Origin of the sequence: Pseudoalteromonas sp. S554, from assembly GCF_005930865.1 — a bacterium.
In the GTDB taxonomy this organism is placed as follows: domain Bacteria; phylum Pseudomonadota; class Gammaproteobacteria; order Enterobacterales; family Alteromonadaceae; genus Pseudoalteromonas; species Pseudoalteromonas marina.
Window position 1 is genome coordinate 1 of the sequence record NZ_PNDV01000049.1, and the last position, 57,671, is coordinate 57,671.

General features: G+C 40.5%; 54 protein-coding genes (1 of these 54 running past the window's edge). 32 read left to right on the forward strand and 22 right to left on the reverse strand.

The features are described from left to right. Positions 1–251 precede the first annotated feature (251 nt). Positions 252–1,745: a guanosine-5'-triphosphate,3'-diphosphate diphosphatase gene (gene gppA / locus CWB65_RS11750; protein WP_138740638.1), complete on the reverse strand. Its 1,494-nt coding sequence runs from the start codon at positions 1,743–1,745 to the stop codon at positions 252–254. Between the two features lie 43 nt (positions 1,746–1,788). Next, the gene (gene rhlB / locus CWB65_RS11755) at positions 1,789–3,066 is read right to left on the reverse strand and encodes an ATP-dependent RNA helicase RhlB (protein WP_006792443.1); all 1,278 of its coding nucleotides are present in this window, start codon (positions 3,064–3,066) and stop codon (positions 1,789–1,791) included. A 91-nt stretch (positions 3,067–3,157) separates the two neighbouring features. On the opposite strand from rhlB, the gene trxA reads away from it, so the two are divergent. Beyond that, the gene (gene trxA / locus CWB65_RS11760) at positions 3,158–3,484 is read left to right on the forward strand and encodes a thioredoxin TrxA (protein ID WP_006792444.1); all 327 of its coding nucleotides are present in this window, start codon (positions 3,158–3,160) and stop codon (positions 3,482–3,484) included. A gap of 182 nt (positions 3,485–3,666) precedes the next feature. Further along, positions 3,667–4,926: a transcription termination factor Rho gene (gene rho / locus CWB65_RS11765; protein ID WP_006792445.1), complete on the forward strand. Its 1,260-nt coding sequence runs from the start codon at positions 3,667–3,669 to the stop codon at positions 4,924–4,926. 63 nt (positions 4,927–4,989) lie between these two features. On the opposite strand, the gene CWB65_RS11770 is transcribed toward rho, so the two are convergent. Further along, positions 4,990–7,809 (reverse strand): tetratricopeptide repeat-containing hybrid sensor histidine kinase/response regulator, encoded by a 2,820-nt coding sequence (locus CWB65_RS11770; RefSeq protein WP_138740639.1) that lies wholly within the window; start codon positions 7,807–7,809, stop codon positions 4,990–4,992. A gap of 76 nt (positions 7,810–7,885) precedes the next feature. Here CWB65_RS11770 and CWB65_RS11775 point away from each other — a divergent pair, with 76 nt between their 5' ends. Then, positions 7,886–8,461 (forward strand): DNA-J related domain-containing protein, encoded by a 576-nt coding sequence (locus CWB65_RS11775; RefSeq protein WP_008129500.1) that lies wholly within the window; start codon positions 7,886–7,888, stop codon positions 8,459–8,461. Positions 8,462–8,466: 5 nt separating this feature from the next. Here the strand turns inward: CWB65_RS11775 and dbpA are convergent, their stop codons facing one another. After that, complete coding sequence (dbpA, locus tag CWB65_RS11780) at positions 8,467–9,855, reverse strand: ATP-dependent RNA helicase DbpA (protein ID WP_008129499.1); 1,389 nt, start codon at positions 9,853–9,855, stop codon at positions 8,467–8,469. A gap of 197 nt (positions 9,856–10,052) precedes the next feature. Here dbpA and CWB65_RS11785 point away from each other — a divergent pair, with 197 nt between their 5' ends. The 3 genes from CWB65_RS11785 (at position 10,053) to CWB65_RS11795 (ending at position 14,698) form a co-directional block, all read left to right on the forward strand. Beyond that, positions 10,053–12,131, forward strand: a complete 2,079-nt coding sequence (locus CWB65_RS11785; protein ID WP_138740640.1) for a TonB-dependent siderophore receptor — start codon at positions 10,053–10,055, stop codon at positions 12,129–12,131. A 138-nt stretch (positions 12,132–12,269) separates the two neighbouring features. Beyond that, a complete protein-coding gene (locus tag CWB65_RS11790; RefSeq protein WP_008129495.1) occupies positions 12,270–13,673 on the forward strand; it encodes a M20/M25/M40 family metallo-hydrolase in 1,404 nt (467 codons plus the stop codon). A gap of 86 nt (positions 13,674–13,759) precedes the next feature. Then, the gene (locus tag CWB65_RS11795) at positions 13,760–14,698 is read left to right on the forward strand and encodes a tetratricopeptide repeat protein (RefSeq protein ID WP_008129493.1); all 939 of its coding nucleotides are present in this window, start codon (positions 13,760–13,762) and stop codon (positions 14,696–14,698) included. Positions 14,699–14,750: 52 nt separating this feature from the next. Here CWB65_RS11795 and CWB65_RS11800 read toward each other — a convergent pair whose 3' ends face one another. Both CWB65_RS11800 and CWB65_RS11805 read right to left on the reverse strand, forming a co-directional pair. Beyond that, positions 14,751–16,706, reverse strand: a complete 1,956-nt coding sequence (locus tag CWB65_RS11800; protein WP_138740641.1) for an alpha/beta hydrolase family protein — start codon at positions 16,704–16,706, stop codon at positions 14,751–14,753. An 83-nt stretch (positions 16,707–16,789) separates the two neighbouring features. Next, entirely contained in the window at positions 16,790–17,698 is a 909-nt protein-coding gene (locus CWB65_RS11805) for a DUF808 domain-containing protein (RefSeq protein ID WP_008129486.1), read from the reverse strand. Positions 17,699–17,991: 293 nt separating this feature from the next. Between CWB65_RS11805 and CWB65_RS11810 the strand changes: the two genes are divergently transcribed. The 5 genes from CWB65_RS11810 (at position 17,992) to CWB65_RS11830 (ending at position 23,342) form a co-directional block, all read left to right on the forward strand. Next, on the forward strand, positions 17,992–18,273 hold the full coding sequence (locus CWB65_RS11810; protein ID WP_138740642.1) for an MliC family protein: 282 nt from the start codon (positions 17,992–17,994) through the stop codon (positions 18,271–18,273). A 67-nt stretch (positions 18,274–18,340) separates the two neighbouring features. After that, positions 18,341–20,371, forward strand: a complete 2,031-nt coding sequence (locus tag CWB65_RS11815; RefSeq protein ID WP_138740643.1) for a methyl-accepting chemotaxis protein — start codon at positions 18,341–18,343, stop codon at positions 20,369–20,371. Between the two features lie 73 nt (positions 20,372–20,444). Beyond that, positions 20,445–21,911: a 4-hydroxy-3-polyprenylbenzoate decarboxylase gene (gene ubiD / locus CWB65_RS11820; protein WP_006792455.1), complete on the forward strand. Its 1,467-nt coding sequence runs from the start codon at positions 20,445–20,447 to the stop codon at positions 21,909–21,911. A gap of 148 nt (positions 21,912–22,059) precedes the next feature. After that, complete coding sequence (gene fre / locus CWB65_RS11825; protein ID WP_008129479.1) at positions 22,060–22,773, forward strand: NAD(P)H-flavin reductase; 714 nt, start codon at positions 22,060–22,062, stop codon at positions 22,771–22,773. A 158-nt stretch (positions 22,774–22,931) separates the two neighbouring features. Beyond that, positions 22,932–23,342 carry a CBS domain-containing protein gene (locus CWB65_RS11830; protein ID WP_138740644.1) on the forward strand — a complete coding sequence of 137 codons (411 nt, stop codon included), beginning with the start codon at positions 22,932–22,934 and terminating at the stop codon, positions 23,340–23,342. Between the two features lie 98 nt (positions 23,343–23,440). Here the strand turns inward: CWB65_RS11830 and add are convergent, their stop codons facing one another. From add to cyaY, 7 genes are all read right to left on the reverse strand, one after another. Continuing rightward, on the reverse strand, positions 23,441–24,442 hold the full coding sequence (gene add / locus CWB65_RS11835) for an adenosine deaminase (RefSeq protein WP_138740645.1): 1,002 nt from the start codon (positions 24,440–24,442) through the stop codon (positions 23,441–23,443). Positions 24,443–24,711: 269 nt separating this feature from the next. After that, entirely contained in the window at positions 24,712–25,824 is a 1,113-nt protein-coding gene (locus CWB65_RS11840) for a heme biosynthesis HemY N-terminal domain-containing protein (protein ID WP_138740646.1), read from the reverse strand. Next, complete coding sequence (locus CWB65_RS11845; protein ID WP_138740647.1) at positions 25,821–27,653, reverse strand: uroporphyrinogen-III synthase; 1,833 nt, start codon at positions 27,651–27,653, stop codon at positions 25,821–25,823. The genes CWB65_RS11840 and CWB65_RS11845 overlap by 4 nt, the downstream gene beginning before the upstream one ends. Beyond that, positions 27,654–28,592, reverse strand: coding sequence for a hydroxymethylbilane synthase (hemC, locus tag CWB65_RS11850; RefSeq protein WP_008129468.1), 939 nt, complete (start codon positions 28,590–28,592; stop codon positions 27,654–27,656). A 35-nt stretch (positions 28,593–28,627) separates the two neighbouring features. After that, a complete protein-coding gene (locus tag CWB65_RS11855) occupies positions 28,628–29,620 on the reverse strand; it encodes a DUF2914 domain-containing protein (RefSeq protein ID WP_138740648.1) in 993 nt (330 codons plus the stop codon). Between the two features lie 22 nt (positions 29,621–29,642). Further along, entirely contained in the window at positions 29,643–30,299 is a 657-nt protein-coding gene (locus CWB65_RS11860) for an alpha/beta hydrolase (RefSeq protein ID WP_006792463.1), read from the reverse strand. After that, complete coding sequence (gene cyaY / locus CWB65_RS11865; protein WP_006792464.1) at positions 30,296–30,619, reverse strand: iron donor protein CyaY; 324 nt, start codon at positions 30,617–30,619, stop codon at positions 30,296–30,298. Before cyaY ends, CWB65_RS11860 begins: the two co-directional genes overlap by 4 nt. A gap of 157 nt (positions 30,620–30,776) precedes the next feature. On the opposite strand from cyaY, the gene lptM reads away from it, so the two are divergent. From lptM to CWB65_RS11900, 7 genes are all read left to right on the forward strand, one after another. Next, positions 30,777–30,971 (forward strand): LPS translocon maturation chaperone LptM, encoded by a 195-nt coding sequence (lptM, locus tag CWB65_RS11870; protein ID WP_006792465.1) that lies wholly within the window; start codon positions 30,777–30,779, stop codon positions 30,969–30,971. Continuing rightward, positions 30,972–32,225, forward strand: a complete 1,254-nt coding sequence (gene lysA / locus CWB65_RS11875; RefSeq protein WP_138740649.1) for a diaminopimelate decarboxylase — start codon at positions 30,972–30,974, stop codon at positions 32,223–32,225. Between the two features lie 64 nt (positions 32,226–32,289). Further along, a complete protein-coding gene (dapF, locus tag CWB65_RS11880; RefSeq protein WP_010557932.1) occupies positions 32,290–33,120 on the forward strand; it encodes a diaminopimelate epimerase in 831 nt (276 codons plus the stop codon). Further along, a complete protein-coding gene (locus CWB65_RS11885; protein ID WP_138740650.1) occupies positions 33,117–33,728 on the forward strand; it encodes a DUF484 family protein in 612 nt (203 codons plus the stop codon). The genes dapF and CWB65_RS11885 overlap by 4 nt, the downstream gene beginning before the upstream one ends. Continuing rightward, positions 33,725–34,669, forward strand: a complete 945-nt coding sequence (locus CWB65_RS11890) for a tyrosine recombinase XerC (RefSeq protein ID WP_006792469.1) — start codon at positions 33,725–33,727, stop codon at positions 34,667–34,669. The genes CWB65_RS11885 and CWB65_RS11890 overlap by 4 nt, the downstream gene beginning before the upstream one ends. A 9-nt stretch (positions 34,670–34,678) precedes the next feature. Then, positions 34,679–35,389: an HAD-IA family hydrolase gene (locus CWB65_RS11895; protein ID WP_138740651.1), complete on the forward strand. Its 711-nt coding sequence runs from the start codon at positions 34,679–34,681 to the stop codon at positions 35,387–35,389. A 47-nt stretch (positions 35,390–35,436) separates the two neighbouring features. After that, on the forward strand, positions 35,437–35,793 hold the full coding sequence (locus CWB65_RS11900) for a HopJ type III effector protein (RefSeq protein WP_138740652.1): 357 nt from the start codon (positions 35,437–35,439) through the stop codon (positions 35,791–35,793). A 37-nt stretch (positions 35,794–35,830) separates the two neighbouring features. Here CWB65_RS11900 and CWB65_RS11905 read toward each other — a convergent pair whose 3' ends face one another. Together CWB65_RS11905 and CWB65_RS11910 are read right to left on the reverse strand one after the other, a co-directional pair. Continuing rightward, entirely contained in the window at positions 35,831–36,238 is a 408-nt protein-coding gene (locus CWB65_RS11905; protein ID WP_008129452.1) for a GNAT family N-acetyltransferase, read from the reverse strand. Positions 36,239–36,278: 40 nt separating this feature from the next. After that, entirely contained in the window at positions 36,279–36,584 is a 306-nt protein-coding gene (locus tag CWB65_RS11910) for a DUF6482 family protein (RefSeq protein WP_138740653.1), read from the reverse strand. 92 nt (positions 36,585–36,676) lie between these two features. On the opposite strand from CWB65_RS11910, the gene CWB65_RS11915 reads away from it, so the two are divergent. From CWB65_RS11915 to CWB65_RS11925, 3 genes are all read left to right on the forward strand, one after another. Next, positions 36,677–37,369, forward strand: coding sequence for a pseudouridine synthase (locus tag CWB65_RS11915; protein ID WP_138740654.1), 693 nt, complete (start codon positions 36,677–36,679; stop codon positions 37,367–37,369). 102 nt (positions 37,370–37,471) lie between these two features. Beyond that, on the forward strand, positions 37,472–37,846 hold the full coding sequence (locus tag CWB65_RS11920; RefSeq protein ID WP_004588989.1) for a BlaI/MecI/CopY family transcriptional regulator: 375 nt from the start codon (positions 37,472–37,474) through the stop codon (positions 37,844–37,846). Between the two features lie 9 nt (positions 37,847–37,855). Then, complete coding sequence (locus tag CWB65_RS11925) at positions 37,856–39,067, forward strand: M56 family metallopeptidase (protein WP_138740655.1); 1,212 nt, start codon at positions 37,856–37,858, stop codon at positions 39,065–39,067. Positions 39,068–39,140: 73 nt separating this feature from the next. On the opposite strand, the gene CWB65_RS11930 is transcribed toward CWB65_RS11925, so the two are convergent. Continuing rightward, positions 39,141–39,524: an MAPEG family protein gene (locus CWB65_RS11930; protein ID WP_008129441.1), complete on the reverse strand. Its 384-nt coding sequence runs from the start codon at positions 39,522–39,524 to the stop codon at positions 39,141–39,143. Positions 39,525–39,779: 255 nt separating this feature from the next. Here CWB65_RS11930 and CWB65_RS11935 point away from each other — a divergent pair, with 255 nt between their 5' ends. Further along, positions 39,780–40,658 (forward strand): EamA family transporter, encoded by an 879-nt coding sequence (locus CWB65_RS11935; RefSeq protein WP_171047586.1) that lies wholly within the window; start codon positions 39,780–39,782, stop codon positions 40,656–40,658. Between the two features lie 79 nt (positions 40,659–40,737). Here the strand turns inward: CWB65_RS11935 and CWB65_RS11940 are convergent, their stop codons facing one another. The 4 genes from CWB65_RS11940 to CWB65_RS11955 form a co-directional block, all read right to left on the reverse strand. Continuing rightward, entirely contained in the window at positions 40,738–41,055 is a 318-nt protein-coding gene (locus tag CWB65_RS11940) for a DMT family transporter (protein WP_006792480.1), read from the reverse strand. Next, positions 41,055–42,587, reverse strand: a complete 1,533-nt coding sequence (locus CWB65_RS11945; protein ID WP_138740656.1) for a bifunctional GNAT family N-acetyltransferase/carbon-nitrogen hydrolase family protein — start codon at positions 42,585–42,587, stop codon at positions 41,055–41,057. The genes CWB65_RS11940 and CWB65_RS11945 overlap by 1 nt, the downstream gene beginning before the upstream one ends. 88 nt (positions 42,588–42,675) lie before the next feature. Beyond that, entirely contained in the window at positions 42,676–43,524 is an 849-nt protein-coding gene (locus tag CWB65_RS11950; RefSeq protein WP_006792482.1) for an MBL fold metallo-hydrolase, read from the reverse strand. Positions 43,525–43,581: 57 nt separating this feature from the next. After that, positions 43,582–45,864: a penicillin acylase family protein gene (locus CWB65_RS11955; protein WP_138740657.1), complete on the reverse strand. Its 2,283-nt coding sequence runs from the start codon at positions 45,862–45,864 to the stop codon at positions 43,582–43,584. 147 nt (positions 45,865–46,011) lie between these two features. On the opposite strand from CWB65_RS11955, the gene ycaO reads away from it, so the two are divergent. From ycaO to folX, 7 genes are all read left to right on the forward strand, one after another. After that, on the forward strand, positions 46,012–47,772 hold the full coding sequence (gene ycaO / locus CWB65_RS11960; RefSeq protein WP_138740664.1) for a 30S ribosomal protein S12 methylthiotransferase accessory factor YcaO: 1,761 nt from the start codon (positions 46,012–46,014) through the stop codon (positions 47,770–47,772). Between the two features lie 112 nt (positions 47,773–47,884). Further along, on the forward strand, positions 47,885–51,241 hold the full coding sequence (locus CWB65_RS11965) for an ATP-binding protein (protein WP_138740658.1): 3,357 nt from the start codon (positions 47,885–47,887) through the stop codon (positions 51,239–51,241). A 51-nt stretch (positions 51,242–51,292) separates the two neighbouring features. Next, positions 51,293–51,922 carry a YceH family protein gene (locus CWB65_RS11970; protein WP_138740659.1) on the forward strand — a complete coding sequence of 210 codons (630 nt, stop codon included), beginning with the start codon at positions 51,293–51,295 and terminating at the stop codon, positions 51,920–51,922. Between the two features lie 68 nt (positions 51,923–51,990). Beyond that, positions 51,991–52,821 carry an NAD(+) synthase gene (gene nadE / locus CWB65_RS11975; RefSeq protein WP_138740660.1) on the forward strand — a complete coding sequence of 277 codons (831 nt, stop codon included), beginning with the start codon at positions 51,991–51,993 and terminating at the stop codon, positions 52,819–52,821. 135 nt (positions 52,822–52,956) lie between these two features. Beyond that, entirely contained in the window at positions 52,957–53,676 is a 720-nt protein-coding gene (folM, locus tag CWB65_RS11980; protein ID WP_058430067.1) for a dihydromonapterin reductase, read from the forward strand. A gap of 17 nt (positions 53,677–53,693) precedes the next feature. Further along, complete coding sequence (gene folE, locus CWB65_RS11985; RefSeq protein ID WP_010557916.1) at positions 53,694–54,248, forward strand: GTP cyclohydrolase I FolE; 555 nt, start codon at positions 53,694–53,696, stop codon at positions 54,246–54,248. A 3-nt stretch (positions 54,249–54,251) separates the two neighbouring features. Continuing rightward, entirely contained in the window at positions 54,252–54,608 is a 357-nt protein-coding gene (gene folX, locus CWB65_RS11990; protein WP_008129424.1) for a dihydroneopterin triphosphate 2'-epimerase, read from the forward strand. 12 nt (positions 54,609–54,620) lie between these two features. Here folX and CWB65_RS11995 read toward each other — a convergent pair whose 3' ends face one another. Next, positions 54,621–55,055, reverse strand: coding sequence for a YqaA family protein (locus CWB65_RS11995; RefSeq protein ID WP_138740661.1), 435 nt, complete (start codon positions 55,053–55,055; stop codon positions 54,621–54,623). A gap of 69 nt (positions 55,056–55,124) precedes the next feature. After that, entirely contained in the window at positions 55,125–55,490 is a 366-nt protein-coding gene (locus CWB65_RS12000) for a DUF4870 domain-containing protein (RefSeq protein WP_039038192.1), read from the reverse strand. A 182-nt stretch (positions 55,491–55,672) separates the two neighbouring features. Between CWB65_RS12000 and CWB65_RS12005 the strand changes: the two genes are divergently transcribed. The 3 genes from CWB65_RS12005 to CWB65_RS12015 all read left to right on the forward strand — a co-directional run. Continuing rightward, positions 55,673–56,374 (forward strand): spondin domain-containing protein, encoded by a 702-nt coding sequence (locus tag CWB65_RS12005; protein WP_006792493.1) that lies wholly within the window; start codon positions 55,673–55,675, stop codon positions 56,372–56,374. Between the two features lie 10 nt (positions 56,375–56,384). After that, a complete protein-coding gene (locus tag CWB65_RS12010; protein WP_138740662.1) occupies positions 56,385–57,107 on the forward strand; it encodes a spondin domain-containing protein in 723 nt (240 codons plus the stop codon). 89 nt (positions 57,108–57,196) lie between these two features. Further along, positions 57,197–57,671: the 5' portion of a response regulator transcription factor gene (locus tag CWB65_RS12015; protein ID WP_006792495.1), read on the forward strand. It continues 251 nt past the right edge of the window; only the first 475 of its 726 coding nucleotides appear in the window; its start codon is at positions 57,197–57,199; the stop codon falls past the right edge of the window.

Below are 57,671 nucleotides of genomic sequence, written 5' to 3' on the forward strand. Positions count from 1 at the left end.
CCTGTGTTTTTGTCAACACTTAATTTTAAATTTTTTAAAATCTAAACTTAAGTTTTACTCGACTCACTAAGTGACTTGCTTGCCTCGCTAAGCGTTGCCTGCTCTGCCGTCTCAGTGGGGTCGCATTATAGGGAGATCCGAAAACAGATCAACCCTTTTTTGAAGAAAACTTGAAAAAACATGCTGTTCGCGCATATTTTCATCGAAACGGTTACTTTAAACACTAAAAAGGCCCACAAGGGCCTTTTTACTCAATGAACGAGAAGCTTCCAACCAAGTTTACTTTGCTGTTTAGACTCTTGTTGTAGTTCACTTGCCATTAATGGATGTTCTTTTAACCAGTTATTTTCGAATGTTAATGTTAAAACTTCATTCTTAGCGGTTAATTCAAAATGTGGCAGAACATCGTCCTGTCGTCTCATCGACAAAATAACAGATACTCGAAGTAATCTTACAATGTACTGCGCAAGAAGGTTGTTTGCACCTAACGCGTTGAAGCTATCTTTTGGTATATCAGAACGATGTGCATCGGCTACTGCCACAATTAACCTGTGCTCTGATTGCGAAAAACCAGGCATGTCGGTATTTTCTAGGATATACGCTGTATGCTTATGATACTGCTTATACTCTATTAGTAAGCCGATTTCATGTAACTGTGCAACGGCTTTTAATAGGGGTAAGCCATTTAAGTGATTAATTGGCCAATCTTCATTGATGCTTTGTGCGAGCTCAATTGCCAAACTAGAAACTCGTGATGCTTGTTTTTGGTCAACATGGTATCGACTCATAAACCCATCAACTGTTCGCTTTCTTATATCGCTATTATGAAACTCTGGCACCATGCTATATAAAACACCTTCACGAAGTGCGCCGCCTGCAAGTCCCATTTTTTCAATTTCTAACGATTCAAACAAAGCAATCAAGATAGCAAGGCCCGATACAAATACCAATCGACGATCTTCGCTTAAACCTGGAAGGTCTAACGCTGCAATGGATTTAAATGCAATTGATTGCTCTTTTATTGAATTAAGCTTTTCTAAAGTAAGAAGATCATCAAGGTTTTGTGCCACCATAATTTCTTGAATTGCTTGTACTGTACCTGATGCGCCTGATGCTATTTGCCATCCTGCGGCTTTGTATTCAGGAGCTATATTATCAATAACAGTTCGAGCAGCCTTTATAGCGGTATTGAAATTGCTATGTGTTAATAAGCAATCTTTAAAGTAACGCTCAAGGTAAGTAACACACCCCATGTTGAGGCTCTTGTATAAAAGTGCATCAAACTCTTTACCAATCACTACTTCAGTGCTTGCACCACCAATGTCAATAACAAGCTGTTTGCCAGTACATGCAGAAGTATGCGCTACACCTTTGTATATGGTACGCGCTTCTAATTCACCACTGATAACATTGATTTTATGGCCAAGAATTTTTTCAGCCTGCGCTTTAAATATTTCAGCATTGGTTGCTAAGCGTAATGTAGCCGTAGCTACTATTGTAATATTTTGATTTGGAATATCTTGTAAACGCTCAGCAAAAAGCGCGAGGCATTCCCAGCCTCGTTGCATAGCCTCGGTGCTTAATATGTTATCTTTATCAAGCCCTGCGGCTAACCTGACCTTGCGTTTTACGCGACCAATAGTTTGTAAACCGCCAGCCACTGATTTGGCAATTAGCATATGAAAGCTATTTGATCCCAAATCAATAACTGCGTATACATTTTTTTGCGGTATAAGTTGCCCCACCGTTCAAAAACCTCTAGTTACTACTACTTATACAAACGGTCTATTACGACCGTCCTTTTTGGTAACTATTATTTGGTCGACGTCCGTTATTGTTACTACGATTACGAGGACCATTTGAATAGTTGCGCTTTCTTTGAATAATAGGCTTAGTTAAATCATCTAACAAAGCGGCTTTATCGTAATGCGATAAAGGAATGCTGTGCTCTATGTATTCTTCAATTTCATGCAGGTTGTATGCATATTGTTCACACGCAAAGCTTATTGCATGTCCTGATGCACCTGCACGACCTGTTCGACCAATACGATGAACATAATCCTCACAGTCGTCTGGTAAGTCAAAGTTAAATACATGACTTACTTCTGGTATATGCAACCCACGCGCTGCAACATCAGTTGCAACTAAAAAGTCTAATTCGCCTTTGCTAAATTGCGCTAAAATGCTTTGACGTTTTTTCTGATTTACATCACCCGTTAGCATACCAACACGATGACCATCAGCTTTTAACCACGCATATACGGTTTCACAGCTGTGTTTAGTGTTTGCAAACACAATGGCTTTATCAGGCCATTCTTCTTCAATTAACGTTAATAAAAGCTTAATTTTATCTTCTTGTGAAGGGTGAAATAGCTCTTCTTTTATGCGTTTACCGGTTTTTACGTCTGGCTCAATTTGTACATGCTCTGGGTTGGTCATGTGTTCAAAAGCAAGTTCTTGCACGCGGTATGATAAAGTCGCAGAAAATAATAAGTTTAATCGCTTAGACGTATCTGGCATACGATCAAACATATAACGTATATCTTTTATGAAGCCTAAATCGAACATACGATCAGCTTCATCAAGCACGACAACCTCAATTTCATTTAGGGTGTAACAGCCTTGCTTGTACAAATCGATTAAACGACCTGTCGTGCCAATTAAAATATCTACGCCTTTTTCTAATTGTGCACGTTGTTTTTCGTAATCTTCGCCACCATATACTAAACCTAAGTTAAGATTACAGTGTGGCGCTAAAATTTTTGCATCTTTGTGTATCTGAATCGCAAGCTCCCGAGTAGGGGCCATGATCAGGGCTCTTGGATGTTTACTAGGTGCTTTGCTAGATTGTAATAACCGATGGCACGTAGCAGTTAAAAATGCCAACGTTTTGCCTGTACCTGTTTGTGCTTGGCCCGCAATATCGCGTCCATCACAAATAAAAGGTAGGCATTTTGCTTGAATAGGTGTGCAATATTCAAACCCATTCTCGGTTAGACCGGCAACCACTTCCGGTGCGATAGCAAAGTCTGAAAACTTTTTATCGGTTAAATGTGTCTTAGTCATAGCGTTTAAGCATAACGTTTAAACTTGCAATAAGAAACAAGAGTGTTTAAATACGCACTAAATATTTCGCCTAACTAAATCGGAGAGCGCAATGAGCGAGAAAATAATCCAAATTACTGACGATAGCTTTGAAGCTGACGTATTACAATCAGACAAGCCTGTACTAGTAGACTTCTGGGCTGAATGGTGCGGACCTTGTAAAATGATCGCCCCTATCCTTAATGAAGTTGCTGATGAATACGACGGTCGTGTTGCTGTTGCTAAACTTAATATTGACCAAAATGCTGGCACTCCGCCTAAATTTGGTATTCGCGGCATCCCTACTTTGCTTCTTTTTAAAGATGGCCAAGTTGCTGCAACTAAAGTTGGTGCACTTTCAAAAACACAACTTATCGAGTTTTTAGATAACAACATCTAATAGACTAGAACTAAAAAAGGGCTTTTTGCCCTTTTTTTGAATTTATTTTGTATAAACACTGGACGCTATGCCAGTGAACTGCTAGTTTATAAAGCCAACTAATCCTTAGTTATATTCAACCAACCTCACTCAACGATCAAAGCGACTTTGAGTATGACAATTGTAATAAAGAACCCACCAATATGCATTTACGCGAATTAAAAGACAAGTCTATAAAAGAACTTGTAAACTTAGCTGAGTCCATGGGGCTCGAAAACGTAGCCCGCTTAAGAAAGCAAGATATCATTTTTACCATATTAAAATCCCATGCCAAAGGCGGAGAAAATATCTTCGGCGGTGGTGTGCTTGAGATTTTGCAAGATGGTTTTGGCTTTTTAAGATCATCAGAAGCTTCTTACTTAGCTGGCCCAGATGACATTTATGTATCACCGAGCCAAATTCGCCGCTTCAGTATGCGTACTGGCGACTCAATTTCAGGCCTTATTCGTCCACCAAAAGATGGTGAACGTTACTTTGCATTACTTAAAGTAAACGAAGTTAACTTTGATAAACCTGAAAATTCTCGCACCAAAATTCTTTTTGAAAACTTAACGCCACTACATGCAAACGAACGTTTCCGCATGGAACGTGGTAACGGTAGTAAAGAAGATATCACTGCTCGTGTACTTGATTTAGCATCACCAATTGGCCGTGGCCAACGTGGTTTATTAGTAGCACCGCCAAAAGCGGGTAAAACAATGCTACTGCAAAACATTGCACAATCAATTACGCATAATCATCCTGATGTAACGTTAATGGTTTTACTAATTGACGAACGTCCTGAGGAAGTAACTGAAATGCAACGCCTTGTTAAAGGTGAAGTTATTGCATCAACGTTTGATGAGCCTGCATCTCGTCACGTACAAGTTGCCGAAATGGTTATCGAAAAAGCAAAACGTTTAGTTGAGCATAAAAAAGACGTTGTTATTTTACTTGATTCAATCACGCGTTTAGCACGTGCTTACAACACCGTTATTCCTTCATCAGGTAAAGTACTTACCGGTGGTGTTGACGCTAATGCACTACACAAACCTAAGCGTTTCTTCGGTGCCGCACGTAACGTTGAAGAAGGTGGTAGCTTAACAATTATAGCCACTGCACTTATCGATACTGGCTCTAAAATGGATGAAGTTATCTACGAAGAATTTAAAGGTACTGGTAACATGGAATTACATCTAAACCGCAAAATTGCGGAAAGACGTGTATTCCCAGCTATCGACTTTAACCGCTCTGGTACTCGCCGTGAAGAACTACTTACTAAGCCAGATGAGCTGCAAAAGCTATGGATTTTACGTAAAATCGTTCATGAAATGTCAGAGATTGACGCCATGGAATTTTTAATCGATAAACTATCAATGAGTAAAACCAATGATGAGTTTTTTGATTCGATGAAACGCCAATAACACATTTAAGTAATACAAAAAAAGCGCCCTGGGCGCTTTTTTTATATTTGTTATAATGTGTACTTACGTTTCATTGTATTTGTGTAATACAGCCTGGAGCTCTGACACAAGCTGATTAATATATTTCATATCTTTTTCGCCTTTTTGCAATAAGGCGCTGTCTAAATTTTTCGCAGCTGAAGCTATTTCCTCTAAGGCGAACATTTGTGCTGCACCTAATATTCGGTGGCTATCTTTTTGCAAAGCGTCAAAGTCTTCACTTAGAAAATGCTGTGTAATATTTTCGCTTTCTAAACCAAAACTTTGTTTAAAACTTATTACTAAATCACTGATATCTATCTCACTTGGTACATTAGGTTCATCCGAATGAACTTGGTCTAAATTTTCTGACAAGGTTTTATAAAATAAGTCTTTATCCAATGGCTTTGCAAGGTAACCGTTAAATCCTAATGTAAGGTAGTCGTCAATTTCGTGACTCATTGCGTTTGCAGTGAGCGCAAAAATTGGCCGTTGAAAACCACATTTTTTTAATAGCTCAAAGGCCGCTCGTCCATCCATTATAGGCATTTGAATGTCGAGTAATACAAGATCTGGGTACTCTTGCAAGCAACGCTCCACAGCTTGCTCACCGTTTTCTACCGCAATTACATCAAGCCCTAATGAACGCAAGTAACGGCTAATAAACCTACGGTTATCTGCATGATCCTCTGCAAGCAGGACAGTACCGCTTAGTTGCACTTTATTTTGCTCTATTTGCCCAATATCGATTTGATCACTAGAAACTTGTGCACAAGGTAAAAAGAACGAAAATTGACTTCCTTTTTTATATTCACTTTGCACGCTAATATACCCGCCCATCATAGAAGCGAGCTGCTGCGATAAACTAAGCCCCAGACCTGTACCACCAAAACGTCGGCTAATACTGTTATCCGCTTGGCTAAAGTATTCAAAAATGAGCTTTAATTGTGATGAGTTCATACCTATACCGGTATCTTTAACAATCAGTACAATACCCTGATCTGTTTTATTTAATGCAATTAATACCTGCCCTGATTGGGTAAACTTAATAGCATTGGCACACAAATTAATGAGAATTTGTTTTACTCGCATTATATCAAGGCGGGTGTAAAACTCATCGCCCACCTTATTTTCAAGCACAAGCCTGAGATTTTTTGCTTTTGCCTGAGGGTTAAACATTGCGTGCACATCGTTAACCAGTTGAACCATGTCAAAACAAGAAACATTAAGCTCTAACCTATTCGCTTCTATTTTACTTAAATCAAGTACATCGTTGATCAAACTTTTTAAATGGTTACTATGCCGCTGAATAATAGCTAACTCATCTTTTAGCTGTTCAGGCTCGTATAAACCATTCATTAAGTCGTCTGTTTGTCCGAGAATCGCCGTTAATGGTGTTCTTATTTCATGGCTAACATTAGCCAAAAATTGACTTTTAACATCATTAGCTGCTCTTAACTCTTGGGCAACAGCTTGAAGCTCTGCTGTGCGTTGCGCCACTTGCTCAGCTAAATATTGCTTTGCCCGTTTTTCTGCGCCGCGTCGGTATAAAGCAACCCCTGTCACTATGACTAAAAATAACAGTACAAAAATAAACACCGTTAACTGCGAACGCTGATGCATTTTTAGTTCTTGTAATTTACGGTCTTGTTTCAGCTCTTTAATTTCTTGATTTAATTGTGTGGCTTTAAACTGTCTTTCTAATACTGCTAGGGCTTTAACAATAGATTCACTTCTTAATTTGCGTAGTTCGTTATTGTACTTTTCATGCAACTGCATTGCATTTTCGTAGTTTCCCCTGCTCGCTTCAATCAAAGCATGGGTGCCAAGTCCATCTCGCATTATGCGATCATTACTATGCTCTTCAAGTAATTCAAAAACGCGTTCAATATTCGTTTTTGCCTCATCTAACATTCCCCTTACAAGCTGGACTTTTGCGAGAGTTTGCAGTGCAGTGAGCTCTAAGTTTTTATTATCAATTTTAAGTGAGTACTCTATCGCTAATTTCGCTTGTTCATACGCTAGTTCTACTTTATTAAGAATGATATTGACGTTTGCAAGGTTAGTGTACTGAGTAGCTAACTTATTGACATTATTGACATTATTGACAGATAGGTAATAACGGGTTGCTAATTGGTAGTAATGCATCGCTAAATCTAGCTGATTACTTTCAAAATAAACCACCCCCATATTGTTATGCACCAAAGCAATACCCAAATTATCATCTAACTTCCGAAAAATTTTTAACACATCTTGATAAATACTCATGGCATTTTCATAACGAGATAAGCGTATATAAACGCCTGCTATATTAAGTAAAATATCGCTTTTATCTTGTTCACTACCCACTTTTTCGTAAATTTCTTTTGCTTTTAAATAATAATCAAGCGTTGCTACCAATTTATGCATATTAAAATAAACCAAACCTATATTATTCAATAAATTTGCTTGCTCTAATGGTTGGTTATTAATTTTTGCAATATCAAGTGCACGGGTATATTGAGTAATTGCTTGTTTAAACAAGCCTTGATAAAAAAGTGCAACACCTTGCATTTTAATCGCACGAAAGTGCTCGCTAGGAAGAAGTGATCCAGAAGTTTCTTGCTCTAATAATTTAAAGTAATTAAAAGCATCGCTAAAGTGGCCGCTCGACAGCGCAGTATCGGCAAGGCCTGCATATATTACAGCACGACTTTGAGCTGTAATACGTTGGTTATTAAGTAAGGCGTTACCTAATTCACGCTTTGCATCCCATTGTTGTTGTTGTTTAAACTCTTCTAATAATGGTTCTGATTGTTGAGCATAACTTGGCAAATAGAACAAACTGCATACAATGAATAAGAGGCACTTGAGCTTGCCATGCATAATTTTAATCCTTCAAATTGTTACGTGTAACAATGTAATCTGTACTGAAGATACACTAAATACTAGGACCTAAACAATGCTTAACCCACTGATTGACCGAATATTTGACTTAATATTAACCCAAAAAGTGTGGCAAGTTCATATCCTAGCAGCTGAGCTTATTAATTGTGGCGCAATTAAGCCACTTGATAAAAACCCTGAACGTGATTTATTTAAGCGTAATTTTTTAATTATGAATGCATTGTATCAACTACAGGAACAACTTCACCCTAAAAGTCTCTTAATATCAACACTTCATATAGAACTTATTGAAACGGAAATAGAAAATCCTGCAACGGTTAAATCAAACTTAAAAGATTATTATTTAGACTGGGGGAATTACGAAGCAAGCGAAGAGCAAATTAATGAGCTACTCACAAGTTTTTGGCAAAAGTTTAAGAAGGTAAATAGCGCGCCAGCTTTAACAGAAGATCACTTTGACGCACTGTTGGCAAAGTGGCAGCTAACAAATGATTTTTCGCTTAAAGAACTACAAAAACGTTGGCGACAGCTTGCACTGGCGCACCACCCAGACAAACCTACTGGCTGCGAGAATGCATTTAAGCAAATAAAAGTAGAGTACGAGCAGCTTAAACCGGCTGCTCGCTCATAACTTGATTAACGCGTTAGGCGACGAGCACGAATTTTGCGCCCTTTTATATTACCTTCGGTTAATTTACGAAGTGCCGGTTTAGACGCATTACGTTCAACAGCTACAAATGCGACGTTATCAAGAACATTAATTTTACCTACTTGACGCCCAGCAATACCGTCTTTACCCGTTAACGCACCTAAAATATCACCAGCACGCACTTTTTGCTTTTTACCTGAATCTATCATCAGAGTGACCATGTCTGGTTTGTACGGTGGTTTGTCCAACAAATTATATGAAGGCATTGGCTCTGGCTCAAAGTCGCGCTCATAGTGATCACCAATTTGCGCTACTTTGAATTGCTCTGCATCACCATAAATTGAGCAAGCAATCCCTTTTTTACCCGCGCGGCCTGTTCGCCCAACTCGGTGAACGTGCGTTTGCGGGTCATGCGCTAAATGGTAGTTGATTACCATGTCCATATCGTCAATATCTAAACCACGTGCGGCAACGTCTGTCGCGACTAAAATAGACGCACTTTTATTAGCAAAATGAATCAGAGTGCGCTCACGGTCACGTTGTTCTAAATCACCATGCAATGCCACGGCGCTGAAACCTTCATCGGCTAAATCATCGCACACTTGCTGCGTTTCTACCTTGGTGTTACAAAACACAACACAACTTTGTGGTGTAAATTTAAGTAATAGTAACTTAAGTGTTGGATAGCGCTGTTTATTGTTATCCATTTTGTAGAAGTATTGTTTTATTGTGCTTTTTTCTTGCTCTTCTTCTACTTTAATCATCTCTGGGTTACTAAGTACACGCTTTGCTATCGCTTCGATTGCGCGTGGAAAAGTAGCACTAAACAAAAGCGTTTGGCGGTTTTCTGGAATACATTCAATAATCGCATCAAGGGTATCTTGAAAGCCCATATCAAGCATTTGATCGGCTTCGTCTAATACTAATGTTTCTACATCGTCTAACCGTAAAGTCCCTTTGCGAATATGGTCATCTACGCGCCCTGGTGTACCAACAATGATGTGTGCACCGTGTTCAAGTGACCCAATTTGCGGCCCAATTGATACACCACCACATAGCGTTAATATTTTAATATTATGGATACCACGCGCAAGCTTACGCATTTCAACAGCCACTTGTTCAGCAAGTTCACGTGTTGGACATAAAACTAGCGATTGAATTCTAAAACGTTTTACGTTTAATTTAGCAAGCACACCTAAACTAAACGCAGCCGTTTTACCTGAGCCGGTTTTTGCCTGCGCAATGATGTCTTTACCTTCAAGTACAGGTGGCAAACTTTGCGCCTGTACAGGTGTCATGTGGGCGTAGCCAAGCGTCGATAAATTATCAACAAGTCCAGCTGGTAAAGCCAAAGATGAAAAAGCAGTTGAAGTCACAGTAAATTCCATAGCAGTAAAAATAACGCAGGATAAAGTCCCACTAAATATGCCGCTAATAATAGCAGAATTCGTTATTGGCAACCATTAGCAAACACATTATAAAATATTGTTAATAAAAACATATTGCAAATGATATTTATTTTCATTAAGATTGCGCTTCACTTTTTATTCACATATTGAGCTGGAAGCATCAAATGAAACTGAGTTCACTTTACATCGCACTATTAGCAACAATAACAACAAACACATATGCAAACTCTACCGACCTTGAACATATTGAAGTCAAAGGAAGTTACTTTAATGACTACAAAGTAGATAACGCAAATGGTGCAATGAGAACATCAACTTCATTACTTGATACTGCTCAATCAGTGACTGTAATTAGCGATATTATTATTAACGAACAACTTGCGACAACACTAGGTGAAGTACTTTCAAACGATGCAAGCTTAACGGCTGGTTCTAAACAACGTAACCGTGAAGTATTTAACTTACGTGGTTTTGAGCTTAGCTCATCAACGGGTTACTTACGCGATGGTCATCAGCACTGGTCGCACTATCAACAACCCATTGAAATTTTACAGCAAGTAGAAGTTATTAAAGGTCCATCGAGCATTTTATATGGTCAATCAGGCCCTGGCGGACTAGTTAATATGGTCACTAAAAAGCCAACAGCACAAACTTTGTTCAATGCCAGTGCAGATTTAGATCAACACGGTTCAACGCGGTTTATGCTTGATGCTAGCGGAGCATTAACGGATGCAGAAGATTTACGTGCACGCGGTATTTTAGTTAAGCAAGATGTTGATTACTGGCGCGAATACCAAAATGGTGAAAACCGCGAACGTGACCGCTTTTTAGGTGCATTTATTGTTGATTACGACATTAGTGATAATGCCTTAGTACGTGTGCATTACGACCGCACAGACGACGAAGCAGGTTTAGACACCGGTGCATGGATAGACGACAACGCCAACGTTATTGGCGACGATAAAACTATTCGCGATATGTCTTGGGCGTTTACCGACATAACGGTAGAAAATGCGGGCATAGATTTTAAAGTGTTTTTAAACGATAACTGGCAAGTAAAACTTGGTTATAACGAACAAACATTTGAGCGCCAACGTTTTGAGTCAGCGCCACGTAAGCCGGGTAATTTTGTTGAAGGCGACAGCTATGAGTCTCGCCCGTACGACCGATTCGACGACTGGCAATTTAAAACAGCATTTATCGACTTCATTGGTGAATTTGAAACAGCCGGTGTTCATCATCAATTATTAATTGGTGCTAACTCACTTGATTATTATTATGGCCAGCGTCGCACCTCAGCTGATTCATTTAATTTTATAGCAGGCCAAGCAGAACCAAGTCGCCCAACTGTCAGTTACAAAACTGACGACACTATTAGCGAAACAGAATACGACTATTACGGTATTTATGTGCAAGACTTAATCACGTTTTCGCCACAATGGCAGCTATCGCTTGGTGGTCGCTACGATAAGCAAACACGTGAAGATGCAAATAATGAATCGTTTGTGCCAAAAGTAGGTGTTCTTTATCACCCTAATGCATCAGCTACCATATACGCGAGTTACTCTGAAGGCTTTGAGCCTCAAGGAAGCGATACTCTTGTAAACGAAGACGATATAAATAATGGTATGAAGCTTGACGCCGTTACCTCTGAGCAAAAAGAAATTGGCGTTAAGTGGCAATTGTTTGATGATCGCTTAATGCTAAGTGGTGCGCTTTTTGACATAAGTAAAAATGGCACACTAGTTACAGAAACACTTGATATACCAGTGGGTGATTTAATCTCTGAAACAAACCAAATTGGTGAACAGCGCCACAAAGGCGTTGAACTAACAGCGCAAGGTGCGGCAACTGACCGTTTATTCGTAATGGCATCGACTATGTATTTAGATGCAAATTACGAGCGTGACGAAGATTTAGAAGGCAAGCGCCCTACTGATGCGCCTAAATGGTCTGCATCGCTTTGGACACGTTACGAATTAAACGACGCGATTGCATTTAATGCGGGTGCATTTTACGAAGGTGAGCGCTTTGCAGATAGTGCCAACACGATTACTAAAGATGCCTACACACGCGTAGATGTAGGTGCAACTTACAAACTTAAAGTAAGCAAAACCGATGTTAACTTACGCCTAAACATAGAAAACTTATTTGATGAAGATTATCTAGCCGGTGGCGGAACAAATAACGTAACAATAGGTGAAGGTACTAACGTAAGACTGGCTGCCCAGTTTAGCTTTTAATTAAGCGCTTTAATTACCAGCCCGCGCTTAAAATACGCGGGCTTTTTGCGCTTTAAAGCCGCTCATTCATCTCATTCTATTTTTTTACGTCTTTATTACATGTTTTAATAGCCGCAATTTCAAACAAGGCTAATTACCATGAAAAACCTCATCACCGCGCTACTGCTTACCATTAGCATGGCAGCCACTGCCAGCAGCAACGAATTTACACCAAAGCAATTACAACAAGTAGATGAAGTGCGTACCACTGCACTTAATAGCCACCTAAGCTATGAGCTATTAGAGTCACTAACAACAGAAGTTGGCCCGCGCTTACCAGGCACCGAAAACGACAAAAAAGCCGTTGCATGGGCGCAAGCTAAATTTAAAGAACTCGGTTTTGACAAGGTATGGCTTGAAGAGGCGACGTTCCCAGAGTGGCGCCGCTACAGCGAAAGTGGAAAAATATTAACGCCTAGCGAGCAACCCCTTCATTTAACCGCGCTAGGTAATAGCATAAGCACACCCAAAGAAGGTATTAGCGCACCCATTGAATTATTCGAAACACTTGATGAGCTAAAAGCTGCACCGGCTAATAGCTTAAAGGGTAAAATTGCTTACATTAATTACCGAATGAATCGCGATATAGACGGTAATGGTTATGGACCCGCTGTTAAAGCACGTGCCACTGGAGCAATTGAAGCATCTAAAAAAGGGGCTGTGGCCTACATGATGCGCTCAGTAAGTACAGGTCATCACCGTTTTGCCCACACTGGCGGTAGTTATTACAAAGAAGGTGTTAAAAAAATACCTAATGTAACCATTGCCAACCCCGATGCCGATCAAATTGCCCGTTTAGTCGCTTTAGGTAAAGATGTATCAGTAAATATAAATGTACAAACCGAAAACCTTGGCGAAGGCACTAGTTACAATGTTATAGGCCAATTTAACGGGACTGAAACCCCTGAACAATATGTATTAATTGGCGGACATTTAGACTCATGGGATTTAGGCACAGGCGCACTTGATGACGGCGCCGGCGTTGCATTAACTATGGCGGCTGCTAAACATATTAGCGATGTAAAACGCCCTAAACGCAGTATTCGCGTTGTTCTTTTTGCCGCAGAAGAGCTTGGTTTATGGGGTGCAAAAGCTTACTTTGCGAAACATAAAAACGATTTACACAATATTGTTGCTGCCGCAGAGTCTGATTTTGGCGCTGATGTAGTTTACGGTTTTGAATCAAATGTAGATGCAACGTCACTGCCTGTAGTGCGTGCTATCGCGAAAGAACTTGCTCCTTTAAATGTTGAGTACATTGGTAAAAACCAAGCTAACGGCGGACCCGATCTAATTCCATTTAAAAATGCAGTCTCGGCACCTATTTTTGAACTAGCCCAAGATGGTACAGACTACTTTGATTATCACCACACTGCTGACGACACGCTTGATAAAGTGACGCCAGCAAAGCTTCGTCAAAATACAGCAACCTATGCGGTATTTGCACTTATGGCAGCAGATGCAAAAGCAACAATTAAACCAAAAGTAACAACAAAAGAGTAGCAGACATACTTACTTACAGTTTGCTGCTTTAAAAAATATGCCCCTTGATTTACTTTAGTAGAAATTAAAACTCGGGGCATTATTGCATGCTGCTTTTCAACACCAGTCAGTCCTTTCCTCACTTTTCACAAACGCAGTGCTGCCCAAACTGCCAAAGCGATAGCTATCACTTAGTAAACCATAGCCGTTACTTACGTTTTACGATTATTCCTATCGTACCTTTAAAGCTAAACTACAACCGCGAATGCTACCAATGTGGGCATAACGAAGCCATTAATTTAAAAAAGCTCCCCTTAATTGAAAAACTAAGCCTGCCAAAATACGGGATTGGCTTAATTTTATTATTGTGGGTAATGGTATATTTTTTTCAACAATACACCGACAACCAAGCACTCAAATACAACTACTTAAATAACCCACAGGCATTTGATACATACTTAGTTCACGCTGATAAATTTACTCACGAACCATGGACGCTAACAAATTTAAAAGTGGCCCAAGTGCTAAGCTTTGACGAGCAATTTATTACTTTTCAAGTAAGCAACTATAGCTATAAACGCAACCGAGGCATAACCACGGCGATGCGCACCAGCTTATTAGTGCAACGCGATTATTTTTCAACAAGCACAATTACCTTACCGCGTGATGAGGTAAAGCGCTTATATGACAGTGACGTGATTTACGATGTACTACGCCCACACGCTAATAGCTTGTATGGCGGGTTTGTGATGTTTCCGCCTAAACCTAAGCCTTTATACAAAGGTTTAAAGCTAGATAAAAATAACCAGCAAGGCATTATGTACTTTAAAGATGGGCAATTTGAAGAAGCCTTAGAGAGCTTTAAACTTGCTGCAGAGTCAGGCTCTCAATGGGGTCAGCTTAACCTTGCACAAATGTACCGAGACGGGCAAGGTGCAGGCAAAAACACACAACAAGCTATTTACTGGTATAAAAAAGCAATTGCTCAAGGTAATAGTAAAGCAGCCTACGAGCTTGAGCAGTTGTGTAAATTTATAACGTGCTAATTAAAAAGCCAGTTGTAAATTGGCTTTTTGTAATAAGGATATCTGCAATAGACTAAAAACTCATGTGTTGCTCTAAAAAACTAAGCACTTGTTTGTAATAACGAGACCGATGTTCTTCTTTATAAAAACCATGTCCCTCATCTTCTAAAAGCTCGTATATATAAGGATGCTTATATTTTTTCAGAGCCGTAACTAGCGACTCAGCCTGCTCTATAGGTGCTCGACGATCTTCACCACCATGAACAATGAGAACCGGCGCTTTTAACTTGTCAATATTATAGCTAGGGGAAAACTGTTTGAGTTTCTCTTGATTCGTTCCAATCGCACGTTCAAGATAGCGTTGACCTCTTTCTTGTTCTGCAATATCGCCCTCATCAAACATAAGTGGTAAATCATACACTCCAACAACTCCAATGGCGCATTTGAACATATCAGGCTCTATAATGGCGCTTTGTAAAGCTGAGTACCCCCCAAAACTAGCCCCCATTATACAAATGTTATCTTTATCAACAGTACCCTTGTTGATTAGATCTTTTACACCATCAATAATGTCAAATTGTATTTCGCTACCCCATTTTAAATGACCTGTATGCTCAAAATTACGACCAAAACCACCTGAGCCTCTAAAGTTAATCTTTAAGACTGCGATACCTCTATTAGCTAACAGCTGTGCATCAGGATCATAACCCCACCAGTCCCTTATTCCATGAGGACCACCATGTGGCATAACAACCAGTGGCATATTTTCTTCTTCCATATTATTAGGAACAGTTAAATAACCATGTATAGTTAACCCATCACGTGCTGTATAGTTTATAGGCTTGGTAATTGCCATTTCATGCGGTTTAATCCAGCTACGAGAAGAAAACAAAAAGCGTAAATTGTTTTGAGTCGAGTCGAATAAGTAATAATCACCTGGGTTAGTATCACTTGAAGCATAAATTACACTGACGCTACCATCTAATGTACTGCTTACAAGTTGTACTTGATTACCCTTCAATGATTGTAGCAATGCCTTTAAGTAAGTACTTTTTTGTGAACTACCACCAACAAAAGAGTAGGTGGGATAGCCTAACTCATGTTCAATCGCAAAAAGCTCTTTCGATACTTCATCCACCCAAACTCTCTTAGGGGATACGAACTTATCTTTATGTAATAGTTCGAATTTTTTTGTATTTAAATTAAGTTTATAAAGTCCTTCTGCCTCGCCGGCCTGAGATGCAGTGACATAAACTGAGTCACCTGAATCATCAAAAGCTCTAAGATTAACATCACCATATGGAAGACCACCTAAGTCAAGTTTTGTCCATTTACCACCTGATTTACCACGCGTATAGATACTTTGGTCAATATAATTTTCGTTTGAAACAGCCACACGAACATTGCCATCATTATCAGTTAAGAAACCAGCCATCTTAGCAGGCGAACGCACAACTCTCTTTCGGTGTCCTTTATAAACATCTACTTCATATACTATAGTGTTTGGCTCGTTTGAAGCTGTCCAAGGTATTGTATATACAAGCATTTTACGGCGATTACTTAGTAAAGGGTCAAGAACAAAAGAAGTCCCTCTGACTGAAGTTGCTTTTTTTATATTACTCCCTGTTTGCATTTCACCTTGATAACCAACTAAATATTTACCCTGGCTACCATCTGCATTTACACCAAATAATTCACCGTGATACTCAGGCTGCTCCTTCCAGCCTCTTAAATACTCTTTAGCAAGAACGATTCGTTCATTATTTACCCAGTTGTAATTACCTACTTGCCCATTGCCTGGGAACTGAACTGCATGCATTGGTTTAAAAGTAGCAACATCTAAAATCATGAGAACTTTTTTACCCTCTGGACGAGTAATAACAGCAAGATACTTACCATCTGGCGATAACTTAACGCCATCAAACTCAGTTGCCTTACTAAAGCTTTCAATAGACAAATGATTAGTTTTAGCTTGTGCGCTAGTTATTAAGACAGCAAATAACAAAAAAACAGATAGGAGTTTACTCATAAAAATCCTTTTTTAAAAATTAGTTAGAACATAACTTTACAAAAAATACACATAAATAACAATAGTTTAATATTGAAATGAAATTATTTAATGTTGGCTACTCTCCTGCACAATAAATCAAACAAAACAATAACCAGCCCGGCAACAACGCCTAACAACCCATCAAAAATAAGCGGAGCTAATACCTCACCTATATTGCCTAGTATTGATTGCGCATAGCCAATCATATTAAGTTGTGTGTGGTGCAGTAACTCAATACCATGAGATAAAATACCCCCTCCCACCAAAAACATAGCAACAGTACCTGCAAACGCTAAAAATTGCATAAGTCGCGGTGCTGCTGCAAGTAAGCCTTTACCTATAAACTCTTTAACCGTACTGCCAGAGACTTTAGATTGATTCACCAAATACAAGCCAGCATCATCAAGTTTTACAATGGCAGCCACAAGTCCGTAAACACCTATAGTCATAACAATGGCTATCACACAAAGCACTAAAGATTGATTAAGCAATGTTTGACCTGCAACAGTGCCGAGCGTAATAACAATAATTTCAGCCGATAGAATAAAGTCCGTTCGTATCGCGCCTTTTATTTTTTGCTTTTCATATTCAACTAAATCAGGCGTTTCGTCGCCATCGGCAATATCATCGTGATGAGGTAAAAATCGCGCAAATACTTTTTCAGCCCCTTCAAAACATAAAAACAAACCACCTAAAATTAAAAGTGGTGTAATTAGCCATGGCAGCCAAACGCTGATCATTAAAGCTGCTGGGACAAGTATGGCTTTATTTAAAAATGACCCTTTCGCTACCGCCCATACAACAGGTAGCTCTCTGTCGGCTGACACACCCGTTACTTGCTGTGCATTGAGTGCTAAGTCGTCACCTAAAACACCCGCCGTTTTTTTTGTCGCAATTTTACTCATGGTTGCAATGTCATCGAGTAAAGCCGTTATATCATCTAATAATGTTAAAAGATTAGTGCCTGCCATTGTGCTTCCTAAGGTCTGTTGTTCTTTAAAGGTTAATTTGCAGTAGCCTGTTTGGTTCTTCCTAGGGGCTACTTACTCTTTGTTGCTCGGCTTTTACTTAGTCCACTAGGTTACAAACCTCGCGCCGCGATTAAATAGCCACTAGTGTGAGCAAATTTCAATCCGAAGAGATCAACAGACCCTATCTTATAAATAATTTAATCAACATAACGTAAAGCACGTCTTTCACCAACGGTTAATTTTGCTCTGTTATTCTGAAATAGAATAGCCGGTGAAAAATAAAGGAAGGGGAAATGAAAGCAACAATCGTTTTAGTAGTTTATTTACTGTGTTTAATAGGGTGCAATGACAAAACAACAACCACACACTATGTATGCAATGATAATATAGCCGTGCTTAATATCTTAGCAAACGAAAAAGCAGCACTCACTTTTAAAAATAAAACCTATCATCTTACGCATGAAAAAAGCGCCTCTGGTAATAAATACATTAGTAACAAAGTCCTTTTTTGGGGGAAAGGCACTGAAGCTATGCTTATAATTTCAGGGAGTAAACACCTATGCAGCACAAAATAACAACCTACTAACAACATATTAAAAAACTTGCTACACTAACAAAAGTCTTAATTTTGTTGATGAAGTTATGCGTTCTATTGCCATTAAACATAAAATAATTTTAGCCTTTTCTGCCATTGGCTTACTAATGCTTATTAGTAGCTTATTTTTTTACTGGTCCTTAAATAAAATAAGCACCACAACTTCACGTATAGAAAACCTTGCAGTACCAGCCCAACAAGTAAGTAAAGACTTAAGGCTATCGCTTCTTTCTATTACCAAATTCAATGCTCTAGCTTATAGTCAAACAAAACCTGATTTATTACTGACCAATAAAAAAGAAGCTCTTAGCGAGCAACAAGAATTCAGTAATATGCTCAATGCACTTAAGCCGCAATTAACGGGTCAGCAAAACATGCAAACTTTGCTAGTTGACGCTTCAAAAAACTTTGAGCAACTAAGCAAAACAAGCGCAAACATGTTTAATGCCAAAGAACAGCGTTTTAGTGCGCAGTCGGCTGCCGCTATATTAATTACAGAGTTTGGTGTTGAGCTAAGTAACCTCAGTAATGGCTTACTTGATATAGAACTCATAGAGGTCAGTGCAAAGCAGCAATCTTTACTCAGCTCTGTATTTGGCACTGCAACACGCATAGACGACTTACTATTTAATTTAAGTAACAATATTAAAAGTATTACGCAAACTACCAGTGTTAGCGACTTAAATGCTCATCAACAAGATACCCAATTTTTACTTGATAACATCCAGCCAAACTTTGTGTATTTAGAACAGCAAGCCACTCCCTTTGGTGACAGTTTAAACGCGGCTCAATTCACCGATCAATTTAACAACTTAAGATCACGATTGAATGGACCCGATGGTATTTACGCTCAGCAAAATAAAGCGCTTAAAAACACCCAAATGGCACAGCAAAGTTTTGAGCGCTTCCAACAAGAATTTATAGACACAGAAAGCCAATTATTACAGCTTAATAAGCTAGCTGACGAGCGTTTTCAAACATTGCAAAACAGTGCCAAGTCGGCCATTAATATGGGCTCTAGCTCTGTTGTTATTATTGCGATTGTACTTATTGGATTACTTATTGTTATTTCAATATTTACAACCAATGCTATGCTAAAACCGCTTAAAAAAGTAAATAGCGATTTAGCACGTATTGCCTCGGGTGATTTTTCTAAACGCAGCCAACCGCGCAGCAAAGATGAGTTTGGCACTTTGCTGAACAACATTAATAAGCTCAGTGACGATTTATCACACCTTATAAAAGCAATTAGTAATGATGCCCACGAGCTTGATAAATCGGCCATTCAAACAAGTGAAAAAGGTCAACAAATGACCATTGTTGCTCAGCAACAATTAGAACGAAGCGCACAAGCCACAGACCTTGCACATAGCATGTTAAATAATTCGCAAGCGGTTTATGAGCAGGCCGATAATGCATCTAACGAGATCACCAACGCCTCTCAGTTTGCAAACGACGTCAACCAAATAGCTAACGACAACAGTTTAAGTATTGAAGCATTGTTGAATCGACTCGATAAAGCGGTAAGTAGCACAGAAGAGCTGGCTGAGTTTACAGATTTAATAGGCGCAATTGTAAACACTATTAGCAGCATTGCAGAGCAAACTAATCTACTTGCATTAAATGCAGCAATAGAAGCGGCAAGAGCCGGAGAAAATGGCCGAGGTTTCGCGGTGGTTGCTGACGAGGTCCGCTCATTAGCAGCACGCACACAAAGCTCCACAAGTGAAATTCACACTATGATTCAAACGCTGCAACAACACACAAAAACGACGCAAAAAGAAATTAACGATGGCCAACAACAAGCTAAACAGTGTGTTGAAAACAGTGCTGAACTAAATAAAGCGGTTGAGCGTATAAAAGGAACATTACTTTCAATTAACCACATGAGTGAGCAAATTGCTACGGCTTCTCATGAACAGTTAACAAACAGTGATGATATTCAAAAAATAATGGCTAAGGTGACCGAACAAGCCACTTTAAATGCCAATAACGCAACCACCCTAGCAAGCGAAAGTGAAGATGTAAATCAACTTGCACACTCTTTAACAAGTGCCGTAGAGCGCTTTAAGTTTTAAGTGCAGGTGTAATGACTTGCTTTGCATGAAATGGGTATAATAGTTCAACTCTTTTGCTTAATAGCGGCCCATAATGAAATATAAAGATCTGCGCGATTTTATCAATTTACTTGAAAAAAAAGGCGAGCTTAAACGCATCACCCAAGAAATTGACCCGTATCTTGAAATGACCGAAATTTCCGACCGCACACTGCGTGCAAAAGGTCCTGCCTTATTATTTGAAAACCCAAAAGGGCACAGTATGCCGGTGCTTACCAATTTATTTGGAACACCAAAGCGGGTTGCTATGGGGATGGGTCAAACAGACGTTAACGAACTTCGTGAAGTAGGTAAGCTACTTGCGTTTTTAAAAGAGCCAGAGCCTCCTAAAGGTATTAAAGAAGCACTTGGATCTATTCCTGTGTTTAAAAAAGTGCTGAATATGCCAGCCAAAGAAGTTAAAAAAGCACCTTGCCAGCAAGTAGTTTTAGAAGGCGATGACGTTGATTTAACAAAGCTACCTATTCAACACTGCTGGCCGGGCGATGCAGCCCCTTTAATTACGTGGGGTTTAACCGTAACAAAAGGGCCATACAAAAAACGTCAAAATCTGGGTATTTATCGCCAACAGCTATTAGGTAAAAATAAAATAATTATGCGTTGGTTGTCGCATCGTGGCGGCGCGCTCGACTTTCAAGAGTGGTGTAAAGAAAACCCTGGCCAGCCTTATCCTGTGTCGGTGGCGTTAGGCGCCGATCCAGCGACCATTTTAGGTGCGGTAACTCCTGTTCCAGATACGCTTAGCGAATATGCATTTGCTGGGTTATTACGAGGAAGCCGAACTGAAGTAGTAAAGTCGATTTCAAATGACTTGCAAGTACCTGCCAGTGCCGAAATAGTACTAGAAGGCCATATTATGCCAGGCGAAATGGCGCCAGAAGGCCCCTATGGAGACCACACTGGTTACTACAACGAAGTAGATGACTTCCCTGTTATGACCGTAACTCACATTACACACCGTAAAGATCCTATTTATCACAGCACATTTACTGGCCGTCCGCCTGATGAGCCGGCTATTCTGGGTGTTGCACTAAACGAAGTATTTGTTCCAATATTACAAAAACAGTTTCCCGAAATTGTTGATTTTTATTTACCGCCTGAAGGGTGTTCGTACCGCATGGCAGTAGTCACAATGAAAAAACAATACCCTGGTCACGCCAAGCGCGTAATGATGGGAGTATGGTCTTTTTTACGCCAATTTATGTATACCAAGTTTGTAATTGTGTGCGACGACGATATAAATGCACGCGACTGGGAAGATGTTATTTGGGCCATAACAACTCGTATGGACCCAGCGCGTGATACTACGTTAATTGAAAACACCCCAATAGATTATCTAGATTTTGCTTCTCCGGTATCGGGACTTGGTTCTAAAATGGGGATGGACGCAACCAACAAATGGGCAGGCGAAACCGACCGCGAATGGGGTGAACCAATAGTGATGGACAAAGCCACCAAAGAACGTGTTGATGATATTTGGGATAGCCTTAAAATTCTCTAACAACTCAACAAACCAAGCGGTGGCCAATAATTTATTTGCCACCGTTCGGACAAGCTATAAACAGGCTATAAAATAACCCTGTAGATATGCTAGAATCGACTCATTCAATTGCGTATCTGCTGTCAAAAGCGCTGCTAAAAGGTAAAAAATGCAAACATTAAAAGCTGAAGTTGTAGCTATCAGCCCACTTACAGAATTTGTTAACAAAGTAATTTTAAAGCCACAACAACCTGTGACCTTTGAAGCGGGCCAATACATGCAACTGGTGTTAGGTGAAAAAGACAAACGCGCTTTTTCTATTGCTAGCCGCCCATCTCAATGTGACGAAATAGAACTACACATTGGTGCTTCGGGTGCAGACTCATACGCAATGCAATCGCTTGAACACCTACGCAATGCACATGCAAACAACACAATGGTTGATATAGAAGCCGGGTTAGGTGTGTCTCAACTTCGATTACAATGTAATCGACCTATTATTTTACTTGCCGGTGGCACTGGTTTTTCGTATGTAAAATCAATGGCTGATCACTTGGCTGAAATAAACTGCGACCGCCCTGTATTATTTTATTGGGGTGTTAAAGAAGAGTCGGCATTGTACGCACATGAAGAAATGAAATTATGGGCAGAGAGCCATGAACATTTTGAATTTATTCCTGTTGTCGAAAACCCATCAGCTAATTGGCAAGGTCACACTGGTTTTGTGCACAAAGCTGTAATGCAAGATATTGTATCACTTGAACCTTACGACATTTACATGGCGGGTCGTTTTGACATGATAGGGATTGTACGTGACGACTTTATAGCTCATGGTGCTATTCGTGAAAACATGTACGCTGATGCATTTGCATTTATTAAGTAAACTCATCGCATAGTTTAATAATAAGCACCTACGGGTGCTTTTTTTATGACTTTAAATTTTTAATAGTTTAAACCTATCATATTCATCAATATAAACAATTTCCTAAAATCCAATCTATAAACCATACTTTGTACAGAACATCAGCGGGAGAGACCCAAATGCTAAATACAAAAGTAAAAGATTTTATGCAACGTAAGTTGCCAAACATAACACCAGACACCGAAATGACGACAGCCATAGCCGAGTTACAAAAATTTAAATTACTTGGTGCGCCTGTATTCAACAACGAAAAGTGCCTTGTCGGATTTATTTCAGAGCAAGAATTATTAAAGCCTTTAATGCAGAGCAGTTATTTTTGCGAAGGGGTTGTAAAAGTGTCGCAGCTTATGCAAACCAATGTAGTCACAGTAAGTAGCGATTTAAACATTATTGAACTGGCTGAACAAATGCAGCCGGGTAAACCTAAAAACTACCCTGTGGTAGAAGGCGTAAAAGTGGTAGGAATGATAAATCGTGCCGATGTACTCAAAGCGCTCTACGATAACTACCTTAGCTGCCAAGAGCACTAATTTAAACCTGAGCGTTAGACAGTAAACCTCTTATTAACTAGCGCTCAAGTTAAGTCTATAAATATGCGGCTTTAGAGCGGCATATTTATTTGTATTGCTTAACGTGCACTCACTTGTGCTAATAATGCTTTTTTATCGCCGTCGCTTAAAAATGCAATTTCCAACGCATTCGCTTGGGCTTTTTCTATATCAGCCTGAGATAAGCCAGCCTTTGGTGCTGCAATAGTATATTCATGCTCTATTTCTATACCTTCAACAGCCGGGTCATCTGTATTAAGGCAAGCAAGAATGCCATGATCTAAAAACTGTTTAAGCGGGTGCGTAGCTAGGTCAGTAACTGTACTGGTTTGAATATTACTGGTTAAACATGACTCAATACCAATACGGTTATCACGCAGATAATCCATTAACGTTGGGTCTTCAATTGCTTTTACACCATGGCCAATTCTACTTGCACCTAGCTCGTTAATCGCTTGCCAAATACTGGGCGCGCCAAGTGCTTCACCGGCATGAATGGTTGACGCTAAATACGCATCACGCACTTGCTTAAAGTGCTCAATAAATAACTCTCCTGGAAAGCCAATTTCATCGCCCGCTAAATCAACAGCCACTAAATCATTTTTAAACGCAAGTAATGCATCAAGCTCATGTTGGCAGGTTTTAACACCATAAGTACGCGATAAGATACCAATTAAATTAGCTTTAATATTGGCATTTTTTGTTGCTGATTTAATACCATCAACCACAGCTTCGACAACACCTTGTGGATGTAAGCCTTGGCTTTGAGCCATGTAGTAAGGGCTGAAACGAAGCTCAACGTAATCAAGACCTTGTGCTTGTGCATCTTCAATATTTTCAATAGCTATACGGCGGCATGCATCGTAATCGCCAAGTACCGTAACACCCCAGTCTAGCTTTTGTAAGAAAGCGACAAGGTTTGGCTCTGGATCTATCACTTGAACATGAGGGATTAATTGTTCAACGTTATTTGCGGGTAAATCAATATTAAACTGACGACCAAGTTCTAGTATGGTTTGCGCGCGAACATTACCATCTAAATGACGGTGAATATCTAGCAAAGGTAGTTTTCTATTGATCATAGTAGCACCCAGTTTAATTAAATTTTTGCGCATAATACGCAGATAGAGTTATTTTTCAAGTCTATACGCTTTGTAATATTATTAAGCGGTCATATGTCTGCTTTTTGTGCAAATATTCACGCACTTAACATTAATATGTATAAAATAGTCTCGCATTACTTTTTATTGTTTCGCTAAATTTAAAAAATACCTATAAAAAAGCACAGGTAAAGCATTTATACAACGCCTATAACCTGTGCCTAAAATTTATAACTAATCAGCTAGTAAACTTATTTGTTATATAAAACGAGCGCCTTTTCAGCCTGTGCCGTATTTTTGTAACTCAAAGCTGCTTGATCTGCAAATTGATGTTTATTATCACCATTGAGTGCTTTATCAAACACACGTGCTGCTAAGTCATAGTCACTTTGTGCATTAGCAAGGCACGCAAGCGACAACAGCAGTGCTGTATTAGTGTCGTCTTTTTTAAGGCGATCTTGAATAGTGGCTTGTAATTTGTGCGCTTCGCCATGGTTTGCATTATTTAAAATAGTAGCAAGCTCATCATGTTGGCTGGCGTGCTTAACCATTTTAGTTAAATCGCCCTCAATAACAGCAAGCTGACCTGTTGCAGCCATTTGAGTTAAATACGCAGTATGCGCATAAGTTTGAAGTTTTCGTGGTAATTGTTTGTATTTATTTGTTAGTTCATCAGCTGATTGAGCCGAAAAATAGGCAGTAAATACACGCGTCCACTGATCACTTGAAAACACTTTTTTACGCAATAACTTGGGTAAAAACTCTTCTAGCACGCTAAAGTGCTGCTGTTGTACCAATACCTCAGTGTACAGCTTAAGCTCAAGTGCAGTGGCTTTTTTAGCTTCTGCATTAACGCGCAACTGCGATTCAATTGCACTGCTATCGCCACTTGCCAACCATAGTTTTGCTACTTTCAATTGCTGCTCAGGGCTTATTTCAAATAATCGTTCTAGTGCTTTATCTGCCTCGTTGTTAGCAAGTGCCGCTTTAGCCAATAGTGCTAAACGAATATCATCAAATTTATCTGGCACACTGTTACCAGAAAGTGCGCGCTCTACTTGTTCGTAATCGTCGTTTATAGCACTGAAAAGGGCTTGTTCAATTGCGGCAAATTTACGCTCTTCACTGCGGGCAAAAAAACCATGTTTGGTATTTCTATAAATTGATAATAAATAGCGTATTAGTTTATACGTAAAGTATAAAGTTGCTGCAGTCATTGCAGCCATAATACAAAACGAAACAATGGTGCCTTCAATTGTTGTGTTATTAAACGAGATAAGCACGTAGCCTTTTTCGTCCAGTACAAAAGGGGTAACCGCAAGTACAACAACAATAGCTACAATTAAGATTATTAGGCCTATCATTGCACCCACTCCTTAACCGTTTGTGTACTTTGCAAAGTGACCTCTTGGCTAAAATTGAGCTGCTCTTTTTCTAATTTAGATAGCGTATTTAGTACTGATTTTGTAGCGTCATCGTCTTGCTTAAAGTACTCGCCAGTTAAGCGCTTAGCTTCGCTTAACGCACTAAAATATATACTCGCTTGCTTACTTAATAATGCGTCCTGCGCCTGTGCTATATTTAATTTAATTCGTTGATTAATTAAATTACGCTCTTGATCGGTTAGTAAAGGTTCAATAGCAATCCCTTCATGGCGCCTAATAGTAATAAAACTATCAACAATTTTATTCCAACTATTACTGATATTTTGCTGCCAGTCGTTAATATCTTCGCTGAGTGCATGTTCATCAATTACCAATGTTTCCTCTGGTAAATTGACCGCATTAAACACCAATTCGTCAATTCGGTTAATAACACTATTTAGCTGTAAATAAATGGCCTCGGTAGCAACCGGTTTTAAACTATCAAGCGTTTGTATGTCTTGCATAATGGCTTGGCGAACTTCAATTGTGCCAGGGTACTCACTTAACAGTCCGTCTAAACGCTTTAGTACAGCGCTTGCGCCTTGGTAATCTTTTTCGGCCCACAGTTTAAACTCAGCCATTCGTTGTAAGCTGGTGACCTCTTGTGGGTTTAACGATGAACCTTGCTGCTGCGCTTTTTGCAGCGCAGCTTTTAATGCTTGCTGATTTTCAAGGGTGCTTTGCGTTAATGCCTCAGATACTTTTTCTTCGCTATTAAATAACGCTTGTTGTAAGCTCATTTGAGAAGATTTAAGTGCAGCAAGCTCTTGCTGGAGCAGCTTGTTTTGCTCGCTAAGTTCGTTAACAATTGTGTTTTGCGCTTTACCTGCATTTAGCTTTTGATAAAACTCGTAGCCAACTCCAGAGGCCACAACCAACGATATTAACAATGCAAGTGAAGCCACTTTACTTACTTTTTGTTTGTCATTTGCTGGTTTGTTTTTTACGCTTGCTGGCTCATTTTTAACTGATGTTGAACTCGAAGCTGTTGATGTTGTGTTTTCTGTTGTTATTGACTTAGGTTGTTCACTCATGCTGCTACCTTGCTGATTAGTACAGGTAAACATAGCGTTATCGCTAGCCCCTGCTGCAATATGGATATTTGCCAAACTAACATGTTGTTGCTGTAAATATACGGCTATGCGCTCGCTGGCAACATAAAAGTGGCACTGTTGTAACCATTGTAATTGTTGTGCAGCAAGGGGGGTAAACATGGCATCAACTGCTGCATTACTTGTTATGACTATACCGTGTACATTGCTGCTTTTCCAGTGGTCAGTCCAGTCATTGGTTAAATCGGGCACAGGCTCACGTTCATAAACAACACAATTATTTAAAAACGCGCCACGCTCTTTAAGTACCTTGGCGATGTCTGGGCGACCACCTTGCCCTTTAACCAATACAATATTGCTACCATCAACTTGAGCTAACGACTTAAGAGCCAATACTCCTTCTGAATCGAACTGCTTAGGCGTGGCTGCACGCACACCAAATAATTCATATATTGTATCGGCAGTTTGCTGCCCTACAGCATAAAACTGCGCTTTAATGTTTATATCGGGCTTTAATTGTGCCAGTGCTTTAACAGCGTCCTGAGAGATAAAAATAATTTTATCTGCATTAATAAGTGGGCTTAGTTGAGTACTAGAGGGCGTTAAATAGTTAATATTTAAAACAGGAAACAATGACGCCTGATAACCCGCTTGCTCAAGTTGCTCTGCAAGGGCTGCGCCTTTTCCTTCGGGCCGAGTTATCAGAATATGTGTCATTTATGCGTCTCTGTATACGTCAGCTAAAATTTTATCTGCGCCTTGAGCAAGTAATTTTTCAGCCAGCTCTATTCCGAGTTTTTCGGCATCGTTAATATGACCCGCAACTTCGTCACGTAAAATTTCGCTTCCATCGACTGCGCCTACAAGCCCTCGTAAATGGACCTGTTCGCCATCAACTAACGCATAGGCACCTATTGGCACCTGACAACCACCTTCTAAACGGCGGTTCATTGCACGCTCTGCATTAACACGAATACGTGTATGTGTGTGCTCAAGCGGTGCAAGTAACGCTTTTGTCACTTCATCTTCAATCCGACACTCAATACCTACAGCACCTTGGCCGTTTGCAGGCAACGATACTTCTGGTTCAATGTAGTCAGCAATACGCTCGCCCATTTCTAAACGAATAAGCCCTGCCGCGGCTAAAATAATCGCATCGTATTGCCCAGCATCTAATTTAGCTAGGCGTGTATTTACGTTTCCGCGTAGATCACGGATTTCTAAGTCAGGTCTCAGTGCTCTAATTTGGCATTGGCGGCGCAAGCTTGATGTACCTACTACCGCTCCTTCTGGTAACTCATTCAAGTTAGCAAAGTGATTTGATACAAACGCATCGCGCGGATCTTCACGCTCACAAATGGTATGAAGGGCTAATCCTTCTGGAAACTCCACTGGCACATCTTTCATTGAGTGTACGGCAATATCAGCTCGGCCATCTAGCATAGCTTGCTCAAGCTCTTTAACAAATAAGCCTTTACCGCCAATTTTAGCAAGTGGTGTATCTAAAATAATATCCCCTTGTGTCGACATAGGGACTAACTCAACACGCACGTCATCATGAAAATGCTCTAGCTGCGCTTTTACAAATTCGGCTTGCCATAGCGCCAAAGCGCTTTTACGGGTTGCTATACGTACTAATTTTGTTTTTTCTGTCATAGGGGTATCCAATTAATTACTGCGGTTAGCATTATTTAGTTAGCTAACACTCTAAATTCTTTTTGAGCTATTAAATTACCTTGCTCATCAACAACAGCTACACGCCAATGGCCTGTTTGCGTGTTCATAATATTTTTTGTTGAATAAGTTCTGTAGCGTGGCGAAGTAACATTAAGTGAAATTTCGGCCATTGTTTCACTTTCAAAAGACCAAACATGTTTTACGCGCTGGCCTTGCAGCCCTTTAAGCTCACTATAAAATGATAACGAACCTTCAAACTGACTTAAACGCACGTCGGCTGCAAACACATTAGTAGGTTCGCGTTTTACTACGCTGCGTGTAAGCACTGCGCGACTTATTTTACTGGTATCAATCTGAGCACCGAGTGCCACGCTAGCAATATGGGCATCTTCAGCAAATTGCTCTGTAACAGGTTGTGCATCAATATTACTCTCTGGCTCTAATGCGATTGTGCCAAGCTCAGAAGTTTGCTCTGACGCAGGTACAGATACTGCTTCACTTGTTGTATCAGCGCTTATTGCATTAGTGACCAACGCATCGTTTTTACTGTTATCAACTGTATTCGTTTTTTCAGTTATTGAGTCAACTGTTGATTGGGTTACTGTCGGCTCATCTGAGATTGGCGCAACGGTTACTGACTCAGCGTTTTCAAGTAAGGCATTGGTAATGTCTGCCTCTTGAGTTGTTGGTAGTTGCTCAGCAGGCAATGTTTCAGCATGCTCAGTCTCTATATGCAATTGGTTGCTGGGTGCATTATGTGTTTCGCTTTCAGTTACTTCATCACCTTGTGTGCTATCAGTAATTAAAAGCTCTGTTTGTTCATTGGGATGTGCGCCCTGATCTGCATTTACTGAGCTGGTTAAACCATATATCACAGCCGCAGATGTCATTACTATCAACATAGCCAAACTCACAATTCGACGCCAATGCCATTCATAGCTTACCGTAGGTAGGCTGTTTTGTGGTTCGCGTTTTACATTTGCTTTAATAACTATTTTTTGACTCATATTGACCTCAGCGGCTCCAAAATTAGCTTAAACGGGCAATTAACCATTGGCGAATAGCGTGTAACTCTTCTGCACACACTTGGTGTGCCATTGGGTATTCTTGCCAGCTTACATCCATGTTATGTGCTGTTAATACATCAAATGCACTTTTACCTGCACTCATTGGTACCACATTATCGTGACTACCATGTGCCATAAATACATTTAAATCGGTATGCTTTGCTTCATCTGTAAATTTATGCGGCGCGCACATATACGTAGACAGTGCCATAACACCCGCCAACTTTTGTTCAAAGCGCGGAGCTAAGTGAAGCGACACAACACCACCTTGTGAAAAACCAGCCAAAATAATTTTGTTAGCAGGTATTCCGTTGGCTATTTCTGTATTTATTAACGCCTCTACTTTCTCGGCAGACTCCCTCACCCCTTCTTCATCGGCACGTTTATCAAGCTCTATTGACTTAATGTCGTACCAAGAACGCATTTCCATACCACCATTTATGGTGACCGGTTGCACAGGCGCATGTGGGAAAACAAAACGCACGCCCAGCTCGGCTGGTAAATTTAATTGCGGCGCTACAGGGGCAAACCCATCACCCGAATCACCTAAGCCATGTAACCAAATAACTGTTGCTTTATGCGCGCTCTGTGCGGGGTATTGAACAAACTCTAAACTCATAATGATGATTGCCACTTAATTTCTTGGCCAGCTTGGCGAGTTGACGCTTCGTTAATGAATTCCCAAAACTCTGCACCAGAGCGGTTATCAATCCATTGACCGTCACGCATTTCAAAATGGTGACCATTGAATTTAGTTGCTACCCACACTTGATGAAGAGGCGCTTGCTTATTGATGACAATTTTACTCTTATCAGGAAAAATAATTTCTAAAATACCTTGCGCTGATTCGTAATCTAAATCGGCTTCACAATCATCAATTTGCTCTTCAATTGTGAACATAAGAGCTTCGGCTAATTGGTGATATTCGTGTTCAGTCATTGTTGATTCCTTTGCAGGCGGGCCGCCTAATATTGGGTACGTAATTGCGTTAAAAATATGCAGCTAGTGTAACAGGAATAAAATCATCCGCGAATAGCTGCATTTTTTAGATATTCTGTTACTCTGCGATTATAAAGCCAGCAACAATATTAATCTAATGAAAGCGACACATACCTTACAATTAAAAAAACTATTAATTTGCACGGCCCTATTTGGCGCATTAGCTGGCTGCGGACAAAGCGGCCCATTATATTTGCCTGAACAACAGGCCGAGCAAAACCAACCAGAAAACACTATGGTGCCTGCCGCAGAGGCCAAGCAACCTACAACACCAGTCAAACAGGAGCAATAAATGGATTTTTTTAACTATAAAAACAATCAATTGTTTGCTGAAGATGTGGGTATTGCCGCTATTGCTCAGCAATATGGCACGCCTTGCTATGTGTATTCTCGTGCAACGTTTGAGCGCCACTATCTTGCGTTTGCCAATGCGACTAAAAACCATAAAAGCTTGGTATGTTATGCCGTAAAAGCAAACTCTAATATTGCTGTATTAAATATTCTAGCCCGCCTTGGTTCGGGTTTTGACATTGTATCTAAAGGTGAGCTGGCGCGTGTAATTAAAGCAGGAGGAGACGCCGGTAAAGTAGTATTTTCAGGCGTTGCTAAAACCGCTGACGAAATAGCGTATGCATTAAAATTAGGGATTAAATGTTTTAACGTTGAGTCGGCCTCTGAATTAGAGCGTATTTCAGAGGTTGCGTGTGAGCTTAACTTAGTAGCACCAATTTCTATTCGCGTTAACCCCGATATAGATGCAAAAACGCACCCTTATATTTCTACTGGCCTTAAAGAAAACAAATTTGGCATTGATATTCAAACCGCTGTAAGTGTTTATCAACAAGCCGCTGCTTTACCTGGCTTAAACATAATAGGCGTAGATTGCCATATTGGTTCGCAGTTAACCGAAGTAAAGCCGTTTTTAGAAGCGCTCGACAAACTCCTTGCGCTAATAGATGAGCTAAAAAATGTTGGGATAGAATTAAGCCATTTAGACATAGGTGGTGGGTTAGGTGTTCCTTACGACGGCGAACAACCACCTCATCCTAGTGAATACGCAGAGCAAGTAACAGCTCGCCTAGAAAACTACCGCCATTTAGAACTTATTTTTGAACCAGGTCGTGCCATTGCTGCAAACGCAGGGGTATTAATTACGCAAGTTGAATTTATTAAACAAAACCAAAGTAAATTTTTTGCCATTGTTGATGCCGGTATGAACGATATGCTTCGCCCTTCTCTTTATCAAGCGTGGCAAAAAATTATACCTGTGTCGGTTCGTGATGACGATACGCCAACTTACAACTTTGATATTGTTGGCCCCGTGTGCGAAACCGGTGACTTTTTAGGAAAAGACCGAGAACTGGCGCTGAAACAAGGCGATTTACTCGCGCAGCGAAGTGCTGGGGCATATGGCTTTACTATGAGTTCAAACTATAACTCTCGCCCACGCGTAGCTGAAATAATGGTAGACGGTGAACAGCACCATCTTATTCGCGAACGTGAAACCATTGAGAGTCTTTATCAAGGTGAGAAAATTTTACCATAAACGTTTTTGCCAACTAGCTGCTCTGTGGCATGATTACCACAGAGCAAACACGAATTAGAGCGCTATGTTAGTTAATTTTTCCAAAATGCACGGCTTAGGCAACGACTTTGTTGTTATTGATAACATTACACAAAATGTATTTTTATCACGAGATCAAATAAAAAAACTGGCTGATCGCCACTTTGGCATTGGCTTTGACCAATTACTCATGGTTGAAGCACCATACTCTCCCGATCTTGATTTTCATTATCGTATTTTTAATGCCGATGGTACCGAAGTAGAACAGTGCGGTAATGGTGCACGTTGCTTTGCACGTTTTGTGCGTATGAAAGGCCTGACTAACAAACATAAAATTAGTGTATCAACCAAATCAGGTAACTTAACGCTCTATATAGAAAAAGACGGCCAAGTTACGGTTAACATGGGGCACCCTAATTTTGAGCCAAGCAAAATACCGCTTAAAGCCAGCAAACGTGAACTCACCTACATTATAAGGGCTGAAGAACACACCGTATTTAGTGGCGCAGTATCTATGGGGAATCCACACTGCGTGCTTGAAGTTGACGATATTACGACAGCGCAGGTCGATGTATTGGGTCCACTGCTTGAAAACCACGAACGTTTTCCACAGCGCGCTAACATTGGGTTTATGCAAGTTATATCGCAAGAGCATATAAAGCTAAGAGTATGGGAGCGCGGCGTAAACGAAACGCTCGCATGCGGCACTGGCGCGTGTGCAGCGATGGTCATTGGCCATATGCAAAGCAAGCTTTCAAGCGCGGTACAAGTCGACCTACCTGGTGGAACACTTCAAATACGTTGGAGTGGAGAAGGTCATCCAGTACGAATGACAGGCCCTGCTGAACACGTATTCGATGGACAAGTAGCGTTATGAGCGAGCTAAATGAAGAGCAAATTACTAGCTACTTACTCGCAAATCCTGATTTTTTAGTTAAACACCCAAACGTGCTTGCTCAGCTAGACCTTCAGCAGCAAGCGCAAGGGGCAACGTCATTAGTACATATTCAACAGCGCCAATTGCGTGAACACAATACGCGTTTAAAAAATCAAATCGATACAATGAGTCAGCACGCAGTTCAAAATGAGCTCGTATACCGTCTCCTCAGCCAATGCCATCGCCAGCTTTGGAGCCATGACGACTTTGATACCATCGCTAAAAATTTACACGCCATTGTGTGTTCAAATAACGACATAAGTGACTTTAAATTAATAAAATACAGCCCTGACTACGACGAGCTTATTGAACACCGCCTCACAAACTCTGGGCATTACTTAGGCCGCATTACAGCGCAAGAACGGGCTCTATTATTTAGTGATGACACGCAATCTGCGGCTATTTATTTAATTGGTGATGAAAAGCAACCTATTGCCATACTCGCGTTTGGCAGCAACAACGTGAACCATTTTGAACCCGCACAAGACAACCTGTTCGTTCTGGATTTTATTAGTGCCCTGCAGTTAAGGTTACAAAAACTCGCATGAGTGATGATGCGCCTAATATAAGCGAATTAAGTGACAACTGGCGAACACCCATTACGCTATTTAGCGACTACCTAAAATTTGAAAAACAATATTCAGCGCACACTGTAAATCAGTATGTTAGCCAACTTGGTTTTGCAGCCCTTTATTTTAATAAATTATGCGATGACTGGTTTGGCGTACAGGCAGAGCATATTCGCCGTTACAGTATGGCTTTACGCGCCAAACAATTAAGTGGCCGAACCATTAGCTTAAAATTGAGCTGTATCAGAAGTTTATATAAGTTTTTAAAAGCTAAAAATATTGCACAGCAATCGCATTATCACAATCCTGCTACCGGCATTAAAGGCCCCAAATTTGCCAAGCCTTTACCTAAAAACCTCGACGTTGATCAAATGGCTCGCTTGCTCGAAATTCCTGACGACGACCCTTTGGCAATAAGAGACAAAGCTATGATGGAACTTATGTACTCATCAGGTTTACGTATTAGCGAGTTAGTTGGCGCTAACATGCAAGATATTAATGCCAAAAGTGGCGAAATATTAGTTCGCGGTAAAGGTAACAAAGAACGCCTTATTCCCGTGGGAACAAAGGCATTAGAAGCATTAAAAAAATGGTTAACCGTGCGCCCTCAGTTTGCAAAGCCAGACGAGCCAGGTGTATTTTTAAGTAGCCAAAAAAATCGTATTTCAATTCGCCAAGTGCGTTTGCGCATGCAAGAGTGGGGAATAAAGCAAGGTATTAGCTCACAGGTGCATCCGCATAAATTACGCCATTCATTTGCATCACATATTTTAGAATCGTCGGGTGATTTACGTGCTGTACAAGAATTGCTTGGCCACAGTAGCTTGTCGGCCACACAAGTGTATACCCATTTAGATTTTCAGCATTTAGCAAAAGTGTACGACAACACCCACCCGCGCGCTAAAAAACAAACTGATTAGGAAATTATAATGATCCGATTTAATCGTGCAATACGTCCTTTTTCTGTCATGAGCTTTGATTTAGACGACACGCTATACAACAACCACCCAATTATAAAAGCAGCCGTTAGCGCCCAACAAAATTACTTAAATGCATTACCACGCTACCAAGAACAAGGCCCTCAATACTGGCAACAATGCCGGCAACTTGCCGCCCTGCAACAGCCAGAGCTAAAAGACAATGTAACGCAGTGGCGCAAGCACACATTGCGTTTAGCACTATCAAAGTTAGAATTTACTGAACAAGAAGTAGCACTGCACGCTAGTAACGCCTATAACGCATTTGCCGATGCACGCAGTAACATTGTAGTCAGCGACGACGTATTAGCGCTACTTGATAACTTAGCGCAACATTTTACCTTAATCGCCATAACCAATGGCAATGTTGAAATAGAACGCTTTAATTTACACAATAAGTTTGAGCTAGTGCTACAAGCGGGCATGCACGGTAAAGCTAAACCTCATAGCACCTTATTTGACAAAGCAGCTGCGCACCTAAAAGTCACCAAAAGCGACATACTCCATATTGGTGATAGCCTAGATACCGACGTACAAGGCGCCAATAACACAGGTTGTCAATCAGTGTGGTTAAACGATCAAAACGCTAAGTATGACTACAAAGGCCTAGCCGACGTGGAAATCACCAATATTCACGCATTAACGCATTTTATTCGTTCATAAATTGCTACGAGTAAATTAGCCTTATAAATTAAATTTAGGGAACAATTATGACTTTAAACGAATACCTTAAATCACTTGCTGAGAACCCAAAAAACATTCAATTTACCGATACAATGGCGGTGATTGAAGCCAATTACGATTTTACTGCTTGTGCCTTTAATAACCACGGGTTGCTGAGCTCAGCGAGTGAAAATAACGGTTCATGTAAAATTTTTGCGTTTGCAAAACTCAATGGGCTTAGCAAGCAAAACACTCTTGATTGCTTTGGTAAGTTTTACCGCGATGAGGTGCTTAAAAACCCTAACGGCGACGATCATATGAACATTCGCACGTTTATGTTAGCTCCAGAGACGACACCATTTTTAGGCGTTACGTTTGAGGGCGAGCCTTTAACAGCTAAGTAACTGGGCTCCGATTAAAAAACTTGAGTTATGTTATAGATTAAAGTGGTTTTTCCATAAAATAGCGGGTGCCGCAAAGTGGGTAGTTATCAAGCTGATACTTTACGCTGTATCCGCGTTTTTCATAAAAAGGTTTTGCTTGAAAGTCGAGAGTGTCTAGCTGGGCTTTTTTAGCGCCAAGCAATATCGCAGCTTGCTCTAACTCTGTGAGCAACTGCCCGGCAAGGCCTTCATTACGAGCGATTTCACTGCACCAAAGCCAATTTATAATTAGCCAATTGCCAAATACGCAACCACTAATACCAGCCATTAGTTCGTTATTATTATCAACAAATTTATAGCCGAGTGGCACTCTTTGCGCATCAAAATGCTTGGCATTAAAATCAACTATTTTATTACGTAAAGTTGAGTTTAACGCATCACTGTTATCAGATTTTAATTGATACATATACCGCTCCTAAAAAAGCGATATTAGCAAACACACTTAATTAAAAAAGATTATTTTTACCAAAAGGCACTTCAAGTAAGTTGCTAGAAGTTTTTTCGGGCTGCCCGCACATTTCGTCGTGAGCGCTTGTGTGGCGAAGCATCATTTGTGCGTACGCTATTTTTTCAAACCGCTTTTGTACATGCAGCGGGCTTACAGCTCTTACAAATTCGCCATCTTCCTCTGTTACATAATATTCAACGTTATTAATGATCACAGAAACCTGATACAGCGCCATTTCAAGTGAGTGAACAACTACTTTTTGTAGCGGCTCATGATTTTTTAGTTCAGAAAATTTCATACCCATTTTTGTTCACCTTAATTAAATATCGCTCTATCGATACGCAGCTTTGCTATAATCGCGATCAGTTTTTTATTGCCAACTAAAGAGAACACTTTATGAGCACCAAAATCCGCCTTGCTAAATACATTGCTCATGCAGGCGTGTGCTCGCGTAAACAGGCATCGCGTTTAATAGATGAAGGGGTAGTAACGGTAAATAATCGCCCAGCCAATCATATTGATCACGTTGATGAGCAAGACGACATAATAGTTAATGGCCAAGTAGTTAAAGGGGCAGCCGATTTAGTTTATTTTGCGTACCACAAGCCTGTAGGTATTGACTGCAAATTAAATGAAAATGACCCCGCCAGCCTTATTCACCATTTACCTACCCTCACCCGGGTTTACCCCATTGGCCGATTAGATAAAGACTCTCGCGGCTTGCTTATTTTGACCAACGACGGTGACTTTTGTAATCAACTTATTCACCCTGACTTCCACCAGCCTAAACGTTATATAGTCACGGTAAATAAACCGATTAATAACGCGTTTTGTGAAAAAATGGCTGCAGGTATCCCCGTTGATAAACAAATAACCTTACCGTGTGAAGTAACTAAAATAGCTGACAATCAATTTAGTATTATTTTAAAACAAGGACTGAATAGGCAAATACGTAAAATGGCGCATTACTGCGGCTTTAAAGTAATTGATTTATTTAGAGTGCAATTTAGCGAACTCGCCCTCTCAAAACTGAACCTCCCTAAAAACCACTACATACAAATTAATAAAACTGATATTTCGAAAATCTAATACTAAATCGCTTAATTATACCGCAAAAAGTTAAAAAATAACCTTGCAAAAATAGATTACAGGTGTAGTCTTAACTTAAAGATTACATTTGTAGGCAATAAAATGATTGAGTTATCAAAAGCAGAGTTCGACGTGCTTGATGCGCTTTGGATTAACTACCCTGCCACCGCGAGCCAAATTATTGAGCGCTTAAGCGATGATAAGCAATGGCACGAAAAAACCATTAAAACCCTACTGGGTCGATTAGTTAAAAAAGGCGCACTGACCTTTGAGAAAGACGGCCGCCAATATATTTATACTCCCTGTATGGAGCGCGCCGACTACACATTAAAAGAAAGCAAAAATTTTATTGAGCGCTTTTTTAGCGGCCGTATAGCGCCGCTGGTAAGCGGGTTTGCTAAATCAGAGCAGCTTTCGCAGCAAGATATAAATGAGCTTAAAAAAGTCATTGATGACTGGGAAAAAAACCAAAAGTAAGGGATTCTCATGGTTATTCAAACAAGCTTTAATTGGCTAATAGAGCAACAACTACTATTGAGTATTTTGTTTTGTGGATTTATTTTACTCGAGCGATTTGGTTTAAAAACCCTTGGCGTGCGGTTTGTATACAAGTTAGCGTGGTTAATGCCTGCGGCATTAGTTATCGCTAATTTACCTAATGCGATTAAACCACTGCAAAATAGCAATATTAGCCATTACTTAATTACCCCTAATCAGCCTTTTACACATGAAATGGGTATTAGCTGGGCACTTATGTATGTACTTATTACTGCGGGGTTATTAATAGCTAGTTTTATTACACATACTCGTTTTGTTAAAAGCCTGCAGTTAACTGAGCTAACACACTTTAACCATACACTTACCACAAGTGCTAAAACTTATATCAGCCAACATGTAGCCACACCAATGGTGGTGGGTATTTTTCAAAGCAAGCTAGTACTGCCCAGTGATTATAATACCCAGTTTGATAAAGCCACATTGGCGCTTATTTTAGAGCACGAAAACGTACACATTAAACGCAAAGACAACCTAACAAACGCATTCATGCTGCTACCCACTATTTTACTTTGGTTTAACCCACTCGCTTGGTTTTGTTACGCAAGCATGCGCCGCCTACAAGAGCTGACTTGTGATGAACGGGTACTTGCCAATAAAAACACACAGCAACACATTTTATACAGCAAAGCCTTAGTGAACTGCGCGGCAGCAACGCCCGCAGGACTAATGGCTTATTCACACTACGGAGATAAAAAAACCATGTTACAACGACTTACCAATATAAAGCACAGTGGCAGTAGCTCTCGCTTTGCCAAAGGTGGCTTACTGCTAGTTGCAGCAAGTATTTTAAGCACGCTCGCTATTGCAAAGCAACCACAAACAGAGGGCGCTAAAGAAGAGCATATTTCACCAATAATTCGCATTGAGCCTCACTACCCAGCCCAAGCCGCTAAGCAAGGCATTAGCGGATCTGTGGTGTTAAAATACGATATTGCAGCTAATGGCAGAACAAAAAACATTAGTGTCATTCAATCTAAGCCGTCAGACGTTTTTGATAAAGCAGCCAAGGAAGCCTTGGCAAAGTGGGAGTATAAAACCTCTAGGGCAGGCTTTAATGACGTACTTGTACAGCTCGATTTTGCCATAAACAGCGAGGTTGCACATACCGATTTAATAGAGCGAATTAAAGTATCGCATTAGTGCTGTTGGGTGATACAAGAACACAAAGCAAGCGCCCTTTTAGGCCGCTTGCTTTGTGGTTTTAACAATAAAATTAAATACTCACTACAATCATGGCAATGGCAGTACCTAAGCCAATAAACCATACAAGCGAACGTATAATATCTAAGTTCAACCAATAAAAAATACAATACAAAATGCGTGAGACTATATGAGTAACCGCCAAGGTTTCGGTTATTGCGTTTACCGAGTTAGTACCAAATACCACTGCAATAGCAACAGCAAAAACAGCGAGTGATTCAAAACAATTTTGATGAGCAGCGAGCGTCCGAGCACCAAAGCCAGTTAGTTTTGCTTGTTGCGCCCTAGGATGTTTATTATCGTATCGACCTAATTTTGCCATTGCCATCGCAACCGGCACTTTTGCAAAATAAGGCATTAATACAGCCAATAATGCGCATACTACTAATGTCGTCATAGTTTATTCTCTTATTATAAAATCTGATAATTTGAGCAATACATATACCATACACGCACAAAAAAAGCCGCCAATACGTTTTATGACAAACGCTGGCGGCTAAACAATAACATCACACTTACTATAGCTAAGTTTACTCATAAAGCAGTGCGGCATAATGTCGCAGGTGATGAATATTCACTATCACCTTTAATGCGTCGCTTTAATAATCAAAGATTGCTAACGTAAAGACCTTATTTTTTATCGACGAATACCATGACCTGGATCTTTTTCACTTTTTTAGCCGCTTTTATGCAAGCATGGCGAAATGCCCTGCAAAGTAATTTAAGCTCACATGCAAGTGTGGCTGGCGTAACGCTTTCGCGCTTTATTTTAGCCGGCCCCATTGCTGCCGTGTATTTGTACGGCTTGTATCAATATCAAGATACCGCCATGCCTACCTTTAATAATGCCTTTTGGGGATTTATTATTGGCGCAAGTATTATGCAAATACTCGCCACCGGCTTAATGGTAAAACTGTTTAAAATGAATAATTACGCCATAGGTGCAGGCCTTGCCAAGAGTGAAGCCTTAGTAGCGGCTATTTTAGGGGTATTGTTTTTTGGCTCTGCGCTTAGCCTACTTGGTTGGCTGGGTGTATTTTTAGGCGCTATTGCGGTGCTTTTACTTAGCGGTATAACCAGCGTAAAACACTTTGATGCTAAAACAGCGTTACTGGGCCTTGCCTGTGGTACCAGCTTTGCCCTTACATCGCTGTGGGTACGTGAAGCGAGCTTAAACTCAGGGTTATTATTTCCGCACTCGGCTGCATGGGTTTTACTGTTTGTAATAAGCCTACAAACGCTTATATTACTTGGCTATTTATTACTAAAAGAGCCACACACTGTTGGCAAACTTTGGCAATATAAAGGCACTACTGCCGCAATTAGTATTTTTAGCTGTGTAGGCTCTATTGGCTGGTTTAGCGCAATGAGTTTACAGCATGTGGCGTATGTTAAAACGCTTGGGCAGATTGAAGTATTTTTTACTATGCTAATTGCTGTACTTTGGTTAAAACAACCGCTTAAAAAGCAAGACTCAGCAGGCTTAATACTTATAGCCATTGCCGCTATTTTAGTGATGTTACCAAATTGAGAACATAAAAAAGCGCAGGCTTTTACCTGCGCTACTATAGGCTGCATATAACGTTTAAAGCGAATGTTAAGCGCTTTTTTTAAGAGCTGATTTTTAGCGTTATCACACCGCAAATGATCATAAGCACACCAGCAATACGCCCAAACGTGGCTGCATCACCGTAAAGTAATATACCCACTAAAAACGTACCCGCAGCACCTATACCTGTCCATACGGCATAGGAAGTCCCCATTGATATTTGCTTTTGTGCAAGCCACAACATAAAACCACTGGCTGTTAAAAATGCAATGGCCATTGCTATTCCCTGCCAGCGTGTGTCGGGATTTTGTGAAATTTTTAAACCAATTGGCCAGCCTATTTCAAGCAAGCCGGCAATGACTAAATAAACCCAAGCCATTAAACATCTCTCTTTTTCAAAATTACGTCGTATAAATCTTCGCGGCGATCTTTTAAATTACGCACTGTCCCTTCGCTATGAAGAATTTTTAGCTTATCCATATCAAGGTCGCTAAATAATAACATTTCAGTATTAGGTGTTGCTTCGTTAAGTGTTGCATCGTGCGGGAACGAAAAGTCAGATGGCGTCAGTACTGCCGATTGCGAGTACTGTACGTCTAGGCTTTCTACTTGTGGTAAGTTACCCACTGAACCTGCAATAACCACATAACATTCGTTTTCGATTGCCCGCGCTTGTGCACAATGGCGAACCCGTAAATAACTATTTTTAGTGTCGGTCCAAAACGGCACAAACAGTATATCAAGCCCTTGCTTAGCTAATATGCGTGAAAGCTCTGGGAACTCTACATCGTAACAAATTTGAATACCTACGCGCCCAGCATCGGTATCAAACACGGCAATTTTGTCGCCGCCTTGAATAACCCAATCGTTTTGCTCATGTGGGGTTATATGTATTTTGCGCTGCTCGTCTATTTTACCGCTACGGTGGCATAAATAACTTACGTTATAAATTTTGTCGCCTTCGGCAAGTGGCATAGAACCAGTAATAATGTTGGCGTTATATTCTATTGCCATACGCGACATGGCGTTTTTAAACGTTTCGGTGTATTCGGCTAAATAGCGGATTGCTTCAGTTTGATTGCTTTGCTCAGTTAACCCCATCAGCGGCGCGTTAAAAAATTCAGGGAATAAAATAAAGTCACTTTTGTAGTCAGATACCGTATCTACAAAGTACTCTACCTGCTTAAGCATTTCTTCAACCGATTCAACACAACGCATTTGCCACTGCACTGCCCCTACTCGTACTATCGATTTAGTCGATTCGAGTACGGTGTCGGTTGGCTCGTACATTATGTTATTCCACTCAAGTAAGGTGGCGTAACCTACAGACTCTTGATCCTCTGGTAGGTACTTTTTTAGTAATCGCTTTACCTGAAAGTCGTTAGAAAGCTGAAAGCTTAAAATTGGGTCATAAAGCTCTTTTTGGTCAACCTTTTCAATGTATTCCATTGGCGTCATTTCACTGCTGTGATTGTAATAACGCGGAATACGGCCACCCGCTAAAATAGCGCGTAAGTTATATTGGCGGCACAATTCTTTACGGGCATCATAAAGGCGACGCCCTAAGCGCATACCTCGGTGAGTTTCGCTAATAGCAACATCCAAACCGTATAGCGCATCGCCATCGGTATCGCTGAATACACGGTCATGGCCGTCGGCAATGTCTTCGTAGGTGTGCGGATTTGAAAAGCGGGCGTAGTCTACTTGCACACTGAGTGCTAACCCCACCAGCACGCCGTCATCTACTATGCCTATTTGCCCTTCTGGAAACTGATCGATTAATCTAAAAATGGTATGGCTTGGCCATGCGCCACCTAAGTCTGGGTAAGCTTGATCCATTAGCGTTTTTATTTGTGGGTACTGCTCTTTGGTCAAGTTACAAATTTCTAGGTGGGTTTTTTCTGCCGACATACACAACTCCTTGGGGCATGGGAACAAAAAAGCTGAACAAATGCTCAGCTTAATAAACTATATTATGCGTGCTAACTCACTTTGCAAGTTACTTTAAGCTACGATAAAACAATGTGGTTACTCGCTCTTTTGGTAGCCATTTTGCATATTTAAGACCCAGCTCTGATAATGGGTCGGCGTCAAGTACTTGCTGCAAACTTGCATCGTTTTGCATTGCCTTAAGCATAACATCTTTGGCTTTTTGCACCAGCTTACGATACGTTATCAGCCCTGAACGGTCACTTACTGGACCATGCCCCGGAATAACTTGTGTATTATCGTCAATTTGGTTAATAACATCGTCAACCGCCGCTAATACTCCATCAACACTGCCGCCACTATCTACATCAACAAACGGTAAGCTACCAAAATTAAAATAAATATCACCCATGTGAACTATGTTGTCGTTACTAAAAAAGATAACTGAGTCACCATCGGTATGGGCATGTTTGTAATGCACAACGTGTGCGTGTTCGTTATTAAAATGTAGTTTTAAATCGTGACCAAAACTAATACGAGGTAAAAATTTAGAACCCTCACCATGCTTTTCTTTCAAACGCTTATGGACATTGTCGTGCGCAATGACATGTGCACCTGCTTTTGCAAAATTTTCATTGCCGCCGGTATGGTCGCCATGGTGATGGGTATTAATTACAAATTCGGCGCTGCCAGGCTTTAAGTCGCTGATGGTTTTTTTAATATCGTCTGAGAGCTTAGCAAACTGATCGTCAATAATATAAATACCGTCATCACCCACACTTGCAGCAATGTTGCCACCTTGCCCAAATAGTACATAGACACTTTCACTTAGTTTTTCTGCGGTAACGGGGTTATCGTCTGCATGAGCCGATGCGCTCAGTAGTAAACCTGTTATTAACGCGGGTAGTAATTTTTTCATTTTAGTTCTCCATTGTTAGAGTTATATAGAACGTGATTACTTACATTTTGGCTCACACTACTTTGGTGAGATAACGATTTGATGCATTAACGTTTGTGGTAATAGCGCAGTTTGCTTCCCTTCAATATAGTCGCTAAAACCAGCTCTATAAAACTCTGATAGCGGGTGACCCGACTGGCCACCTGGCACGCTTAAAATAGCCTGTTCTAAATGCCCTGGTTGAGCAATAAAACGTTGTGATGCACCAAAACTCTGCCCCTGCACCGCAGGCATATAGGAGTCACCAAATCCTGCAGCGGTTGGCATATTAAGTAACTTTGCCAATAAAGGGATTTGTTTTGCAAAAGGATGCTCGATTACCAGCTCATTTACTTTACCCCACTGCCACTGTTTTATATTTGTGCCAAATTGCTCACTCAATTTATTTACAGTGTGATCAAAAGCACCCGCTAATTGTTCGTCCCAACTATTAAATTGAGGGTTAATCCAAGATGCAAGTCTATTATTAATAAGTTGCCACAGCGCCGGCTCCAACCCACGCTTGATAGGCTTAAGTGTGCCCTCATGCTCATTAAGAGTGACTTCAATATGGTTAAACACAAGGTTAATAACTTCGTCTCTATAGCGTTTAACCAGGGTATAGCCTACCGAAGAAGCACATGCGCATTGCTGCCAGTTTTCAAGCTCTGTGATGTACTTCGCATTTTTAACCTCATTGGTTTTTAACTGCTTGAGTAACAACTCATGCCATGGCATTAAAAAGCGGGCTTGGTTATCAAGCTGTAGTGCGTAAAAGTCGCTCTCGGCAAAGGTTTGTTTTTCAAATAAACGGTCACGAATTTGGCTTGAACGTGCACCTAATGCGTAGCCGCCATTACCAAAACGTGCGTTGTCGCTGGCAGATACAACCCGAGAGTTTCCTGTCCATAATCGCCCGCTGGGTGGGTTTTTAACAAATGGGCGATTAATTTCGTTTTGCTCAAAAAGTGCAGAGTAGTGCTGTGCATTTACACTTAACTCACTGACATTTGTACGCGCCGGAATACCGCCTATATTTTTCCATGCCGCATTACCTAGGCTATCAACAACCATTAAATTCTGTACAGGTATACCCACATTACTTGCAAGGGCGAGCGCATCGTCCACAGTATCTGCTTGCTCAAGCTTTAATAGCTGCATGTTAACCGCATAAGGTTGATGCGCTGCCCAACTAAGTGCATAAGGCTTTTCGTTAATGTATTTTACTGGGCCGTATTCGCTCATTATTAGCGAGTAAGTTTCAACGCCTCCTTCAGGTAATAAAATAGGCTCATCAACAAGCCATGTTTTGCTATCGCTATTTAGCGCAATCCAATCGGCAGTATCTAAATAACCGTTAGTGAAACCCCATGCAATTTTATTATTGGTTCCCACTACAATGGCAGGAGTGCCAGGAAGTGATACGCCTGTTATTTGAGATTGTTTACCATTTTGTGTGTAATTAAGCTGCGCTCTGTACCAAATAACCGGCACCGCCATTGATAAGTGCATATCGTCAGACACCATACCTGCAGCTGTTTTTGTAAGCTCTCCGGTAACGGCCCAATTATTACTACCAAGCTCTTGAGGGGCTTCAATGTGGCTTGCAACATGAGTCGTTTGCGATGCAAGAATGGGTAATTCACCTGCAAATGGGGCTAATTTACTACCATCAAGCGCAGCTTGGTATTGGCTAGGTTGCGTTAAAAAATCAACCATATTTTTACTGTATATTTGCTCTAATTGAATCAAAGTTTGATCGCGATTAAATGTCATGCTTTGTAAATCTAAGTACATGCTAAAAATCACTAATAAGCTGTCTTCGCTTTGCCACGGTTTTTGAGTTGCGCCGGTAATTATATATTCAAAGCTTGCATACCCTACTTGGGCTAAACCTTCGTTTACGCCTTGAGCATAACTTTTTAACAGCTGTTTATCGCGCTCTGGTAAGGTATTTAAAATAGCGAGGCTACGTTTTCGTAGTTGATGAAAACGCATTTTTTTATCAAGCTCAACAGCGGCTTTACCAAATAATTCACTTAGCTCTCCTGCAGCATTACGCCTAAGTAGGTCCATTTGAAAAAATCGGTCCTGTCCGTGCGCATACCCTAAGCCATAAGCGGCATCGTTACGGCTTTTAGCGTTGATAACAGCTTGGCCCAATCTATCACGGGAAATTTTAACGGGTTCATTCACTGCCATACTGCGCCCGTTGCCATCAAGTGCAGGTAAACTTAAGCTAAGTACCCCATACACAACAGCGGTGCCACTCAGCCCTAAAATTACAATTAATAACAACAAGCGTTTGATTAGTTTATACATTGAGTTGCCCTTCCACCCTTTGCGTTGCTTATATAATAACCACAGATTTATTAAATAATCATGATCTTGCTCGCAAAGGATGAAATAAACATCAAAATCCACGATAATGTCACTTCCACACATCGTGCAGAACTAGTTGAGATCAATATGACTGAAAAAACGTTTATCAAAGGTAAAGACCGCGATTTAGAATCGTCAATCTCTACCATGCAAAACAAGCTTAAAGCCCTAAACATTAATGTTGAAGAGGCGCTTTGGCTTAACCCTGTAGCTAACTGTTATTCGGTTCATATAAAAGATAGCGACTGCGGTGTTATGTTTACTAATGGTAAAGGTGCAACTGATAAAGCATCTATTGCTTCTGCACTTGGTGAATATTTTGAGCGTTTAAGCTGTAACTACTTTTTTGCTGACTTTTACTTAGGTGAAGAATTTGCCAACGGCGAGTTTACTCATTACCCAAACGAAAAATGGTTTAAAGTTGAAGGTGAAGAAGTACCTGAGGGCATAATGGACGAAAGCCTGTGGGATTACTTTGATCCAGAGCGCGAACTTAACGCATCACACCTTTTTGATTTTAACTCAGGTAATAACGAGCGCGGCATTTGTACATTGCCATACACGCGCCAACGCGATAACCAAGACGTGTACATTCCAGTAAACGTGATTGGTAATATTTTTGTATCTAACGGTATGAGCGCAGGTAACACCAAGTTTGAAGCGCGAGTTCAGGGCTTGTCTGAAGTATTTGAACGCGCAATAAAAAACCGTATTATTGCTGAAGGCATTTGTTTACCAATCGTGCCTGAAGAGGTTGTTAAGCAGTACCCACAAATTCACGAAGCATGTGAAGAACTGCGTAGCCATGGTTTTCATTTACGTATTGCCGATGCATCACTAGGCGGTAAATACCCAGTAATGAGCGTAACGCTGATTAACCCAACAGATGGCTCTGTATTTGCCTCGTTTGGTGCTCACCCTTCATTTGAAGTAGCCCTTGAGCGTACCGTTACAGAACTTTTACAAGGTCGCCGCCTTGATCAGCTTGATGTGTTCCAACCGGCTACATTTGATAACGACGAAGTAGCAACGCCTGAAAACATTGAACTGCACTTTATTGATTCTAGCGGTTTGATTTCGCATGATTTCTTCCGTGCCAAAGCAGATTTTGACTTTGTACATTGGGACTTTAGCGGTACAACAGAGCAAGAATACAACTTCTGTACAGATTTAATTCATAGCATGAACCACGACATTTATATTATGGATTACACGCACCTAAACGTGTATGCATGTCGTATTTTAGTACCGGGCATGTCAGACATTTACCCAGTAGATGAGCTTATTTGGCGTAACAACAACGAAGGCGCTAAGTTCCGTGAAGCATTCCTATCGCTTGATCAGTACGATGCTGAGCAATGGATGGACATTTACGACAGCTTAGAAGAAGCCGGCCACAGCGATATTATTCGCGCAGCAGAGTTTATTGGCCTTGCAACCGATGCCGATACACCTTGGCATACGCTACGTATTGGTGAGCTTAAAGCGCACCTATGTTTAGCCGCAGGCAGCGAAGAAGCCATTGATTGGGTTGATTGGATACTGCATACAGGCCAAGTAAACGAAGAGGCAATGCGCCATTTCCGCTGCTTAAAAGCCATTCTTGAAATTAAATACGATGACGAGCGTGAATACGCCGACTACCAAGACGCACTGGGTTTAATGTTTGGTAGCGACAACGTAGCGCTTGCAATTGAAATTGCTGAAGGCCGTACATTATTTAATGGTTTAACCTTCCCAGGTTTATCGCTTGAAGGCTTTAAAAAGCATGCAGCGCTACTTGATGGCTACCGCAAGTTACATGTAGCTAAGCAAAATCATTGGGCACGTGAAGTAAGCGATTCTTAATATTTAGATCGTTAATTATAAAAATAAAATGGCGCTTATGCATAAGCGTCATTTTAATTTGTACAATAAATAGCTATAGTGGAATTGCCTAAATTCAAGCCAATAGTAGCTAATGCCACCAATTAACAATAAAAAAGCAAGTGCGCACAACTATAACCGAACTTTTTGGTTATCGATGACACTACTACTTTTGGTGAGTGTTGTACTTGACCGCATCAACTATAATCGCGCAAAAGATGCGTATCGCCTTCAAATCCTCTCCGATGTAAGCACCTATAGAGCACAACTAGAAGCCATTTTAATTTCTAACATTCAGTTAGTACGCGGCTTAGGCGTGGCTGTTTCTGCAGAGCCTAACTTAAATCAAGAACGCTTTGCACAAATTGCAGCCCCCCTTTTTAATACATCAAAAGAGCTTAGAAATATTGGCGGTGCACCCAATATGATTATTAAAATGACTTACCCGCTTGAAGGAAATGAAGCGGCTCTGGGCCTCAACTTGCTTGCGAATAAAAATCAACGCGCTGACGCTATTAAAGCGCGAGACACCAACACAATTATAATGGCTGGCCCGTTAACGCTAGTGCAAGGAGGTGAGGCACTCATAGCGCGTGTGCCAGTCTATACCCCGCCTGATAAAAATTTTTGGGGATTACTTTCTGTTGTTCTAGATATTAATAAAATTTATAAAAACGCCGGAATTTTAGATCTTAAAGAAAAATATAACGTTGCACTCCAAGGCAGAAATGGGCTGGGCGATAAAGGCGAGTTTTTTTTTGGTGACGCCGCAATATTAAATCAAGATCCCCTCGCATTTTCGTTAAACTTTCAAGGCGGAAGCTGGCAGTTATACGTTGCACCCAAGCAGGGCTGGAGCCCACCCAACTCAGCAGTTTGGCCATTACGTTTAGCAATAATTATTATTTGTGCGTTACTTACATGGGCATTTTTGTTCTTTTTAAAAATGCTTGACCGTCAGCAAAAAAACGAAAGAATGCTAGAAACCATGAGCGATTTGGCGCAAATAGGTGCGTGGTCGTTTAATTTAGAAACCAAGCAAGTTTATTGGTCAGATATGACTAAAAAACTGTTTAAATACCCACTCAATACCCAGCCACAATGGCCTGAAGATTTAAGCTATTTTAAAGAGGGCGAAAGCAGAGAAACGATCAAACCTCTACTCGAACGTGCTATTAAATATGGCCACAGTTACGAAGTTGAAATAGAAGTAATAAACGGCGAAGGGAAAGCTGTATGGGTACTGGTTAACGCAGAAGCTGAACATAAAAATGGTCGATGTGTGCGTATTTTTGGTTCGCTACAAAATATTGATACCCGTAAAAAAATTGAATTAGAAAACAGCTTTATAGCACTACACAATGAAACGTTAGCCTCATTAACGGTTAATAAGCTCATTTTAAACGGTAAACTTAGCCAATCAAAAGACATACTCACTGAGGCTATTTGCCATGCTTTAAAAATTGAGCGTGCCAGCATTCGTTTTTATAACGAAGACCAAACACAGTTAATACCGTTTGCACTTCATAGCGAATTAACACAGGCCGAGAGCGTTGAACTTACTTGGCTTAGAAAACACCTTCCTGACTTTTTTAATATGCTTGATCACCAAGCTGTATTTAATATTCCCGACGTTATTCATAATTCAGCGCTATCTCCTTTGTCGCCATATTACTTATTGCCACTGGGAATAAAATCGATGCTGTGCGTAACAATCCCTGCCGGCAACGGAGTATTAGGAATAATATGTGCTGAGCAATGCAAAACCACACGCTTGTGGACAAAAAACGAAGAAAGTTTTTTAATCACAGTGGCTACGCTTATAGGCAGTTTACATTCAAGCCAGCAACGCATAGAAGCAGAACAAGAATTAGTAGAAGCTAAGGAATTAGCCGAACAAGCGGTGGCAGCAAAAAGTGAATTTTTAGCAACTATGAGCCACGAAATTCGCACTCCTATGAATGGGGTGCTAGGCATGCTAAATATAATTAAGCAAACAAAGTTAGATCAACAACAAGCACATCATATAGAGCTTGCGCAATCATCTGCCGAATCATTGCTTAATATTATTAATGACATATTAGACTTCTCTAAAATGGAAGCGGGTAAACTTAATATTGATAGTATTCAGTTTAATCTCCCCAAATTATTAGGTGAAGTGGTTGAATCGTTTGCACTAAAAGTAGAGCAAAACAATACAAAACTAATTTTAGACGCAACCCAAATTACAGTAAGTGAAATAATTAGTGATCCGAATAGGCTTAGGCAAATTCTTAATAACCTGATTGGCAATGCTGTTAAATTTACTAAAAACGGTGACGTTATTATTATAGCCAGAGTGGACGACTCTACCGATGGCTCCTTTTTAGAGTGCTCAGTAATTGACACTGGTATTGGTATTAATAAAAACCAGCAAACATCGTTATTTAATTCATTTACACAGGCCGACACTTCAACTACGCGCCAATTTGGCGGTACAGGCCTTGGGCTAACGATAGTAAAACAACTATGTGAATTAATGGGCGGAAGCGTCAGTGTCAACAGTGTTGAAGGCGAAGGCAGTACGTTTTCATTTAGTGTAAAAATACAGCCTAGATTAAGTAAAGAACAAGATTTACCAAGCCATCTAATAAACAACAAACGTATTTTATTTATTGATGAGTGCCACTTAAATACCAGTATAGCCACTAAACAGCTGACAATTTGGGGGGCCCATGTGGAGTTTATTAATGACTATAATGAGGTGCTGATACATTTAGAAGAGACGACTCATTCATACGATGCAATTTTAGTTGATTATCACTTTTTTTCTGTTGCTGCAAAAACGCAAACAACCGCCTTACAAAACTTTATTAAAAAGTTTAAATGTAAATCAGTAATTATGGCGCCAATGAGTTATTCACAAAAAGAATCAACGCTTAAAATGAATGTCGACTGCATGATTTTTAAACCTCTTACGCCATCAGATCTGTTTGATTCACTCACTAATGAAAAGTTTTTAGAGCAGCAATTAAATCAGGCGCAACTCACTAATACACTTACAAAAGCACCTATTAAAGATTCATCAGAGCCCGTTTTATTGTTAGTAGAAGACAATAAAATAAATCAAGTTGTGGCCTCTGCATTGTTAAAAGAGGCCGGGGTGATCTTTGATATTGCTGAAAATGGTGAGCAAGCAATTAGCAAACTAAACGCCAAACAAAATAACCCGTATAAACTTATTTTAATGGATTGCCAAATGCCAATAATGGATGGTTATCAAGCCACGCAGGCAATCAGACAAGGCGGAGCAGGTGAAAAATATAATGCTGTATCAATTATTGCTTTAACGGCTAATGCCATGCAAGGCGATAGAGAAAAATGTATTGCTGCGGGCATGGACGATTACTTAACTAAGCCGCTTGATATGGCCGCCTTAAAACCCAAGTTGCAGCACTGGCTTGGCAGCTAAATAAGGCTTACCACTAATTAGCATTAACAATTAATATTTTTAAGGGTACTTATGCAGTTATCACCACACCAACAACGTGTTATTGGTTGTCTCCTAGAAAAACAAAGCACTACACCAGAGCATTATCCTTTGTCACTGAATGGGTTAACCAATGCATGTAATCAAAAATCGAATCGCGATCCTGTTCTTAATTTAACCGAAAGTGATGTGCAAGTTGTGCTAGATGAACTTAGTGACATGCGCCTAGTTACTGTTGATGAAGCACTTTCGGGGCGAGTAAATAAATACGACCACCGCTTTTGTAATACCGAATTTAGTAGCTTACAGTTTTCAGCACAACAACGTGCCATTATTTGCCTATTGCTGTTACGCGGCGCCCAAACACCCGGTGAATTAAGAACACGCAGCGCTCGTCTCGCTGATTTTAATAATGTAGATGAAGTTGAAAATGCGCTAAATAAATTAATTGAAAATGAGCAAGTTGCCAAGTTACCGCGCGAAGCAGGTAAACGTGAAAGCCGATATATTCATTTATTTGGTGAGCAACCAATTACGCCTGATAGCGATACCATTAATTTACCCAGCGAAGCCATTAAAGATAAAGAGCTAAACGATTTATTACGCGAAGTAGAAGAGTTAAAAGCAGAACTTAACCAGATAAAAGCACATTTAGGGCTTTAAATAAGTAAAACTAAATCACATAATAAGTTTATTGCGTATCACATTTAAAATCTTACAAGGAGCCGGCAATGCGCGCCGAAATAATGGCTGAAATGAAAGTTCAGCCAACCATTGATGTAAACGCTGAGATCTCTCGTCGAGTTAACTTTATAAAAGCACGTTTAGTTGCGGCCCACTCACGCTCGCTTGTGCTTGGTATTAGTGGCGGGGTTGATTCTTCAACTTGCGGCCGTTTATGCCAATTAGCTGTTAACGAATTAAATGAAGAACACAGCACCAACAAATATCAATTTATTGCTGTGCGCCTACCTTACGGCGTGCAAGCTGATGAAGACGAAGCACAAATGGCGGTAGATTTTATTCAGCCAAGCAAGCGTATGACCGTTAATATTCAGCCTGCTGCTGATGCTTTACATGAGCAAGTGTTAATCGCAATAACTAGCAGCGGTGACGCATTACCAGAGCAAGCTCAAATAGATTTTATTAAAGGTAACGTTAAAGCACGCCAACGTATGGTTTCTCAATACGAAATTGCTGGTTTTAGCCAAGGCTTGGTTGTAGGTACCGATCATAGCGCAGAAAACATTACAGGCTTTTACACTAAATTTGGCGATGGTGCATGTGATTTAGCGCCTCTTTTTGGTTTATCTAAGCGCCAAGTTCGCGCACTAGCGACTGCCCTAGGTGCGCCAGCAGTGCTTGTTGAAAAAGCCCCTACAGCCGATTTAGAAAGCGACCGACCGGGCCTCACCGACGAAGAAGCGCTCGGTTTAAGTTACAATCAAATTGATGATTTTTTAGAGGGCAAACCTGTCTCTGAAGAGGTGGAGCAAAAGTTAATCGGTATATATCTGCGCACGCAACATAAACGCCAGCCAATACCAACAATTTACGATTGATATAAGTGATATAAAAAGCAATTAACAGCATCTAGTTTAATTGCTTTTTTGATCGCCCTATTCAAATATTACGTACACATTGCACTTAACGTACTAATATTTATTAAAAACTTGCCAAAGAGAACACTGCATTATATGACATCGCCTATTTTAATTACTGGCGCAGGCCAACGAATCGGCCTAGCCCTTGCTCAGCATTACTTAACCCAAGGGCAAAAAGTGATTATTACTTATCGTACTCGCCATGATGCCGTAGAAAAACTAGCGCAGCAGGGAGTGACTTGTATCCATGCCGATTTCAGTACTGATGCGGGAATTAATGAGTTTATTAATACATTGAAAGCCCATACCCAATCCTTAAAGGCTGTTATACACAATGCATCTAGCTGGGACTGTGAAGCAAATAACCCAGACCACGCTAAGCTTTTTGATAACATGATGCGCATTCATGCCAAAACACCCTACTTAATTAATATGCAGTGCGCTGACTTACTTTTAGCGTACCAGCAAGCTAGCGGTGCTGCGGCTGATATTGTGCACCTTACTGACTATGTGGTTGAAACAGGAAGCCCTAAGCATTTGGCGTATGCGGCAAGCAAAGGCGCACTTGATAATCTAACAAAATCGTTTAGTGCTAAATACGCACCAAATATAAAAGTAAATGCGGTTGCGCCTTCGCTTATTATTTTTAACGAGCACGACGACGAACAATACCGCGCTAAAACACTCAAAAAATCATTGATGGGCATCGAACCTGGGTGCCAAGAAATTATAAACAGCATTGATTTACTATTACAAAGTCAGTACATAACAGGACGCTCTATCCCTGTTGATGGCGGACGTCATTTAAAGTAAAAAACACTGAGACACCTATGCATAACGAATTAAAAGACAGCTACCAAAAAATTATAACCGCCGTAGGCGAAGACGCTGAACGCGAAGGTTTATTAGACACACCAAAACGTGCTGCAAAAGCAATGGAATACCTAACACAAGGGTATCGCCAAACGCTTGATGAAATTACTAATAATGCCGTATTTACCTCTGATGCAGACGACATGGTACTTGTGCAAGATATAGAACTTTACTCTATGTGTGAGCATCACTTGCTACCATTTATTGGGCGCTGCCATATTGCTTATATTCCAAACGGCAAGGTGCTGGGGTTATCTAAATTTGCGCGTATTGTTGATATGTTTTCGCGTCGCTTTCAAATACAAGAACAGTTAACACATCAAATTGCCAAAGCCGTTGAAGAAGTGACTGGTGCAAAAGGTGTAGGCGTTATTGTTGAAGCTAAGCACATGTGCATGATGATGCGCGGTGTAGAAAAGCAAAACTCAAGCATGCGTACATCAGTAATGCTGGGTAACTTTAGAAGCGACCCTAAAACACGCAACGAATTTTTGCAGCTTATTAAAGGGTAATCTATGGCCAACGCAATTATTAATGTTACTAACTTACGCTTACGTACATTTATTGGTTTTAATCCTGAAGAGCGTGAAAAAAAGCAAGACGTAGTGATCAACCTTGAGATTCACTACCCTGCCGACAACGCATGTAAAACCGATGAAGTAGACCAAGCACTTAACTATAAAGTGATCACCAAAGAGGTGATTAGTTTAGTTGAGCAAGGACACTTTTTATTACTAGAAAAGCTAGTCGCTGAAATTCTTGCTGTTTGTCATTCACACCCGAGTGTGAATTATGCCAAAGCCCGTGTAGATAAACCGCATGCGCTTCGCTTTGCTGACTCTGTATCGTTAACACTTGATTGGACAAAGTAGTGTGCGTATAGCTTAAATAAGAGCCTCTACTCCCACGGCAAGGGCAATAACCGCTAAATAGCGTGCGCCTTTGCCAAGTGTTACTAAAAGTAAAAACACGCTAAACCTCACTTTAAAAATACCGCCAATAACTGTTAATGGGTCGCCAACAACAGGCAGCCATGCAAACAATAGGCTATATACGCCATATTTATTAAACTGATTTTGTGCCTTTTCAAGCCCTTGTTCTGATACTGGAAACCACGTTTTATGTTTAAAACGTAAAACTTGCGTGCCTAACCAATAGTTAACACAGCTTCCCAATACATTACCTAGTGTTGCTACCAACCATAAAAGCCAAAGGTTAACTTGGCTTTGTGTGATCATTCCCACCATGATCACCTCTGAAGAACTCGGCAATAGCGTAGCTGAAATAAATGCGCTTAAAAACAGCGTTAGATAAAGCATAATAACCTTGCGGGGAAAGGTAAAACCCCAGCCTTAGGCTAGGGTCTGTTTATATAAATAATTGAGCGCTTATTTTATCAAATTTAAACTCAGTGGATAATTAAACTCTTTACCTTCATTGGCTTTAATACTCGCTAAAACCACCATAATAAAAGAAAAGATAGCCACAATAGGTAATAAAATTACACCGATCACAACAAACATCAATGCAAAACAAATAATATAGGCAATTGCCATGGTTATCTGAAAATTAAGCGCTTTTTTACCGTGCTCATTGACCATTTGCATTTCATCTTTTTTAATTAACCAAATAATTAATGGCCCTATTATTGAACCAAACGGCACAATAAATCCTGCAAACGCGCTTAAATGGCACAACATTGCCCATGTGCGCTCATCTTTATTTACTACTTTAACCTGTTGATTTTCTTCCATAACACAATCCTTTAATTTTTATAATGCGGTTTAATTATACACAGGTCTATAAGTTTTCTGGCGTATTTATTTACAAAAATCACAACCTACATTCCTGTGATAAAAAAGTGATAAGTTTGTGAGAGTTTCTGGAGACGATTGTTCAATACTTATCTCGAATCATCACTTACAGGAAATAAAAAATGAAAGCTTCAACTTTTACACTTGCAACTCTTTTAGCGGTAGCTAGCCAGTCAACCATGGCTGCAGAGTTAGACTTAACAATAACCAACCTAACCCAAGGCATTCACTTCACTCCGCTACTCGTTACAGCACACAACAGTGAAGATAAGCTTTTTGAAGTTGCAACTGAAGCTTCTACCGCATTACAAACAATGGCTGAAGGCGGCAACATTGCTGAGCTAATGGCACAAGCCACTGCAGCAGGTAGCGATATGGCTGCAAACCCAGCAGAAGGTCTATTAGCACCATCGTCATCAACCATGACAACACTAATGACGACAGACGGTAACGATTACTTATCAGTGACCGCTATGTTACTACCTACAAACGATGGCTTTGTTGGCCTTGATAGCTGGAAAATACCAACCGAAGCCGGTACCTACACAGTTTATTTAAATGCATACGATGCGGGCACTGAGCAAAATAATGAGCTAGTGGTTGAAGGTTCTGGAGCACCTGGTACGCCAGGTATTCCTGCAGCACCAGGTGGTGATGCGGGTACAGGTGGCGCAGGCTTAACAAGCACCGATAGCAACATTAATGTGCATATTCACCCTGGTACACTAGGTGACGACGACTTAACCGCTGGTAATAGTGATTTAAGCAACACGGTTCACAGATGGTTAAACCCTGTAGCTAAACTAACCGTTACGGTTAAGTAGGAGCGTAATCATGGCATCTTTAAATAACTTTAAAAAAAGCATCGTGGTTGTTGCACTTGCAGCTTCACTTGCAGCCTGTGGCGACAACGACAGTAACGATCCTGTTCAAGTTGTCACACCGCCGACTCCTGAGCCTGTAAGCTATACATTTGATGTAACCGTCAGTAATTTAACCGCAGGGCAGCCACTATCGCCTATTGCCATTATTGCACATACAGAAGGCACACTTTGGCAAATAGGTAGTCCTGCATCGGTTGCATTAGAAACAATGGCTGAAGGAGGCGACAACAGCCAACTACTTGCATTAGAAAACGCCATTGCAAATGCATCAAGCGAAGGCCCTGTTGGACCTGGCGTAAATACCACGATTACATTAACGACAGACTCACTTGAAGCACTCAAGCTTTCACTTGCCACTATGATGGTGAACACAAATGATGGATTTACCGGTCTTAGTGCTTTAGACGTATCTTCATTAGCCGTGGGTGACTCTTTAATTCGCACCACTGTTGCTTATGATGCAGGTACTGAAGCAAATACAGAAGCAGCTGGTACGATACCCGGTCCTGCTGATGGCGGAGAAGGTTTTAATGAAGCCCGTGATGATGTTAATTTTGTAGCAAGACACCCAGGTGTAGTTACAAATGAAGATGGCTTATCTAGTTCAGTACTTAGCCCTGAACATAAGTTTGATAACCCATTAGCAAAAGTGGTTATTACCCGCACTCAGTAATTCGTTTATCAGTATTGACCTTGATATACCAGCTTGTAATGGGGAAGTAGGGGCGCACGGAAGCCCCCTTTTTTTTACGAGGATAAACAATGCGTCATGAAAAATTACTCATAGTTGAAGACGACAGAGAAATTGGTAAATTAATTACCACACAGCTTACATCGCTAAATTTACATGTGGATCATGTTATAAGTGCTGAGCTGGCTCTAAAAAAAATTGCCAAGCACCCCTACGGGCTTATTTTACTGGATATAAACCTACCGCAAATGGATGGATTAAGTTTATGTCGTAAAATAAAAGAGCACTATCCAACGACCTCCGTTATTTTACTCACCGCACTAAGTAGTGACATGGATAGGGTTATTGGCCTAGAAATGGGCGCAGACGACTATATTTGTAAACCCTTTTTTGCACGTGAACTACAAGCCAGAGTAAAAACCCAACTTCGACACAGAGCACAGTTACTCGCCAGCCAAAATACCGATGAACCCTCTGTTGCAAGTGAACAAACCCTTAAAGTTGGCTCATTAAACATTGAGTTTGACTCTCATCAAGTGTATTTGG

Bases quoted from the DNA above. Each gene is read 5' to 3' on its own strand.
- rhlB (WP_006792443.1), bottom strand. From the start codon at position 3,066: ATGACTAAGACACATTTAACCGATAAAAAGTTTTCAGACTTTGCTATC.
- trxA (WP_006792444.1), top strand. From the start codon at position 3,158: ATGAGCGAGAAAATAATCCAAATTACTGACGATAGCTTTGAAGCTGAC.
- rho (WP_006792445.1), top strand. From the start codon at position 3,667: ATGCATTTACGCGAATTAAAAGACAAGTCTATAAAAGAACTTGTAAAC.
- CWB65_RS11770 (WP_138740639.1), bottom strand. From the start codon at position 7,809: ATGCATGGCAAGCTCAAGTGCCTCTTATTCATTGTATGCAGTTTGTTC.
- CWB65_RS11775 (WP_008129500.1), top strand. From the start codon at position 7,886: ATGCTTAACCCACTGATTGACCGAATATTTGACTTAATATTAACCCAA.
- CWB65_RS11785 (WP_138740640.1), top strand. From the start codon at position 10,053: ATGAAACTGAGTTCACTTTACATCGCACTATTAGCAACAATAACAACA.
- CWB65_RS11790 (WP_008129495.1), top strand. From the start codon at position 12,270: ATGAAAAACCTCATCACCGCGCTACTGCTTACCATTAGCATGGCAGCC.
- CWB65_RS11795 (WP_008129493.1), top strand. From the start codon at position 13,760: ATGCTGCTTTTCAACACCAGTCAGTCCTTTCCTCACTTTTCACAAACG.
- CWB65_RS11800 (WP_138740641.1), bottom strand. From the start codon at position 16,706: ATGAGTAAACTCCTATCTGTTTTTTTGTTATTTGCTGTCTTAATAACT.
- CWB65_RS11805 (WP_008129486.1), bottom strand. From the start codon at position 17,698: ATGGCAGGCACTAATCTTTTAACATTATTAGATGATATAACGGCTTTA.
- CWB65_RS11810 (WP_138740642.1), top strand. From the start codon at position 17,992: ATGAAAGCAACAATCGTTTTAGTAGTTTATTTACTGTGTTTAATAGGG.
- CWB65_RS11815 (WP_138740643.1), top strand. From the start codon at position 18,341: ATGCGTTCTATTGCCATTAAACATAAAATAATTTTAGCCTTTTCTGCC.
- ubiD (WP_006792455.1), top strand. From the start codon at position 20,445: ATGAAATATAAAGATCTGCGCGATTTTATCAATTTACTTGAAAAAAAA.
- fre (WP_008129479.1), top strand. From the start codon at position 22,060: ATGCAAACATTAAAAGCTGAAGTTGTAGCTATCAGCCCACTTACAGAA.
- CWB65_RS11830 (WP_138740644.1), top strand. From the start codon at position 22,932: ATGCTAAATACAAAAGTAAAAGATTTTATGCAACGTAAGTTGCCAAAC.
- add (WP_138740645.1), bottom strand. From the start codon at position 24,442: ATGATCAATAGAAAACTACCTTTGCTAGATATTCACCGTCATTTAGAT.
- CWB65_RS11840 (WP_138740646.1), bottom strand. From the start codon at position 25,824: ATGATAGGCCTAATAATCTTAATTGTAGCTATTGTTGTTGTACTTGCG.
- CWB65_RS11845 (WP_138740647.1), bottom strand. From the start codon at position 27,653: ATGACACATATTCTGATAACTCGGCCCGAAGGAAAAGGCGCAGCCCTT.
- hemC (WP_008129468.1), bottom strand. From the start codon at position 28,592: ATGACAGAAAAAACAAAATTAGTACGTATAGCAACCCGTAAAAGCGCT.
- CWB65_RS11855 (WP_138740648.1), bottom strand. From the start codon at position 29,620: ATGAGTCAAAAAATAGTTATTAAAGCAAATGTAAAACGCGAACCACAA.
- CWB65_RS11860 (WP_006792463.1), bottom strand. From the start codon at position 30,299: ATGAGTTTAGAGTTTGTTCAATACCCCGCACAGAGCGCGCATAAAGCA.
- cyaY (WP_006792464.1), bottom strand. From the start codon at position 30,619: ATGACTGAACACGAATATCACCAATTAGCCGAAGCTCTTATGTTCACA.
- lptM (WP_006792465.1), top strand. From the start codon at position 30,777: ATGAAAGCGACACATACCTTACAATTAAAAAAACTATTAATTTGCACG.
- lysA (WP_138740649.1), top strand. From the start codon at position 30,972: ATGGATTTTTTTAACTATAAAAACAATCAATTGTTTGCTGAAGATGTG.
- dapF (WP_010557932.1), top strand. From the start codon at position 32,290: ATGTTAGTTAATTTTTCCAAAATGCACGGCTTAGGCAACGACTTTGTT.
- CWB65_RS11885 (WP_138740650.1), top strand. From the start codon at position 33,117: ATGAGCGAGCTAAATGAAGAGCAAATTACTAGCTACTTACTCGCAAAT.
- CWB65_RS11890 (WP_006792469.1), top strand. From the start codon at position 33,725: ATGAGTGATGATGCGCCTAATATAAGCGAATTAAGTGACAACTGGCGA.
- CWB65_RS11895 (WP_138740651.1), top strand. From the start codon at position 34,679: ATGATCCGATTTAATCGTGCAATACGTCCTTTTTCTGTCATGAGCTTT.
- CWB65_RS11900 (WP_138740652.1), top strand. From the start codon at position 35,437: ATGACTTTAAACGAATACCTTAAATCACTTGCTGAGAACCCAAAAAAC.
- CWB65_RS11905 (WP_008129452.1), bottom strand. From the start codon at position 36,238: ATGTATCAATTAAAATCTGATAACAGTGATGCGTTAAACTCAACTTTA.
- CWB65_RS11910 (WP_138740653.1), bottom strand. From the start codon at position 36,584: ATGGGTATGAAATTTTCTGAACTAAAAAATCATGAGCCGCTACAAAAA.
- CWB65_RS11915 (WP_138740654.1), top strand. From the start codon at position 36,677: ATGAGCACCAAAATCCGCCTTGCTAAATACATTGCTCATGCAGGCGTG.
- CWB65_RS11920 (WP_004588989.1), top strand. From the start codon at position 37,472: ATGATTGAGTTATCAAAAGCAGAGTTCGACGTGCTTGATGCGCTTTGG.
- CWB65_RS11925 (WP_138740655.1), top strand. From the start codon at position 37,856: ATGGTTATTCAAACAAGCTTTAATTGGCTAATAGAGCAACAACTACTA.
- CWB65_RS11930 (WP_008129441.1), bottom strand. From the start codon at position 39,524: ATGACGACATTAGTAGTATGCGCATTATTGGCTGTATTAATGCCTTAT.
- CWB65_RS11935 (WP_171047586.1), top strand. From the start codon at position 39,780: ATGACCTGGATCTTTTTCACTTTTTTAGCCGCTTTTATGCAAGCATGG.
- CWB65_RS11940 (WP_006792480.1), bottom strand. From the start codon at position 41,055: ATGGCTTGGGTTTATTTAGTCATTGCCGGCTTGCTTGAAATAGGCTGG.
- CWB65_RS11945 (WP_138740656.1), bottom strand. From the start codon at position 42,587: ATGTCGGCAGAAAAAACCCACCTAGAAATTTGTAACTTGACCAAAGAG.
- CWB65_RS11950 (WP_006792482.1), bottom strand. From the start codon at position 43,524: ATGAAAAAATTACTACCCGCGTTAATAACAGGTTTACTACTGAGCGCA.
- CWB65_RS11955 (WP_138740657.1), bottom strand. From the start codon at position 45,864: ATGTATAAACTAATCAAACGCTTGTTGTTATTAATTGTAATTTTAGGG.
- ycaO (WP_138740664.1), top strand. From the start codon at position 46,012: ATGACTGAAAAAACGTTTATCAAAGGTAAAGACCGCGATTTAGAATCG.
- CWB65_RS11965 (WP_138740658.1), top strand. From the start codon at position 47,885: ATGCCACCAATTAACAATAAAAAAGCAAGTGCGCACAACTATAACCGA.
- CWB65_RS11970 (WP_138740659.1), top strand. From the start codon at position 51,293: ATGCAGTTATCACCACACCAACAACGTGTTATTGGTTGTCTCCTAGAA.
- nadE (WP_138740660.1), top strand. From the start codon at position 51,991: ATGCGCGCCGAAATAATGGCTGAAATGAAAGTTCAGCCAACCATTGAT.
- folM (WP_058430067.1), top strand. From the start codon at position 52,957: ATGACATCGCCTATTTTAATTACTGGCGCAGGCCAACGAATCGGCCTA.
- folE (WP_010557916.1), top strand. From the start codon at position 53,694: ATGCATAACGAATTAAAAGACAGCTACCAAAAAATTATAACCGCCGTA.
- folX (WP_008129424.1), top strand. From the start codon at position 54,252: ATGGCCAACGCAATTATTAATGTTACTAACTTACGCTTACGTACATTT.
- CWB65_RS11995 (WP_138740661.1), bottom strand. From the start codon at position 55,055: ATGCTTTATCTAACGCTGTTTTTAAGCGCATTTATTTCAGCTACGCTA.
- CWB65_RS12000 (WP_039038192.1), bottom strand. From the start codon at position 55,490: ATGGAAGAAAATCAACAGGTTAAAGTAGTAAATAAAGATGAGCGCACA.
- CWB65_RS12005 (WP_006792493.1), top strand. From the start codon at position 55,673: ATGAAAGCTTCAACTTTTACACTTGCAACTCTTTTAGCGGTAGCTAGC.
- CWB65_RS12010 (WP_138740662.1), top strand. From the start codon at position 56,385: ATGGCATCTTTAAATAACTTTAAAAAAAGCATCGTGGTTGTTGCACTT.